This window comes from Paenibacillus sp. FSL H3-0457 (assembly GCF_037981725.1).
Lineage (GTDB): Bacteria > Bacillota > Bacilli > Paenibacillales > Paenibacillaceae > Paenibacillus > Paenibacillus amylolyticus.
In genome coordinates, this window is record NZ_CP150283.1 from 2825904 (window position 1) to 2883574 (window position 57671).

47 protein-coding genes (2 of these 47 cut by a window edge) are annotated in these 57671 nt (G+C 46.7%); 30 read left to right on the plus strand and 17 right to left on the minus strand.

All coding sequences use genetic code 11. The annotated features are described in order from the left end of the window. Positions 1–329, plus strand: partial view of a manganese-dependent inorganic pyrophosphatase gene (locus MHH25_RS12815; RefSeq protein ID WP_076217128.1) — the 3' portion only. It extends 604 nt beyond the left edge of the window; only the last 329 of its 933 coding nucleotides appear in the window; its start codon lies beyond the left edge, outside the window; it ends in the stop codon at positions 327–329. 120 nt (positions 330–449) lie between these two features. Next, on the plus strand, positions 450–941 hold the full coding sequence (infC, locus tag MHH25_RS12820; RefSeq protein WP_047842654.1) for a translation initiation factor IF-3: 492 nt from the start codon (positions 450–452) through the stop codon (positions 939–941). A gap of 186 nt (positions 942–1127) precedes the next feature. Here the strand turns inward: infC and MHH25_RS12825 are convergent, their stop codons facing one another. Beyond that, entirely contained in the window at positions 1128–1952 is an 825-nt protein-coding gene (locus MHH25_RS12825) for a protein-glutamine gamma-glutamyltransferase (RefSeq protein ID WP_339199209.1), read from the minus strand. Positions 1953–2162: 210 nt separating this feature from the next. On the opposite strand from MHH25_RS12825, the gene MHH25_RS12830 reads away from it, so the two are divergent. Beyond that, positions 2163–4910 carry a PAS domain S-box protein gene (locus MHH25_RS12830; protein WP_340020137.1) on the plus strand — a complete coding sequence of 916 codons (2748 nt, stop codon included), beginning with the start codon at positions 2163–2165 and terminating at the stop codon, positions 4908–4910. Between the two features lie 50 nt (positions 4911–4960). Here MHH25_RS12830 and MHH25_RS12835 read toward each other — a convergent pair whose 3' ends face one another. Together MHH25_RS12835 and MHH25_RS12840 are read right to left on the minus strand one after the other, a co-directional pair. Next, positions 4961–5173, minus strand: coding sequence for a hypothetical protein (locus MHH25_RS12835; RefSeq protein ID WP_017688899.1), 213 nt, complete (start codon positions 5171–5173; stop codon positions 4961–4963). Between the two features lie 117 nt (positions 5174–5290). Continuing rightward, positions 5291–6046, minus strand: coding sequence for a DUF3153 domain-containing protein (locus MHH25_RS12840; RefSeq protein ID WP_179088655.1), 756 nt, complete (start codon positions 6044–6046; stop codon positions 5291–5293). A 607-nt stretch (positions 6047–6653) separates the two neighbouring features. On the opposite strand from MHH25_RS12840, the gene MHH25_RS12845 reads away from it, so the two are divergent. From MHH25_RS12845 to MHH25_RS12915, 15 genes are all read left to right on the plus strand, one after another. After that, positions 6654–8348 carry a M3 family oligoendopeptidase gene (locus tag MHH25_RS12845; RefSeq protein ID WP_100528828.1) on the plus strand — a complete coding sequence of 565 codons (1695 nt, stop codon included), beginning with the start codon at positions 6654–6656 and terminating at the stop codon, positions 8346–8348. A 246-nt stretch (positions 8349–8594) separates the two neighbouring features. Then, entirely contained in the window at positions 8595–9746 is a 1152-nt protein-coding gene (locus MHH25_RS12850; protein WP_036608771.1) for an iron-containing alcohol dehydrogenase, read from the plus strand. Positions 9747–10266: 520 nt separating this feature from the next. Further along, positions 10267–11436 carry a glucose-1-phosphate adenylyltransferase gene (locus MHH25_RS12855; protein WP_017688884.1) on the plus strand — a complete coding sequence of 390 codons (1170 nt, stop codon included), beginning with the start codon at positions 10267–10269 and terminating at the stop codon, positions 11434–11436. Between the two features lie 26 nt (positions 11437–11462). Then, positions 11463–12566, plus strand: a complete 1104-nt coding sequence (gene glgD / locus MHH25_RS12860; RefSeq protein WP_340020139.1) for a glucose-1-phosphate adenylyltransferase subunit GlgD — start codon at positions 11463–11465, stop codon at positions 12564–12566. A 468-nt stretch (positions 12567–13034) separates the two neighbouring features. Then, on the plus strand, positions 13035–15467 hold the full coding sequence (locus MHH25_RS12865) for a glycogen/starch/alpha-glucan phosphorylase (protein ID WP_340020141.1): 2433 nt from the start codon (positions 13035–13037) through the stop codon (positions 15465–15467). 264 nt (positions 15468–15731) lie between these two features. Next, a complete protein-coding gene (locus MHH25_RS12870) occupies positions 15732–16601 on the plus strand; it encodes an AraC family transcriptional regulator (protein WP_340020142.1) in 870 nt (289 codons plus the stop codon). Positions 16602–16642: 41 nt separating this feature from the next. Further along, positions 16643–17101: a VanZ family protein gene (locus MHH25_RS12875; protein ID WP_127551585.1), complete on the plus strand. Its 459-nt coding sequence runs from the start codon at positions 16643–16645 to the stop codon at positions 17099–17101. 143 nt (positions 17102–17244) lie between these two features. Further along, entirely contained in the window at positions 17245–18936 is a 1692-nt protein-coding gene (locus tag MHH25_RS12880) for an alpha-glucosidase (protein ID WP_340020497.1), read from the plus strand. 98 nt (positions 18937–19034) lie between these two features. After that, a complete protein-coding gene (locus MHH25_RS12885; RefSeq protein WP_017688878.1) occupies positions 19035–19727 on the plus strand; it encodes a metal-dependent hydrolase in 693 nt (230 codons plus the stop codon). A 238-nt stretch (positions 19728–19965) separates the two neighbouring features. Beyond that, positions 19966–21321, plus strand: coding sequence for a C4-dicarboxylate transporter DctA (gene dctA, locus MHH25_RS12890; RefSeq protein ID WP_036670619.1), 1356 nt, complete (start codon positions 19966–19968; stop codon positions 21319–21321). 376 nt (positions 21322–21697) lie between these two features. Beyond that, entirely contained in the window at positions 21698–23419 is a 1722-nt protein-coding gene (gene treC / locus MHH25_RS12895; protein WP_340020143.1) for an alpha,alpha-phosphotrehalase, read from the plus strand. A gap of 28 nt (positions 23420–23447) precedes the next feature. Further along, positions 23448–25466 (plus strand): PTS system trehalose-specific EIIBC component, encoded by a 2019-nt coding sequence (treP, locus tag MHH25_RS12900; RefSeq protein ID WP_340020144.1) that lies wholly within the window; start codon positions 23448–23450, stop codon positions 25464–25466. A gap of 225 nt (positions 25467–25691) precedes the next feature. Further along, complete coding sequence (locus tag MHH25_RS12905; RefSeq protein WP_340020145.1) at positions 25692–26540, plus strand: chemotaxis protein; 849 nt, start codon at positions 25692–25694, stop codon at positions 26538–26540. A 154-nt stretch (positions 26541–26694) separates the two neighbouring features. Then, positions 26695–26958, plus strand: coding sequence for a YkgJ family cysteine cluster protein (locus MHH25_RS12910; protein ID WP_340020146.1), 264 nt, complete (start codon positions 26695–26697; stop codon positions 26956–26958). Between the two features lie 76 nt (positions 26959–27034). Then, positions 27035–27238 carry a hypothetical protein gene (locus MHH25_RS12915; RefSeq protein WP_017688872.1) on the plus strand — a complete coding sequence of 68 codons (204 nt, stop codon included), beginning with the start codon at positions 27035–27037 and terminating at the stop codon, positions 27236–27238. A gap of 128 nt (positions 27239–27366) precedes the next feature. Here the strand turns inward: MHH25_RS12915 and MHH25_RS12920 are convergent, their stop codons facing one another. The 3 genes from MHH25_RS12920 to MHH25_RS12930 form a co-directional block, all read right to left on the minus strand. After that, complete coding sequence (locus MHH25_RS12920) at positions 27367–28482, minus strand: AbrB family transcriptional regulator (RefSeq protein ID WP_340020148.1); 1116 nt, start codon at positions 28480–28482, stop codon at positions 27367–27369. 148 nt (positions 28483–28630) lie between these two features. Continuing rightward, a complete protein-coding gene (locus MHH25_RS12925; protein WP_340020149.1) occupies positions 28631–29941 on the minus strand; it encodes an MFS transporter in 1311 nt (436 codons plus the stop codon). Between the two features lie 77 nt (positions 29942–30018). Next, complete coding sequence (locus MHH25_RS12930; protein ID WP_091034944.1) at positions 30019–30723, minus strand: O-methyltransferase; 705 nt, start codon at positions 30721–30723, stop codon at positions 30019–30021. A 139-nt stretch (positions 30724–30862) separates the two neighbouring features. Between MHH25_RS12930 and MHH25_RS12935 the strand changes: the two genes are divergently transcribed. After that, a complete protein-coding gene (locus MHH25_RS12935; RefSeq protein WP_036608744.1) occupies positions 30863–31759 on the plus strand; it encodes a LysR family transcriptional regulator in 897 nt (298 codons plus the stop codon). Between the two features lie 127 nt (positions 31760–31886). Here MHH25_RS12935 and MHH25_RS12940 read toward each other — a convergent pair whose 3' ends face one another. Next, the gene (locus MHH25_RS12940) at positions 31887–32603 is read right to left on the minus strand and encodes a YoaK family protein (protein ID WP_340020150.1); all 717 of its coding nucleotides are present in this window, start codon (positions 32601–32603) and stop codon (positions 31887–31889) included. Positions 32604–32689: 86 nt separating this feature from the next. Next, positions 32690–33568 (minus strand): prolyl oligopeptidase family serine peptidase, encoded by an 879-nt coding sequence (locus tag MHH25_RS12945; RefSeq protein WP_051449714.1) that lies wholly within the window; start codon positions 33566–33568, stop codon positions 32690–32692. Positions 33569–33813: 245 nt separating this feature from the next. Between MHH25_RS12945 and MHH25_RS12950 the strand changes: the two genes are divergently transcribed. Together MHH25_RS12950 and MHH25_RS12955 are read left to right on the plus strand one after the other, a co-directional pair. Continuing rightward, entirely contained in the window at positions 33814–34557 is a 744-nt protein-coding gene (locus MHH25_RS12950) for a GTP pyrophosphokinase family protein (RefSeq protein WP_036608962.1), read from the plus strand. 6 nt (positions 34558–34563) lie between these two features. Continuing rightward, entirely contained in the window at positions 34564–35799 is a 1236-nt protein-coding gene (locus MHH25_RS12955; RefSeq protein ID WP_036670630.1) for a multidrug effflux MFS transporter, read from the plus strand. Between the two features lie 137 nt (positions 35800–35936). Here MHH25_RS12955 and MHH25_RS12960 read toward each other — a convergent pair whose 3' ends face one another. Next, the gene (locus MHH25_RS12960; RefSeq protein ID WP_340020151.1) at positions 35937–36233 is read right to left on the minus strand and encodes a hypothetical protein; all 297 of its coding nucleotides are present in this window, start codon (positions 36231–36233) and stop codon (positions 35937–35939) included. Next, positions 36226–36588, minus strand: coding sequence for a hypothetical protein (locus MHH25_RS12965; RefSeq protein ID WP_340020152.1), 363 nt, complete (start codon positions 36586–36588; stop codon positions 36226–36228). Before MHH25_RS12965 ends, MHH25_RS12960 begins: the two co-directional genes overlap by 8 nt. 233 nt (positions 36589–36821) lie before the next feature. Between MHH25_RS12965 and MHH25_RS12970 the strand changes: the two genes are divergently transcribed. The 6 genes from MHH25_RS12970 (at position 36822) to MHH25_RS12995 (ending at position 44787) form a co-directional block, all read left to right on the plus strand. Beyond that, on the plus strand, positions 36822–37820 hold the full coding sequence (locus MHH25_RS12970; RefSeq protein WP_084650154.1) for an ABC transporter substrate-binding protein: 999 nt from the start codon (positions 36822–36824) through the stop codon (positions 37818–37820). 168 nt (positions 37821–37988) lie between these two features. Further along, the gene (locus MHH25_RS12975) at positions 37989–38609 is read left to right on the plus strand and encodes a flavin reductase family protein (RefSeq protein WP_036670635.1); all 621 of its coding nucleotides are present in this window, start codon (positions 37989–37991) and stop codon (positions 38607–38609) included. A 233-nt stretch (positions 38610–38842) separates the two neighbouring features. Then, the gene (locus MHH25_RS12980) at positions 38843–39997 is read left to right on the plus strand and encodes a type III polyketide synthase (protein WP_340020153.1); all 1155 of its coding nucleotides are present in this window, start codon (positions 38843–38845) and stop codon (positions 39995–39997) included. Positions 39998–40105: 108 nt separating this feature from the next. Next, on the plus strand, positions 40106–42352 hold the full coding sequence (locus tag MHH25_RS12985; RefSeq protein WP_340020154.1) for an MMPL family transporter: 2247 nt from the start codon (positions 40106–40108) through the stop codon (positions 42350–42352). Positions 42353–42543: 191 nt separating this feature from the next. Then, the gene (locus MHH25_RS12990) at positions 42544–43563 is read left to right on the plus strand and encodes an alpha/beta hydrolase family protein (RefSeq protein WP_340020155.1); all 1020 of its coding nucleotides are present in this window, start codon (positions 42544–42546) and stop codon (positions 43561–43563) included. A 51-nt stretch (positions 43564–43614) separates the two neighbouring features. Next, positions 43615–44787 carry a GDSL-type esterase/lipase family protein gene (locus tag MHH25_RS12995; protein ID WP_156946111.1) on the plus strand — a complete coding sequence of 391 codons (1173 nt, stop codon included), beginning with the start codon at positions 43615–43617 and terminating at the stop codon, positions 44785–44787. Positions 44788–44921: 134 nt separating this feature from the next. Here MHH25_RS12995 and mnhG read toward each other — a convergent pair whose 3' ends face one another. The 6 genes from mnhG to MHH25_RS13025 are packed head-to-tail and all read right to left on the minus strand — an operon-like array spanning position 44922 to position 50830. Next, entirely contained in the window at positions 44922–45314 is a 393-nt protein-coding gene (gene mnhG / locus MHH25_RS13000; RefSeq protein WP_017688856.1) for a monovalent cation/H(+) antiporter subunit G, read from the minus strand. Further along, complete coding sequence (locus tag MHH25_RS13005) at positions 45298–45582, minus strand: Na(+)/H(+) antiporter subunit F1 (RefSeq protein ID WP_017688855.1); 285 nt, start codon at positions 45580–45582, stop codon at positions 45298–45300. Before MHH25_RS13005 ends, mnhG begins: the two co-directional genes overlap by 17 nt. Further along, on the minus strand, positions 45582–46058 hold the full coding sequence (locus tag MHH25_RS13010; RefSeq protein ID WP_047842677.1) for a Na+/H+ antiporter subunit E: 477 nt from the start codon (positions 46056–46058) through the stop codon (positions 45582–45584). The genes MHH25_RS13005 and MHH25_RS13010 overlap by 1 nt, the downstream gene beginning before the upstream one ends. 6 nt (positions 46059–46064) lie before the next feature. Beyond that, positions 46065–47543: a Na+/H+ antiporter subunit D gene (locus MHH25_RS13015; RefSeq protein WP_036608717.1), complete on the minus strand. Its 1479-nt coding sequence runs from the start codon at positions 47541–47543 to the stop codon at positions 46065–46067. Then, the gene (locus tag MHH25_RS13020) at positions 47536–47874 is read right to left on the minus strand and encodes a Na(+)/H(+) antiporter subunit C (RefSeq protein WP_036670645.1); all 339 of its coding nucleotides are present in this window, start codon (positions 47872–47874) and stop codon (positions 47536–47538) included. The genes MHH25_RS13015 and MHH25_RS13020 overlap by 8 nt, the downstream gene beginning before the upstream one ends. A gap of 1 nt (position 47875) precedes the next feature. Continuing rightward, positions 47876–50830: a Na+/H+ antiporter subunit A gene (locus MHH25_RS13025; RefSeq protein ID WP_340020498.1), complete on the minus strand. Its 2955-nt coding sequence runs from the start codon at positions 50828–50830 to the stop codon at positions 47876–47878. Positions 50831–51291: 461 nt separating this feature from the next. Here MHH25_RS13025 and MHH25_RS13030 point away from each other — a divergent pair, with 461 nt between their 5' ends. Further along, the gene (locus MHH25_RS13030) at positions 51292–52932 is read left to right on the plus strand and encodes a diguanylate cyclase (RefSeq protein WP_340020156.1); all 1641 of its coding nucleotides are present in this window, start codon (positions 51292–51294) and stop codon (positions 52930–52932) included. Between the two features lie 71 nt (positions 52933–53003). Further along, entirely contained in the window at positions 53004–53525 is a 522-nt protein-coding gene (locus MHH25_RS13035) for a hypothetical protein (RefSeq protein ID WP_340020157.1), read from the plus strand. Between the two features lie 103 nt (positions 53526–53628). Here MHH25_RS13035 and MHH25_RS13040 read toward each other — a convergent pair whose 3' ends face one another. Next, positions 53629–54768, minus strand: coding sequence for a GGDEF domain-containing protein (locus tag MHH25_RS13040; RefSeq protein ID WP_340020158.1), 1140 nt, complete (start codon positions 54766–54768; stop codon positions 53629–53631). A 232-nt stretch (positions 54769–55000) separates the two neighbouring features. Here MHH25_RS13040 and MHH25_RS13045 point away from each other — a divergent pair, with 232 nt between their 5' ends. Next, on the plus strand, positions 55001–57671 hold the 5' end (the start) of the coding sequence (locus tag MHH25_RS13045; protein ID WP_340020159.1) for a hypothetical protein. The gene runs 4040 nt beyond the window's last position; only the first 2671 of its 6711 coding nucleotides appear in the window; its start codon is at positions 55001–55003; the stop codon falls past the right edge of the window.

Genomic DNA, 57671 nt, shown 5'->3' on the forward strand with positions numbered 1-57671 from the left:
TGGATGCCAAAGAATTCGTAATGGGTCAATCCAAAGTGGAAATTGCACAGGTTAATGCCGTTGACGTGAATGATGTTCTCGTGAAGCAACCTGAGCTTGAAGCAGCTATTGAAGCGATCATTTCGAGTAAAGGTCTCGACCTGTTTGTATTTGTCGTAACAGACATTCTGAACAACGATTCCGTAGCTTTGGCATATGGTACATCCACTAAAGCAGTGGAGAAAGCCTACAATGTGACGCTGTCTGATAGCAGAGCTATCTTGAAAGGCGTAGTATCACGCAAATCACAAATTGTACCGGTTCTGACGGAAGCATTCAACACGCTGTAAATCAAACCGATTGGCGTATTTGTACGCTAATACGTATTACAAATAAGTAGCAACACCATCCTAGCCTGCTCTGATCCGTAAATGGTCAGGACAGGCTTTTGATGTAGAGGAGGAAGAATCATGATCAAAAATGAAAAGATCAAAGCAGCCGAAGTGCAGCTGACCGGCCTGAATGGTGAAGATCTGGGTGTGATGTCCACGCAGGAAGCACTTCTACTTGCAAAGCAGCATAAAGTAGATCTGGTGTGCTTGTCCTTGATGACAAGTCCACCGCCATGCAAGCTGATTGGAGCTGGAGCAGCCAAAGCAGAAGCGCAGCAGGCGAAGAAAAAAGCGAGTAAATCTCCCGATAAACGTAAAGTAAAGGAAATTCGCTTGAACCTTGCGATGGAAGATCATGACCGGGAGACGAAGCAGTCTCAGGCGGAGCGCATTCTGAAGAAGGGTGATTCGGTAAAACTCGTCATCCAGGTGCATGGAGCCAAAGAAGGAGTTGCAGGCAAGGAGTGGGCTGAACAACTGAGCAAATCGCTGGCTGAATTCGGTAGCAAAACGACAGGTGTTCAGGTAAGTGGTAAACAGGTTGTTGTGCAACTGGACCCGAATGCGTAAACTGCCAGAAGCGATCCTCGATGTAGCACAAAGGTAACGCGAATGTCGATATAGTAATGATTTTTTGGATGTAAAAAAGCCCAATGAGGTGGCAGGTTAACTGCTACTGTATTGGGCTTGTTTGTCATCACTTGGATTGAGGTATTGTTCGCAATTGAATGCAAAATCCGTTTCCGTTTCAGTAGTTCAGCTGCGTAAATAACGGCTGCCACCAAGTCGTACATATAACTGTCCTGGTAATACAGGCGTAGAACCAGCGGCCATATTATTCTGGCTGTTTTTGGCGAATCGGGATAAATAAAAGAAGTCCGGATAGATCACCATATCCATTAAGTAGGCGGAGACTCGGCTACCTGGAACGCGGAACTGATTCAGGGTGCGTATAATCTCTTCGCCACTTGCAATACCAATGCCATGACCATAATACAAGTTCTCGCGCAGCATGAACGTATTCTCTCCCTGCCACTCGGGGGTTTCCGGAGAAACATCTGGATTTTTGAAATACAGCACATCTCCTGGCAGGGCGGTTTCGCTACCGTTTTTTTCGGTTAATCGCAGGTCACTGTCATAATGCCAGTCAAAGAGTAACAGATTGCGAAACAGGGAATTAAAGGCGTCTTCGCGAATGCTTCCCAGTACGCCACCATAAAGCACAATAACGGTGGCTGTTGCACATTCAAAGGCATATAAGTGTCCATTCCTCCAGATATCCCGGATGCCGTCGGCGGGGGTCACGTTTGATCTTAGCTCAAACCCACCTTCCGCATTACGATTCCAGTAGGCAGGATTACATCTGGATTTTTCAAAGGATGCAAAACTCACACCGCTTCGATCCAGTCCTTCCGCGGCTTCCACGAGAGAGCCCCTCAAGTCCCATTCAAATCGAAGATGATCCATGGATTGGTACACATACCTCGTTGGACGATTCTGGAGTTGCTGTAACCAATACCATTCAAAATCAGACCATTCCGAGCGGTTCAGTTCTACGGGTTGATTTGCGACAATGATCATAATCTATAACCTCCATTCCTATTCGAATATTCAACATTGTATAATCGGGAGAGCACGGGTATTGTGTAGTATATGTCGATTCAAGCAGGGATTTTGTCCGATCTCGTTTATCAAACATGGCATTTGGGGTAGTACTCTATAGATGAAGTTATGTTCAGGTCGATCTATTCATACGGAATACATTCAGATTCTCATAAAGGAGGACATGTAATGTCGAAATCCATTACAGAGAGCCGATCTCTGTTCGAACAATTGTATACGCACGCACCAATCGGCATTGCTGTCGCATCGCATGTAAATGGACGGTGGTTGCAGCTTAATCCTGCATTTTGCGAGATGCTTGCATACAGTGAAGATGAACTGATCGATACTTCGGTCATACATATGATCTACGAAGAAGATCTGCATATGGAGGAATTCCGCAGCAAGTTCTGGGAAATGACTCATGAAACAAGTCCGATGTACGAGACGGAGGTTCGTCTGAAACGAAAGGACGGTTCGTTATTGTGGGCAACCATTAGAGCTTGCATTGTTAGGGATGAAACGAATGGTGAGCCATTGTATTTGTTGGTACAGGCTGCTGACATTACGAAACAAAAAGATGCAGAGGAAATCCTCATTGTGCAACGTAAGCAATTGGAAGAGAGCAGTCGCATCTCTCGCCTGCTGGCGGAGTCTTCACTAGACCTGATTGCAATACATGATGCCGATTCAAGTCGTACATTTAAATATGTATCGAATGCATGTAAAAGCATGTTGGGCTATGAGTTGGAAGAAGTTATAGGTAAGCCGGGAACATTTGTGATCTATCCGGAGGATGTGCCTTTGGTTGAAGCGTACGTAGAAGAGCAGAGAAAGGGTCTGGCTCCCAAACGGCTCAATTATCGCCTGTTACATAAGGATGGATCTACGGTATGGGCAGATACGATTACGCACTATGTATATGACGATTCAGGTGAATTAATGGAGATGGTCGCCGTAACCCGGGATATCACAGCCAGCCAGCAACAACAGTTAAGCATGCAGGAGTACAGATCTTTATTTGACTGTAATCCCCTAGGTGTGGCTTCTCTTGATCTGGAAGGCAATCTGCTGAAAGCCAATATGGGTCAGGAACAGCTGACAGGACACACCAAGGAGGAGCTGCTGAGTCGGCCTTTTGATCACCTCATTGATCCTGTGGATCTGGAGAAGACTCGATATCATTTTGAGGAAACGGTGAAGGGCAATGCACAGAGCTACGAGATAGGTTTAATTCACAAAAATGGGCAGCGGATTGAAACAAATGTGATTAATGTTCCTATTATACTCGAGGACAAAGTTGTTGGGATCTACGGGATTACGAGTGACATTACTGAGTCCAAACGTTACGTCGAAGAAATCGAGAATCTTAGTTATGAACGGGCATTGATTTTGAATGGCATGTCTGAGGGTGTTATTGGACTGGACCTGGAAGGGAATCTGAACTTTGCCAATCCGGCCGCTGCGGAGATCATGAACTTCTGTCCAAGTGAATTGAATGGCAGACCATTAGAGCAGATGATGATCCAAATGCAGAGCGAAGGCATCCCCTACCCATCCAAGGATACACCAATTCTACAGGCTGTTCGTGAGGGACGAGGTCTGCCACGTACCGAATCCGTATTCTGGAGACAGGATGGGTCCAGTTTCCTGGCGGAGTTCCAATTGAAGCCGATTATGGATCAGGGTAGAACCCGCGGAGCAGTATTGGTTTTCCGTGATATGACATCTGTTAAGGACATCATACGTGCCAAGGAAGCAGCAGAGCATGCAGACCGGGCAAAGTCCGAGTTTCTCGCCATCATGAGTCATGAGCTTCGTACGCCATTAAACGGCATCATGGGCATGGCCCATCTGTTAATGGAAACCGAGCTGGATGATGAACAGAAAGGTTTTGCGGAAATCATGATTGATAGCGGCGAATCCCTTTTGTACATTTTGAACGAAATTTTAGATTTCAGCAAAATCGAAGCAGGCAAAATGGATCTTGAGCGTGCACCTGTAGATATTAAGGCGATGCTGGGTGGGGTGATCGAGCTGTTTGCACTGAAGGCATCAGAGAAAAATATTGAACTCTATTGTGAAGTGTCGGACCATATTCCTGAACGAGTTCGAGGGGATGAGACACGAATCCGGCAGATTTTGATTAATCTGGTGGGTAATGCCGTTAAATTCACAGAGCAGGGCCGTATTATGGTGAGCGTAGGTGCTGATTTCTCAGATGAGCATGGTCAGGATAACCTGATGTTGACCTTTAAGGTAAGAGATACGGGGATTGGCATTCCAATAGAAAAGCAGCATCAGTTGTTCCAATCCTTCTCACAGCTTGATCCGGCCATCAATCGTAAGTTTGGCGGGACAGGTCTAGGCCTTGCGATCAGCAAAAAACTGGTGGAGTTAATGGGCGGAGCGATTGGAGTACAGAGTGAGCTCGGTGAGGGGGCAGAATTCCAGTTCACCCTCGTAGTGGAGCGGTGGTTAGAGGAAAGTAATGACCCGATCGAAATCACCACGAATGATGAACTGCAATTGGATCGAGCGAGTCTTGCCCATGACATCAAAATTTTGATTGCTGAGGATCAAGCGGTCAACAGTCATCTGTTGGAGGAGATGCTGCGAAAGTTTGGCGGAGTATGTGATATTGTTGAGAATGGTGCACAGGCCGTCGATTCATTGAACAAGATTCAATATGACCTGGTGTTTATGGATATTCAAATGCCCGTTATGGATGGGATTGAAGCGACCTGCCACATCAGACAGACCCACCCAGAAATACCGGTTATTGCAGCGATTACAGCTTTTGCAGGCGCCGGTGACCGTGAGGAGTGTCTGAAATGCGGGATGCAGGACTTTATCAGCAAACCGTTTCATTCCACAGAGATTAGCCGTGTACTGAATACATGGGTTCCATATATCCGCTCTCAAAGGGTAACGTAACGGAAAAATAACCTGCGCCTTGAAATTCAAGGTACAGGTTATTCTGTCATTTACGACCAGCCTCCGATTAAACCGGAGAGAGTCACACATTCGTCATCTTCCAAATCTGCAATCAGAGTGAGTTCTTCGTTGTCTTGTGGATCAACGGAGAATAATTCACGGCGTCCGTCCTCATGCACAATAATGACTAACTGATGGCCGCCCTTTGTATCAAACTGGTACTTAACTCCAATACCAGGTAGTGGGCATTCGCGGATATTCATGAAACCTGTCACCTCTTTAGCTTTGCTTAATAAAAAATTAACCGTTCACACAGTACGGATGTATTCTACTATCCATAACACCGTTTGGCAAGTCACAAATAAAATTGGTGTGAAGAATTAATTTTTTCCGCGATATGAACTTGCACTGTGGCGCTGTCTGGCCCGCCTGCGACGAACAAAAAACCACATGAGCAGAGCAGCGATTAATAATAGACCAATGACTGCAATGATGATGATATTCCGGATATTAGGAACCTGTACAGTCAGATCCAGTTTATTCATCTGGAGGGGTGAAACGTGCCAAATGAGCGTTTTTCCGCCATCCTCTACTTGATCGGCATTGGAATCGGCTGCCTTGATGGGCAAAGACAACTTGAAGTCAAAGTTAACATCTTTTAACAAGAGGTTTTTAAGAAAGCTAGGCACCTTGTTAATTTGATTTTTGATCTCACCATCGGGCATGGACTCCATGAGGTCGGCTTCTGCTGTAATGTGCATCTTGGAAGTGAAGAAGCCGGGGGAAGTTGTTTGTTCAACTTTGATCCCTTGTGGTAACTTGGACGTATCAAAGCTGGTTTTATTGCTTTTTTCATAATGGGTGGTCGCTGTGAGCTGCTTCTGATCTCCCTGTTCCGAAACCTCTGCCTGGAAGTTATTTCGATTCAATGCATCTGCGATCAGAGGCATGAGATTGTCTTGTCCAATTTTTCCAAGAGCAGAGTTCTTTACGTTGAGATTGAGATCCAGATCCGTTGATCCATCCATATTTACCGTTAGATGGGCTTCTCCATCAGCACAGGCGGTCAAAACAGATAACATAAGGGCTAATAAAACAGTAAGAAATAGCTGACGTAAGGGAATGCGAGTTGACATGTCTTTCAACCTTTCTGCGTAAAAATCCAAATTCCATTTCATAGAAGTATAGTATACACCGTAAGCATGGCGGATGAAACTTTGAACCCGTGCAGCGAGGTACGTATGAATTAGTGTGATCGGGGAAATAATCCATTTATTAAAATTAAAGATTTCGTATTTTTGTCAATGTTCGGTCAATTCAAACGGCGCTTCACCGTGTACACTAGTAGTAGTGTGATGAATATACGGAAGCAGGGAGGTTACATTCATGACATATATCATTATTATGGCCGTTATTATGGTCGTGGGCATGGTCGGAATGGGCTGGTTCTATCAGATTATGGATAAAGACCAAAGCTAGTATTGTTTAAATGTGAAAAGAAGAGAGACAACCTATAAGCTGGCTTCGCTAACGCGAGGCGGGCTTATTAGTGTGGGGAAAAATTTTGAGGCACTGACCTTACATAAGTAAGTAATATTTGTAACCATTCATGTTGCACAATTTGACCGATGGACAAATATTTTTCGTAATTATGGGATTTTTTAGCTGCTCTTTTGTATAATAGGGGGTAGTTTAACTCGGGATACTCCCGAAATTCTGCCAAACAGGAAAGGGTGTACATAAATGAAATTTAGTGAGTATACGTATACACGTCCGAATCTGGAACACATCAAGACATCTTTCCGTGAGCTGTTGAGCGGTTTTGAAGCTGCGGCAACGGTTGAAGAACAGAGTGGGTTCATGGATCAGATTAACGCGCTGCGCAGTGATTTTGAGACACAAGCCCAATTGGTCTACATCCGTCATTCCATTGATACCAATGATGAGTTTTACAAGGCGGAGAACGAATTTCTGGATGAGAATGCACCAATTGTGCAGGAATATATCACGGATTTTTACCGTGCATTGGTTAACTCCAAATTCCGCAACGAGTTGGAACAAAAATGGGGTTCACAGCTGTTCCAACTGGCGGATCTTTCACTGAAAACATTCAGCCCGGAAATTATTGAAGAGCTCCAGAAGGAGAACAAACTTTCCACAGAATACAATCAGTTGATCGCATCGGCCAAAATTCCGTTCGAAGGTGAAGAGCGCACGTTGCCACAGCTTCATCCATTTGAACTGTCCACGGATCGCTCCATGCGGGAGCGTGCTTCGGAAGCCAGATACACGTTCATGGCTGAACATGAAGCTGAATTCGATCGCATTTACGACGAACTGGTTAAAGTACGTACACAGATCGCGAAGAAACTGGGATATCCAAGCTATGTGGAACTTGGCTATGATCGTATGAACCGTACGGATTACAACGCCGAGATGGTTGCCAACTTCCGTGCACAAGTCCGTGATTATATCGTGCCTGTGGCGACCAAACTCAGAGAGCGTCAGCGTAATCGGATTGATGTGGATACGCTGTATTATTACGATCAGGGTTTCAGCTTCAAGACGGGTAACCCGACACCTAAAGGTGACGCGGACTGGATTATTGATAATGGTAAAAAAATGTACGCTGAATTATCACCAGAGACGGATGCATTTTTCCAGATGATGACCGAAAACGAGCTTATGGATCTGGTAAGTAAAAAAGGTAAACAGGGCGGCGGATATTGTACGTTCCTGAACGATTACAAAGTGCCGTTTATCTTCTCCAACTTCAACGGTACCTCCGGTGATATTGATGTATTGACACATGAAGCAGGTCATGCTTTCCAGGTGTATGAGAGCCGTGATTTTGCAGTGCCTGAATACAACTGGCCGACATATGAATCGGCTGAGATTCATTCCATGAGTATGGAGTTTTTCACATGGCCGTGGATGCAGTTGTTCTTCAAGGAAGATACGGACAAGTACAAGTTTGATCACCTGTCTTCCGGTCTGTTGTTCATTCCGTATGGTGTAGCTGTGGATGAATTCCAGCATTTTGTGTATGCGAACCCGGATGCAACTCCAACTGAGCGTAAGCAGGCATGGCGCAACATTGAGAAGACCTATCTGCCACACATCAATTACAAAGATAATGCGTATTTGGAGCAAGGTGGTTTCTGGCATAAACAGGGTCACATTTTCTCATCGCCGTTCTATTACATTGACTACACGTTGGCACAAATCTGTGCATTCCAGTTCTGGAAACGCAGCAATGAGGACATTAAGTCCGCATGGGCCGACTATCTGACATTGTGCAAAGCGGGAGGAAGCCTGTCCTTCACTGGATTGGTTGAACTGGCTGGATTGAACTCACCATTCGAGGATGGCTGTGTATCCTCCGTAATTGGGGAGATTGAGGCATGGCTTGACGGCGTGAACGATAAGGCGCTGTAAGCCTTCGTAAGGATGCTTTTAGTGTAAGTACCTTCGGTAAGGTATAAGTAGTGGATAAAGCTTTAAGATAGATAAGTAAGACGGCTTGGAGACCTTCGGGTGTCTGGGTCGTCTTTTTCATTACGGGGAAAAATCAACCGCAAGTGTAACATTTATCGGTTTCATTGTGATTTATTTCACTATATCTGAAAACGGATTCAGTTACAATGAAGATAGTAAATCAGGGGTTACAGGAGGCTGGTTCAAATGGCAACACATGCATATTATGTTCCGCCCGTGAACTTGATGGGTAGAGGTTGTTTACAAGAAGCAGGTCAGATGATTGAACAGATGGGTATCCGCAAGGCGCTGGTTGTAAGTGATCGTCAATTGATTACTTCAGGCGTTGCTGAACAGGTACTGTCTATACTAAGAAAATCAGGGTTAGACTATGTAGTATATGATGAGGTTCAGCCTAATCCAACATGTCAGAATGTACATGATGGACTACAAGTATTCCAGGATCATGGCTGTGACGCCATTATATCGATAGGCGGAGGTTCACCGCAGGATGCTGCCAAAGGCATTGGCATTGTAGCTACGAACGGTGGGCATATCCGTGAATATGAAGGATTTCATCAATCAAAACATAAGTCTGTGCCACTTGTGGCTGTTAACACAACGGCTGGCACATCGAGCGAGGTGACAATTAACTACGTGATTACAGATGAGGAACGTAAAGTAAAGATGGTGATGGTGGACCGCAACAGTCTGGTCTCCCTGTCGGTTAATGATCCTGAGCTGATGCTCAGTAAACCTGCAAGTCTCACAGCGGCCACAGGAATGGATGCGTTGACACATGCCGTAGAAGCCATGGTTACACCGGGTGGATTTACAGTGACAAGTGCGACAGCTGCTGCAGCTGTTGAACTGATCTTTGAATATTTGCCAAGAGCTGTGAGAGACGGCAGTGACCTGGAAGCGCGGGAACATATGACGTATGCCTGTTTCCTTGGCGGGATTGCTTTTAATAATGCGGGCCTGGGTTATGTCCATGCGATGGCGCATCAACTGGGTGGCGTATATGATCTGCCGCATGGTGTCTGTAACGCAATGTTACTCCCCTATGTGGAAGAGTTGAACGCCAAGCATGTACCCGGCAAATTCCGTCATATTGCTAAGGCAATTGGTATGGATGTGAAGGGTAGAAGTGATGAGGAGTGTTCCGATTACGTCATTGAGGCCATACGTCAGCTATCGAAGGAAGTAGGCATTCCTGAGAAACTGTCTGAACTGGGTGTAAAAGATCCCGATGTGGAACTGCTTGCCGATAACGCGATGAAAGATGCCTGTGCACCAGGCAATCCCTATCAACCGTCCAAGGATGAAGTGATGGAGCTGTTCCGCAAAATTATATAGACAGTTTCAGAATCGGATACATCAAAATAACAGACAAAATGAGCCGGGATCGAAAGTCGGCTTTTTTGTCATGTGAACTCATTATTTTTACTTATTTTTCCACTTAATGTTTGCACAAAAACTAAAGGATTTTGCTTCTCTATTATCGAATACAATATGAATAACAGCGGCAAGAGAAAGGGTAATCTTACCCGCAACTTGATGTCGATGTTTTCCAGTAAGATTCCCCAGTCCGTTTCGTGTTTAATGTTAAATAGGAGTAGACTATTTCATTGTTCACGAGCTACACCTTAAGTTCTGCATCTAAACATTCACCTCTGTAAGACAGTCAAGCAATTCTACACCAGCATCATCTCTATTTCATGCTTTACAATCCAAGAAGTTCAACTGCAACAAAGATTCACCGGTTACACATCTGTACAGCAAGCTCCTAATCAAGACAACAGTGTCCACACAACAGAATATCGATTATGGGCTCTGAAATGAATCAGAACGAATGCACGTGGAGGAGGCTGTAATGATGGCGAAAAAAGAAGTTGTAGCGATGCTACTTGCCGGAGGGCAAGGTAAGAGGTTAAAAGGATTGACCAAATCACTGGCTAAGCCAGCTGTATATTTTGGGGGCACGTACCGAATCATTGATTTCCCGCTGAGTAACTGCTCTAATTCTGGTATTGATACAGTGGGTGTATTGACCCAATATGAACCACTTGTCTTACATTCCTATATTGGCATTGGCAGTGACTGGGATCTGGATCGGAAAAACGGCGGGGTATATGTACTTCCTCCACATGAACGTGAAGACGGTAGCAACTGGTACCGGGGTACAGCGGATGCGATCTTCCGGAACCTGAACTTTATTGAACAATTCGATCCTGAGCATGTGCTCATTCTGTCAGGGGATCATATCTATAAGATGGACTACGAAAAAATGCTCCAGTATCACAAAGAAAAAGATGCGGATTGCACCATATCGGTCATTGATGTCTCATTGGAAGAAGCCAGCCGGTTCGGAGTGCTGAACACCAACGATGACTATAGCATCTATGAATTTGAAGAAAAACCTCCTGAGCCCAAGAGCACACTGGCTTCCATGGGTATCTATCTCTTCAAGTGGGATGTACTGAAACGTTTCCTGATCCAGGATGAACAACAGGCATCCACCTCCTATGATTTTGGTAAAGATATTATTCCTTTATTGCTTGAAAATGAAAAATCCTTATATGCGTATCCATTTGAAGGTTATTGGAAAGACGTTGGTACCATTCGCAGTCTGTGGGAATCCAATATGGACCTTTTGGACGAAGACACACCGTTTAATCTGAATGATCCGGACTGGCGTATTTTCACACGTAATCCGAACCAACCTGCACAATACATCTCACCTTCGGGCAAGGTGCGGAATTGTATTATTAGTGAAGGTACTGTAGTGCATGGTGAGGTCAATCATTCTGTTCTGTTCTATGGAATTGAAGTTGGCGAGAACAGTGCTGTTATCGATTCGGTCATCATGCCAAGAGTGAAAATCGGGCAAAATGTGCGCATTTACCGAGCTATTATCGCAGAAGGATTGGTTATTCCGGATGGAACACAGATTTCGCCTGCACCGGGAGATGAGAGTGATATATTGCTCGTGGATCAGGAAGAACTGGAACGTCAGCTTCGCCAAGGAATAACTAGCAAGGCCTAATTGAAGTCAAAAGGACGGTGCATGCGATGAAACAATTGATCGGAGTTATTAACCTTGACCATGAACTTGAAGAATTGAAGGAATTGACGTATTTTCGCTGCGGAGCCGCGGTGCCTTATGCCGGGCGTTACCGTCTGATCGATTTTGTTCTATCCAATATGATGAATGCAGGCATTGAGAGTATTGGTGTATTTGTACGGCGAAAATATCGCTCGTTGATGGACCATCTTGGTGACGGTAAACCTTGGGATTTGGATCGCAAGCATGGTGGCATGTTTATTTTGCCACCAGACTGGAACGATCCAACAGATACATCACAAGGGGATTTGCAACATTTCCATAACAATTTGGACTTTTTCCACAGAGGGGCAGGACAATATGTTGTGCATGCGGGCAGTCGCCATGTGACCAAAGCAGACCTCCAGGATGTCTACAGGTATCACATCAGTAAAGGAGCGGACGTTACACTGGTCTGCAAAAAAGTAGATCAGCTGCTGCCTGAACATGACGCCTGTGTCAAAGTTGAACATGACGGGGACGGTAACGTGGTGGATATTCACCAAAGCGCTAATCACCCGAATATATATACAGAAATTTTCATCATGGAAAAAGAATTGTTCTTGCGCCAGGTGCAACGCTGCATCGATCATGGCGAGAGCCATTTCTTCCGGGATGTGATTCAAAAAAATCCGGATGGATTGAATATCGCTGCGTATGCATATGATGGCTATCACGCAGTCATCAATTCCATTGACAGTTATTATCGCAACAGTATGGATCTGCTGAACACAGGGCAATATGAACAACTTTTCAAGGAAGATCCGATCCAGACCAAAATTAAATACGAAGCGCCTGCCAAATACCTGGATACCGCAGATGTTAAACATTCACTCCTTGCTAATGGCTGCATTGTAGCTGGAGAGGTGGAAGACAGCATTTTATTCCGGGGCGTACAGGTGGCTAAAGGTGCCAAAATTAAGGGTTCCATCATCATGCAGAAATGCTACATTGGTGAAGGAACCGTACTTGAGAACGTCATTCTCGATAAAGACGTGAAGCTGACCGGAGGACAGACGCTGATCGGTGACCCGTCAAATCCATACATTTTAGCGAAAAGTACTATTATCTAATGCCCACACGTAACCGATATCTTCTATAAATATATATAAAATAAAAATCCTGTAGGATGGATTTAAGGTTCATACACTTTCGACGCATGAATTGTATCTTCGAAAGTTCTCACCAGCATGCAAACGTAGTGGAGGGGACGAAATCGATTCTGAAGAAGCGTAGCGGTCGCCTAAAAGCTTTCTGCAAGAAAGCTGCTTCGAAAGCATATGCTGTCTCCAAATTCTATCCTTGATTATATAAATTCAACTTACATTTACACAAAACGGAGAGGACAGAAATGACCTGAAGAAGCGTAGCGCTCGCCTTTATCCCCGGATTTTCCCATTTTAAAAAGGAATCAAAAAAATCTGGGGATAACAGCGATCGGAAGGTTATTCTGTCATCGAAGTGTCCAGTGTAAATATTCTCTAGTTCAATTTATATGAACCGCCACCATCCTGCAGGATTTCCCCGGGAGGAACCTACTTTTGTTTGACAACAAGGAAACGTTCAAGAGTATATTTACACGGAATCTGGTCAGCAAATTGGGCAAACCGATTGAAGAAGCAACACAGGAAGACGTGTACCATGTACTGGGAAGCATGATTCGTGAATATGCAGGCCAGGATTGGGCAGCGTCGAATCAGGGGTTCAAGCAGCGCCAGGATAAACAGGTCTATTACTTCTCGCTGGAATTCCTGATTGGACGTCTGCTCGGCAACAATCTGTTGAATGTGAATGAATTGGAATTGGTGCGTGACAGTTTAGCTGAGCTGGGCTTCTCCTTGGAAGAGATAGAAGAACAAGAGGCGGATGCAGGACTCGGTAACGGAGGTCTGGGACGACTGGCTGCCTGTTTCCTGGATTCACTCGCATCACTACGATATGCAGGACATGGTTGCGGGATTCGATATAAATACGGGTTGTTTGAGCAAAAAATCATCAATGGTAATCAGGTAGAGCTACCCGACAATTGGTTGGATAAGGGCAATGAATGGGAAGTCCGCCGTCCAGACAAAAAGGTGGAAGTACAGTTCTGGGGCCGGGTAGAAGCTCATGAGCAGGATGGAGAATATCAGTTTGTTACAAAAGATGCCGAATCGGTTGTCGCCATTCCCTATGACGTGCCTGTCATCGGTTATGGTCAAACCCATGTGAATACATTGCGTCTCTGGAGTGCCGAGCCAAAGCGCGAGACTTCACTCGACACCCCTTCGAACTATTACGGTTATCTGGATTATAGCCGATCGGTTGAATCGATCTCGGAGTTTCTATATCCAGATGATTCCCAGTATGAAGGAAAGCTGCTGCGATTGAAGCAGCAATACTTCATGTGCTCGGCAGGTGTACAGAGCGCTTTGCGTACGTTCAACAAACTGGAACTACCGTATGATCGTTTGCCTGATAAAGTGGCCTTCCACATTAACGACACGCATCCAACCTTGGTTATACCAGAACTGATGCGCATCCTGATTGATGTGAAGGGGTACGGCTGGGATGAAGCATGGGATATCACAACCCGTACTGTATCGTATACCAATCATACAACGCTTAGTGAGGCGCTTGAGAAGTGGCCTGTATCCATGATCAGCAGGCTGCTGCCACGAATCTACATGATCATTGAAGAGATCAACAAACGCTTCTGTGGCATGCTGCTGGACCGGTATCCGGGAGATCAGGATCGCATAGGGCATTTGGCTATTGTTGCAAACGATCAGGTACGGATGGCACATCTGGCGATTGTAGGCAGTCATAGCGTGAATGGTGTTGCAGCTCTGCACACCGAGATTTTGAAAGAGCGCGAGATGGCTCCGTTCTATGAACTGTATCCAGAGCGTTTCAATAACAAAACCAATGGTATCACCCATCGCCGCTGGTTGATGCATGCCAATCCGAAACTGTCGGATCTCATCACGGATACAATCGGTAACGAATGGATAACAGAGCCGGGCAAGCTGGACCAGTTGGCTGGTTTTGCGGATAATACATCATTCCAGGAGCAGTTCCGTTCAATTAAGCGGGATAACAAAGACCGGCTTGCTACGTATATTCTGGATCATACCGGGACAGCAGTGAATCCGGATTCCATCTTTGATGTACAGGTGAAGAGACTACACGGGTACAAACGTCAACTGTTGAACATTCTGCATGTTATGCATCTGTATAACCGGCTTAAGAATGATGCTTCGTTTGATATGGTACCACGTACGTTCATCTTTGGTGCCAAGGCAGCGCCGAGTTATTATTTTGCCAAGAAAATTATCAAGTTGATCAACAACGTGGCTGACACGGTGAATCGGGATGCGGCCGTGAATGACCGCTTGAAGGTATTTTTCCTCGAAAATTATTCCGTCTCTCTTGCAGAGAAGATCATTCCCGCTGCGGATGTTAGTGAACAGATCTCAACCGCAGGTAAGGAAGCTTCCGGTACGGGCAACATGAAATTTATGATGAACGGGGCTTTAACGATTGGCACGATGGATGGAGCCAACGTGGAGATGGCGGAGCAGGTTGGGGAAGAAAATATGTTCATCTATGGTCTGCGTGCAGACGAAGTACTTGAGTATTATCGTTCCGGCAGCTATCGTCCGAATGAGATTGTGCAGCACGATGAACGCATTCGCGAGGTCGTGGAGCAACTGGTACATCCAGGCGCATTCTGTTATCGTGACGGGGAGTTCTGGGATATTTATGACTCCTTGCTGGCCCATGGTGACGAATACTTTGTATTGCGTGATTTTGCTGCTTATGCAGACGCGCATGCTGCGATTGACCAGGCGTATCGGGATATTCCGGGCTGGACTCGGAAAGCGATATTAAACACGGCACATTCCGGCATATTCTCCAGTGATCGTACCATTAGTGAGTATGCGACAGATATCTGGGGTATTCATCCCGTGTCCGGGAACTGGAAAGGTTAAGCATAGATTGTTAAACAAACAAGTCCCCTTGTTCACAAGAGCTATCTCTGTTGGTAAGTCAACCAGCGTAGAGAGCATCTCCTTGTAGAACAAGGGGTTTTTGGCATACAGTGTATCATAGTGTCATTCAACTTGAAGAGAATCGGAACTCGCGTATCTTTCGTCATACAAGTTCGCACACAAAATCAAAAAAAAGATCTGGATCTCAGTCATACTACATAAGAAATCGTTTGATATTTTGAATTAGATAGGGGAGCCGTCACTATGGATCATTACACACGAATTCAGCTTGCTATTGAGTATTTGGAGCAGCATTTGCAAGATGATTTTAATATCAGAGAGACGTCCGCTGCTGCGAGCTTTTCGGCGTTTCATTTTCAGCGTTTATTTCAGGCGATCACGGGATTCACGGTACTGGAGTACGTGCGCAGACGCAGATTAACGGAAGCTGTAGGGATGCTGCGGGGCACATCGGAAGGCATACTGGACATTGCGATGAGCTTTGGCTATCAATCTCAAGAGGCATTTACCCGTGCATTTTCAGCCTACTTTGGAATGACACCGGCGAAGCTGCGTAAGCTGGAAGTGGATCAGTTGTCTCTTCTGAAGATGCAACAGAGCATTGATTTTAACGATTATCGAACTCGGCTTGATGGAACTTTCCACATGAACACACCCCGTCTGGTCACACGGGAACCGAACTGGATTGTCGGCTATGAATATAAGACCAACCTGAATGACAATCAGCATTATGCTGAAATACCCGGATTTTATCACGATTTTGGCATGGAACAGAAATTCATGGCGATCCCGGAGAGGACACGCCCTGATATGGCTTATGGTGTGGCCTGTCATTTTGAAGAGGATGGAGCATTTTCTTTTATTGTGGGTGAAGAAAGCAGTGGAGCATTGCAGGTACTTGAACCCGGTTTTACTTCGATTGAAATTCCGGGCGGCTTGTATGCAGAGTTCACCGTGGAAGGCTCCGGGCAGGATATTCGGAAAATGATCTATGGCAGCTGGTTGCCGCAGTCGAACTATGAACGGAGGGAAGGACCAGACTTTGAAGTGACGGATGTCTGGAAATCGACCCCTGAACAACTGGACATGAAGATATATATCCCGTTAAAATAGACCTTACCGCTTCGCGGAATTCAAGGTCGGAGGAAAGATGAATGAGCGAAAAGTCGTGGCTCCACTCCAAGTGGATGCTGACCATTGTTGCTTGCATGGCAGCGCTCTACATACTGATTATGGGCATTTTACTGTTTGTCAGTGGTCGAACACCAGGCATGTATTATCAATATAATCTCGTACCCTTCGAGACGATTCGTCCACTTCTTATGGAGAGGGAGAGGTACAATACAGATACCTGGGTGAAAAACCTGTTTGGCAATATCGTATTGTTCATTCCGCTGGGTATCTGGATCCCATGGTTGTTTCGGAGGTGTCGTACATTCCTGACCTTTACATCTACAGTTGTTTTGCTTCTGCTGGGTGTTGAGGTCACACAATTGATTACACGTGTAGGTTCGTTTGATGTGGATGACATTATTCTGAACACGATCGGTGCCTGGATAGGTTACGCTGGATTTAAGTTAGTCTTATATTCACAAAAAAAGACTCGGAATTGAACCGCAAATAGCGGTCCATGACCGGGTCTTTTTGCATAAGATACCTTTCAAATGTTTACAAGGGAATCATTTCGGATAAAACATATTAACGGCTTATTTATATCGTGAGTAGAGATTATATATTGAACAATGATGAGAGCGAGGTGGGCGATATCGTTTGGTGGAAAGAGAGTGTGGTATACCAGATTTACCCGAGCAGCTTTAAAGATTCGGACGGGGATGGATATGGCGACTTGCAGGGAATCTATGAGAAGCTCGATTATTTGGAGAATTTGGGCGTAGATGTGCTCTGGCTCTGTCCCATTTACGATTCACCAGGACATGATAACGGATATGATATCCGGGATTATTACGGCATTTTACGCAAGTATGGCACGATGGAGGATTTTGATCGATTATTGGCAGAGGCACACAAGCGTGGTCTCAAGATCATGATGGACCTGGTGCTGAATCATACGTCAGATGAACATGCGTGGTTTGCTGAATCGCGTTCATCAAAGATGAATCCGAAGCGGGATTATTATATTTGGCGTTCAGGCAAAAATGGGCAGGTGCCGAATAATTGGGAGTCCTATTTTGGAGGTTCGGTGTGGAAGCATGATCCCGAGACAAATGAATATTATCTGCATCTGTATTCCGAACAGCAACCGGATCTCAACTGGAACAATGCACAGATGGCAGAAGAGATGTATGAGATGGTGCATTGGTGGCTGGAAAAAGGGGTCGACGGATTCCGTTTTGATGCAGTAGCGCATATCGCCAAGGCAGAGGGTCTGCCAAGTGCCCACAATCCGGATAATCTGCCGGTGGTTCCAGCGTATCAGCTCTTTTCCAACCTGGAACAGGTACACTCCATCCTGAAGAAACTGAATAACATGATCCTGAAACCCTACGGACCCATGACAGTTGGCGAAACTTCAGGACTTGGACCTGAGCAGGCGTTGGCTTATGTGGGGACGGATCGTGATGAGCTTAATATGGTATTCCAGTTTGAGCATATGTTTATCGATGCCAAATCCTCCGGAATTGGTAAATGGAACTATAAGGAATGGAAATTGACAGATCTCAAAGAAATCATGAGCCGGTGGCAAACGGTTTTGCATGGTAGAGGCTGGAACGCCAATTATATGGGGAACCATGATCAGCCACGTCCGGTTTCTCGTTTTGGTGATGACGGTAAATATCGGGTGCGTTCTGCTCAGATGCTGGCGACATGGATGCTTACACTCGAAGGGACCCCCTACATCTATCAAGGAGAAGAGATCGGCATGACCAATGTCGCTTTCCCGAATATCGAACAATACCGGGACATCGAGACCAAAAATTATTTCAATCATTACATTGGTCAAGGTAAATCAAAGCATGAAGTTATGCAGGCGATCTGGCTGAAGAGTCGCGATAATGCCCGCACGCCGATGCAATGGGATGAGACGGAACACGCAGGTTTTACCCAGGGTCAGCCGTGGATTCAGGTGAATGATAATTATCCTGAGATTAATGTGGCTGATGCCGAAAGTGATCCGCAATCCATTTTGCATTATTACCGTAAGTTAATTGCGCTTCGCAAACAACATAAAGTGCTTATCTATGGCGCGTATGAATTGCTGTTGCCGGATGATCCGGATATCTATGCCTATACCCGAACGCTGGATGATGAGCAGATGCTGGTCATTCTGAATTTCCGTGGGCATGAGCCTGAGATGCACTGGCCAGAAGACTGGACTTCCAAGCATGCCAAGCTGATCATCAGCAATGTGAGCAGACGTTATTCTACCGATGAAGGTGCCATTCAGCTTCAGCCGTATGAAGCAAGGGTGTATCGTAAGCAACGTTGACACGGAGGCTAGCGTAATTTTGCGTTGGTGAAGAGCTATGATTTATAATAAATAGTGGTTTTCAAAATAATCAAAACATATGTCGGGAGGAATCCAAGTTGTTGAATATTACGTTCCACGGTCACTCCAGTGTACAGCTGGGCACAGAAGAAAAGTCTCTGATCATTGATCCCTTCCTGCGTGGCAACGAGCTTGCCGTCACAAAGCCTGAAGATATTAAGACCGATGTTGTGTTGCTGACACATGCACATATGGATCACATCCTCGATGCTGAACCTATTGCCAAAGCAAATAACGCCAAAGTTGTGGCTATTGTGGAATTGGCTACATATATGTCTTGGAAAGGCCTGGATACACTCGGCATGAACATGGGCGGAACGGTAGATCTTGATTTTGCTCAAGCTAAAATGATTCAGGCGTTCCATACTTCCGGGATTGTGCTGGAAGAAGAACAACGGATCATGTACGCAGGTTTGCCTGCTGGATATATCATTAATATTGGTGGTAAAACAATTTTGCATGCCGGAGACACAAGTCTCTTCGGGGATATGAAAATGATCGGTGATCGTCATGATATTGATGTAGCTTTCTTGCCGATTGGTGGACATTTCACCATGGGACCTGAGGATGCGCTGCAAGCGGCCGAATGGTTTAATGCCAAACTGACGATTCCGGTCCATTATGATACGTTCCCGGTAATTCGTCAGGATGCGGAACACTTTGTGCAGCAGCTGGCTGCAAAAGGGTTGGAAGGACGTGTGCTGGCCCCGGGAGAATCGATTACCCTGTGATGCACATTTAACCCCTGTTCAATAATAAATGGATTTATGGATAAAGACGAATATCACGTCAAGATAACTGACGCGATATTCGTCTTTTTTCGGTTCCAGGTTCAATTTTCACCGATAGAGTTGGTACAAATGACAAAAACATTGAAATTCCATTGTTGAACTCCGTTTCGGAATGATATAAAAAGTTACACGGAAACCAAACGGAAATCCGAATTGACCGCAAACAGGGGGAGCGTTCATGTCATTTATGAAATCATTATTTTTTCAAATTATTGTAGCGGTAATCATCGGGATTGGCGTAGGCATCCTGTGGCCGGATCTGGGTAGCCTGCTGCAACCGCTCGGAACAGGTTTCATCAAATTGATCAAGATGATCATCGCACCACTGATTTTCATGGTGATTGTAACAGGTATTGCCAAGATCGGTGATCTGAAGTCGGTAGGTCGCATCGGGCTGAAAGCCATCGTGTGGTTCGAGATTGCAACTACAGTGGCACTGGTACTTGGATTGGGAACAGCCAATCTGCTTCGCCCCGGTGCCGGAATGAACGTGGACCCTTCAACCATAGATGCAAGCGGCATTGAAGCAAAAACCAATGGTTCCGAGTTACCGCATACGGTAGACTTTATCATGAATATTATTCCGACAAGTGTTGTAGATGCCTTTGCACAAAATGCACTTCTGCAAGTATTGCTCGTGGCATGCCTGTTCGGGGTTGCCCTGGCAGCAACAGAGAGTAAGGCAAAAGAGAATGTACTGACGCTGATTGAGAACTTGCTCGGCATTGTGTTTCGTATCATCGGTTATATCATGAAACTCGCACCAATTGGTGCATTTGGAGCCATGGCTTACACGGTAGGTGCTTATGGGGCTTCCACATTGTCGTCCTTTGGTCTGCTAATTCTGGCCTGTTACGGCGCAGCACTGCTGTTTTTGGTCATGTTGGCATTGGCTGCCTGGTGGATTACCGGGCTAAATTTCCTGCAATTTGTGAAATATACCCGTTCTGAAGTGATGCTGGCGATTGGAACCGGATCATCAGAAGTGGTGATGCCACGCATGATGGACAAACTAACCAAGGCGGGTTGTGATCGTGCGGTTGTGGGTCTTGTAGTGCCGACGGGGTACTCGTTTAATCTGGATGGCGCTTCGATCTATTTATCCTTGGCAACGGTTTTTGTTGCTCAGGCCGTAGGGATTGAACTGACATTGATGCAGCAGATTACGATTTTGCTGGTGTTGATGTTAAGTTCCAAAGGCATGGCAGGAGTACCTGGCTCCGCATTCTTGGCCCTGTCCGCAACGGCAGTGGCTGTCAATGCTTTTCCGGTAGCAGCGGTTGCTCTGCTGCTTGGTGCAGATCGATTCATGGATACAATGCGTGTATTCACCAACTTGATGGGCAACTGTGTCGCAGCATTTGTGGTGGCAAAATGGGAAGGTCTGCTGGATCAAAAGCGAATGCGTGCCGTACTCTCTGGTGAGATCAGTGCCGCTGAACTGGAAAGGGAAGAGCAAGCTGCACTATCTTTATTGAAGTTGAATATGCAGGAAAAACAAGGGAAAGCCGTTGTTTCACCAGAGATGTCGTAAGAGGCGTGTCTCCGCTGTGGTGATGAAGTCAAGTGACAGCAACTTTATAATAACAATCCATTACAACAGTAAAAAACAGTAGAATACATTTAAAAAGTTCAACCAAGTTCAACCAAATTAGACCGTCTGTTGCCCGCACCAATGGTGGGAAGAACAGACGGTTTCTTGTTGTCTCAATACAGATATCATTGGGTTCACGAACGCAGGTTCCAAAATAAATGTTACAGAGGAAAGATTTATGGGGAATGTGTAGAAGAGGCGGAGAATATACATATTATAGTTTCAACTTGTATATACATGTTTACTTATGTAATATAGATATGAAGTTAGCCGAGAACATCACATAAGAGCATTACAATTTATTGGAGGCGTTAACATGAGTTCTAATAACACAACTCCGTCATCTTGGTGGAAGACATCAACGGTGTATCAGGTATATCCGAAGAGTTTTAATGATACAACCGGATCGGGTACTGGAGATATTCGTGGATTAACCGTGAAGCTTGATTATTTGCAGCATCTGGGTATCGATATTGTGTGGTTGCAGCCGGTATATGTATCTCCGCAGCATGATAATGGGTATGACGTAGCGGACTATTATCGGATTAATACGGATTATGGAACGATGGAGGATTTTGACGAATTGCTGAAAGGTCTGAAGGCTCGTGATATGAAACTGATGATTGATATCGTGGTGAATCACTCCTCGACCGATCATGAGTGGTTCCAGCAATCCCGTTCTTCCAAGGATAATCCGTATCGGGATTATTATATTTGGAAAGATCCTGCTCCGGATGGCGGTGTGCCAAACAACTGGCAATCCAAGTTCGGTGGGCCTGCTTGGCAGTTCGATGAACAGACGGGACAATATTTCCTGACTTTATTTGATAAAACGCAGGCAGATCTCAATTGGGAGAATGAAGAAGTACGCAAAGCTGTACGGGATATGATCAAATTCTGGGCCGAAAAAGGTGTGGATGGTTTCCGTATGGACGTGATCAACCTGATCTCCAAAGACCAGCGGTTCCCTGATGATGATGGTAGCGTGTCACCGGGTGATGGACGCAAATATTACACGGATGGACCGCGTGTGCATGAGTACATCACCGAGATGTACGATGAAGTATTCGGGCCTTACAACATGGTGACCGTAGGGGAAATGTCCTCCACAACACTGGAACATTGTATCCAATATTCGAACCCGGCTTCCCGGGAGTTTTCGATGACGTTTAACTTCCATCACCTGAAAGTGGATTATCCGAATGGTCAGAAGTGGGAACTGATGCCGTATGATTTCGAAGCGATGAAGCAACTCTTTAGTGAGTGGCAGACAGGCATGCAAGCTGGTGGTGGCTGGAACGCGCTGTTCCTTAATAACCATGATCAGCCTCGGGCACTGTCCAGATTTGCCGATGATGGTGACTATCGTGCCGAGAGTGCGAAGATGCTTGCAACAACGATACACGGCATGCAAGGTACACCTTATGTCTACCAGGGAGAAGAGATCGGCATGCCGAATCCGGTCTGGAATGACGTTAGCGAGTTCCGCGATATCGAATCAACGAACATGTACCGTCTGCTTCAGGAAGAACGAGGTAAATCCGCTGAAGAAGCTTTCAACATTGTAAAAGAGCGTTCCCGGGACAACTCCCGCACACCGATGCAGTGGAATGGAAGTAAGAACGCCGGATTTACTACCGGAACACCTTGGCTGAAGGTGGATGAGCGGTATCCTTCCATACACGTGGAACAGCAGCTGGCTGATCCAGATTCGATCTACTACCACTACCGCAAATTGATTGCCCTGCGTAAACAGGTTAACGTGCTGATCGACGGTCTGTATGAACGATTGGACGATGCACACCCGGATGTATTTGCGTACGCACGGACCAATGGAAGTGAAACCCTGATTGTTGTATCCAACTTCAGTAAACGAGACGTTACGTTCTCGCTTCCGGAAGCAGTCTGGAATGATCACATTGCAAGCAAATCAGCAGAGTTACTCATAGGAAATACGGAGGCAGCCCCTGTGCTGACGCAGGAAATCTCTCTCAGTCCGTATGCATCCTATATGTGGCTTGTGCCACAACAGGACTAATCACATTTTATAAATAGGAAGTGACACTATGGCAATCGATAAAAAACAGGTTGAGGAGATCGTCCGGGCTGTCGGTGGCAAAGAGAATATTGAAGCTGCTACGCACTGTGTTACACGACTCCGGTTTGCCTTGTACGATGAGAGTAAAGTGGATACTGAAAGTCTGGATCAGAATGATCTGGTTAAAGGACAGTTCTCTTCCCAAGGACAATTCCAGGTCGTTATTGGGCCTGGCCTGGTGGATAAAGTCTATGATGAGATGATTCAGATTACTGGGGGAGATCGTTCTTCCAAGGATGATGTGAAGGCGGTGGCTGGTAAAAAGCAAAATCCAATCCAGCGAGCGATTAAAACACTCTCGGATATTTTCATTCCGATCTTGCCTGCAATCATTACGGCAGGTCTTTTGCTCGGAATTAACAATATTCTGACAGGTCCAGGCATTTTCTTTGATGGAAAATCACTGGTGGATGTTTATCCAGCCTGGAAGGATCTTGCGTCCATTATTAATACGATTGCAAGTACAGCCTTCACGTTCCTGCCGGCGCTAATTGGTTGGGCAGCTGTAAAAAGGTTCGGCGGCAGTCCGCTGCTCGGGATCGTGCTTGGTCTCATTCTGGTACATCCCGATCTGCTGAGTGCATATGGTTACGCTGATGCCGTTAATAATGGCACGGTGCCAACATGGAATCTGTTCGGTTGGGAGATTGAGAAGATCGGTTATCAAGGGCAGGTTCTACCGGTACTGGTATCGGCGTATCTGCTTGCGAAGATGGAGATTTTCCTGAATAAAAGGGTACATGATTCAATTAAACTGCTGGTCGTTGCACCAGTCACGTTGCTGATTACCGGATTCCTGGCATTTACGATCATTGGACCAGTTACATTTGCTATTGCAAATGCAATTACTTCCGGCCTGATCTATGTTTACGATTCATACGCGGCGCTGGGTGGTCTGATCTACGGTGGTCTATACGCTTTGCTTGTTATCACCGGTATGCATCACACGTTCCTCGCGGTAGATGTTCAGCTCATTGGTAGTCAGGGCGGTACGTTCCTATGGCCGATGCTGGCATTGTCCAATATTGCACAAGGTTCAGCGGCACTTGCGATGATGCTTGTCCTGCGTGAAAAGAAAATGAGAGGACTTGCGGCAACGTCCTCGGTATCGGCCTTCCTCGGGGTAACCGAGCCGGCGATCTTTGGTGTTAACATTCGTTACCGTTATCCGTTTATCTTTGGTATGATCGGTTCCGCGATTGGTGGTGTGCTGCTGACGATGAATAATGTTCAGGCAACCTCCATCGGTGTAGGTGGCGTGCCGGGATTCCTGTCGATTTTCCCTAACAAATGGGGTGTCTTCTTCATCGGCATGGCGATTGTCCTGGTTGTACCATTTGTACTGACGGTCCTTTTTGGCAGAGCCAAACTGAGAAAAGAAGATCGTAGTGCAAGCAATGAAACCGTTAATGAGCCTAAAGCGGCTACATCGCAGTCTGCTTCGGGTGTTACCTCTTCAACTGCAAAAACAGATCCAAACCAGCTCACACGTAGTGCAGCTCAAGTAGGGGACGAAGGCGTGAATACACTGGAAATCATGGCGCCATTAACAGGCCAGGCCGTATCACTGGAGCAAGTACCTGATCCGGCTTTTGCCGAGAAACAGATGGGTGAAGGTGTAGCGATTGAACCTTCCGGCAACCTGGTTGTTGCCCCGTTTGATGCTCAGGTAGCTCATGTGATCAAAAGTAAACATGCGGTGATTCTTGAACACGCGAGTGGATTACAAGTTCTGATTCATGTCGGGATTAATACGGTATCCCTCAAAGGTGAAGGCTTCAACATGCATGTGGAAGCTGGCGAGCATGTAAAAGCTGGACAAAAGCTGTTGGAGTTTGATCGTAAGGTAATTGAAGATGCGGGATATCCGCTGATTACACCGATTATCATTCCAGATGGTCAAGATATGGTTGAACGGGTGGAAGTCACGACAGGTGATGTTACATCTAATCAAAATGGTGTGTTGAAGGTTCATCTGAAAGGTTAATTGAATACAACAACAAGAAGGGGCTGCATGATGCGCAGCTCCTTTTTGCTGTATGGTCGTTATTTTCATGACGATCATGGTAAACTGTATATAAAATGGAAGAATCACATTTTTAAAATAATGGTGGTTGGAAAGGTTCTTCTGACAAAGCAAGCTTCAGGCATGTTCGAGTCGTGGCGTTCATATGGTGGAGAAAGAGTTCCTAGATCGATGAGGAGGAGAGCCATGACACGTATTGCGGTGATGGTCATTCATGGGCTGGGTATGCGGAAGGATGGGTACGCGGACAAGCTGATTGCTTGTTTGCATAAGGAATTGGACAAGGTGATGGTCTTGCCTGGAGCCTCTAAACAGATGCTCGATATCGAACCTGTATATTGGGCGGATGTATTTGAGGAGCGGGAAGAGGCGCTCTTTCAACAGCTCGTCAGCTCTCCGGGATTGAACTTTCAGGCGTTGCGCCGATTTGTCATCCATTACCTGGCTGATGCGGTTGCTTATCAACCGGTGGAAAATCAAGGCCATAACTATGATGCCGTACATCGAACGTTGAATCAGGCGATGCATACTCTTGCACAGCGTAATGGACCGGAAGCTCCGCTCTGTGTGGTTGCCCACAGTTTGGGTGCCGTAATCGCCAGTAACTTCTTCTACGATCTGCAATATCCGTCCAGTCGTGTTCCTGAGGTTGTGGATGTGAACTCGGCTCTGGAGCGGGGGGACACGCTGACCAATTTTTACTCGTTTGGTACAACCCTGCCCTTATGGAGTTTGCGTTACCATGACTTTAGTTGCCCAATTCAGGTGCCCTCTTCCCATGTGAATCAGTATTATGCCGGGCTGGAAGGGGAATGGGTGAACTTCTACGATCGGGATGATATTCTGGGTTATCCATTACGCCCCATTGATCCCGCTTATGAGAAAACGGTCAAAGAAGATATTGAAGTGAACTCTGGCGGCGTGGCTATGAGTTGGAATCCGCTAAGTCATGGGGGGTATTTTTCCAATCGAAGCATGAATCGGAGAATTGCTCAGGGGCTGGCTCGAACCTGGACCTGGATAAATCGCTCATAATTAAGAGGTAGTTCAAAACGTCCGCTTTTGATTACGAAGGATGCCTTATGGCATCATCAGTATCGAAGATGGAATTCATCCCATCTTCTTGGTACTGAAAACCGATCTTTTTGAACACGTATTGTAAGTGTATTGAATTTAGGAGGGAATATGTATGGAATGCAGGACAGGCTGTGCCGCATGTTGTATCGTGATCTCCATATCATCACCGATACCGGGCATGGCTCATGGCAAGCCGGCAGGTGTACGTTGTGTGCAGCTTACGGATGATAATCGCTGCGGAATTTTTGGCCAAAAAGATCGTCCTGCGGTATGCAGTGGATTGCAAGCTGAGGAAGAGATATGTGGTAACACCGATCAGGAAGCATTTGATATTCTAACCTGGTTGGAGCAAGAAACTGCACCAAAGGTAATATGAGTAGGTTGTTTTAATGAATTGGGATAATTATACTTAATAGGGAAGAAGGTTGATTAGGGAGAGGAGACGCGAATCCATGGGGCTTGTTAAACGTTTTGTATTGGTTGTAGTGAATATGATCGGAGAGTTATGGATGGGGTTTTACCGACGTAACTCGGATTATTATGACCATCAGACTTCGGAGTCCAAAAGTAAGATTGGCTATTATGCATTTATTATTGGGGCAACAGTGGTTACGGTGGGCATTGTAGGCTGGATGTACAACCGAATTTATTCATAAGTAGTCATTATGCTTAAAATTGAATGAAGCCAAATGCTGAAGTTAAGTCTGTACAAATAAAAGAGAGTATCCGCAGGATGTGGAAACAAATGGATACTCTCTTTGGCATGGGATCAGACAAAATATGATCATTGAAGTGAGGGCTCTGCTTTCTTTTCTTTTAACATATGTACAAGAATCATCTTCAGTACGGAAGAGACGATGAAAAAGATAAACAGGATGCGGAACAATTGATACCCGGATACAACCGAAAGATCGGCATTCACTTCATGTGCCATGATACTCATCTGATCCATCCCGCCAGGGGCCATACTGAGTAGTGAGGTTGCCGCGGAGAGGGAGAACACATTCATTAACAGATAACTCAATCCAAGCGCACCAACAATGAGCAGTACACTACTCATCACCGCTAGCGTGACTGTCTGTGTCTTGCGTTGCAACTGTTCCGGCTTGAGCATCAATCCAACGTGACTGCCAATCATCAATTGCGATACGTTTAAGAGGGAGGTTGGCAGACTGGGTGTGTGCATCGATGTACTTAATTGAACGACACACATGACAATCATGGGACCCAGCATAAAGGCCGTCGGAAATTGGAGTTTGCGTGCAACCCATGCACCCGCTACACAGAGCGGAGCATAGACAAGAATCTCCGGGAAAAGGGAACCCCACGTCCCTACGTCAATGAACGGATGATCCAAACCTCCACCTGCGGTACCTCCAATCCACGGACTGAACAGCAGGAACGGAACACAGAAGACAATCATGATCAGCCGGGTCACCTGCAAAAAGGTAACTAGCGTCAAGTTGATGGATTTCATCTCTTCTGCAAGGGACACCATCTGGGATAGTCCTCCTGGAATGCTGCCCACCAGTAGGGAGGGGAAATCAAAGTCGGTTACCTTTGAAGCGATGTAGGCCGTAATTACACACAATCCGATTAACAGCAACGTCATCAGAAGCATCATGGGAAGTTGTTGCAAAATGCCGTGCAGTGCCTCTTTAGTTAAGGTGAGTCCAATCGAATAACCAACAATCAGAATGCCATAGTCCCGAATGGAGGCAGGCCACATGAGCGGCCATTTGGCGACTTGGGAGCCAAGCAGCATAAATACCATTGGCCCGAGCAACCACGGGATCGGTGTATGAATGATTGTGAACAGCAATCCGCCAAGAACAGAGACACCCAGACTAAGAAAAAACCGAAAGACAACGTGGGAACCAAGCTTGCGCATCAGTTCCATCCGTTTAGCCTACCGGTTGAATGAGGTGGTATGAGATTCAGGTATGCATTCAGGTTTAATGAAGGATTCATGTTCATGTGTGATCACTCCTGATGATGAGATACGTTGCGTTATCTGCGGAACAACCAGACTGCTACTGTTCAACTCATTAAGATCCTGCAAGAGCCGTAGCGGAAGGTTTGGGTTCTCTGAACATTACAAAGTACATCAGTGATGAAATAACGTATAGACAGCCTGTGATGCTGAAAGTGATCGCATAACCCCAATACGTTCCGTACGTGGTGACCAGATAGGATTGAACGGGTCCCATGGTCGCCCAACCAATCATGAACGAGGTCTGCATTAGTGAATTGGCAATGCCGCGGCGTTTGTCAGAGATCCGATCCACCAGTATGGCTGAATGAATGGGATTGGCTGCGTTCATCAATGCTTGTCTGAATAAGAAACTGAGCGAAGCGATGAACAACAGATTGGTGAAGCCTGTTAATAGAAGGAAGGGCAGCGACATGACCTGGAAAATGACAACAGCTCTTACGCTTCCGACCTTTGCCGCCAAGGTAGGACCAATCAGCATGGATACAATAGTCATAATCTGACCAAGTGCAATCAGTAAGCTCATGCCGCTCAGAGAAACCGAGAACCGATTGGTGAAATACAGATTCAGATACGGTACAACCAGTCCAGAACCTAATCCAATTAACAACTGAGTCACTATAAACTGACCAATCAGTCGGGAATCTTTTTTCTTCGTGATCGAATCCACCGTGCTTGGGGTATTCGTTGAACTTTCTTTTAGCTCCGCATTGGGTTGAAGAACGGGTTGCGCCGGAATGGTTGTCTGCGGAGCAGCCTTGCCTTCGGTTACAAATAACAGTGGAATAAATGCAGCCAGTGTTGCTGCACCCCCGACAAATAAAACCGTCTGCAATCCGGTCACTTTGGCGAGTCCAGCCGTATGTAACAAATCTGCGAATACACCGCCGCCCAGGCTACCAAGCACCTGGGAAGCGAGCACAAGGGATGAATAATAACTGAACATCTTCAGCCGCTGGCTTTTCTTGACGTTTTCCGCCAGATAAGGAATGGCCAGTACTTGGAACACCCCAGCGAAAAGGCCAGAGAATACCGCGAACCAGATCAGTCCTGTAGCCGAATAATCGAAGGAGCGTCCAATCAGAAAGATTCCGCTGAATAACGCCCCGGTAATGAGTAATCGCTTGCGGCTGAACAGATCACCGCATAGACCGATAGGAACAAACATAATGGCTGTTGCGAGTGATTGAATACTTACAATCTGGCCGTTCATTGTATCATTATAGCCCAGACCCTGAATGTACAGATTGTACAAGACAGAGAACATGCCATTTCCGATCTGATACAGAATGCTAGCCAGGAAAAACAGTTGAATATTGCGGGACCAGCCGCGAATTTCATCATTAATATGTTGTAAAACTCTCAAGTGGTTCCCCCCAGTCTGCCTGTGCAGTGATTCCAGTTTAACAGGAAAGGGGAATTTGCGGAAGAATTGACCACTGTTTATTTTGGTTCAGGGGCATCAATCACACGAGCAATGACGAATCCATCGTAACCTTTGCTACCGACCGTTTGCAGTGCTGTAGCTTCAAGTCGAGGGTGATCCGCGATCAACTGCAGGAATGATCGAACGCCTTGAACTCTAGGGTCTGTGCTGTCTGTGCGGATCACTTCACCGTCTCTGACGATATTATCACCAATAATAAGACTCCCCGGCCGAGTCAGTCGCAGGGCCCATCTCAGATAATCGGGATTACTCGGTTTGTCAGCATCGATGAAGATCATATCAAACGGTTCCCTGTATTCTTCCTGAACATCGGGAAGGGTGGTAAGGGCAGGACCAACTCTCAGGTCAACCTTGTGCATCAGTCCTGCTCGTGTGAGATTGGCTCGGGCCAAGTCTGCATGGTGTGATTCCGATTCCAGTGAGACGATGCGTCCGTGTTCAGGCAGCGCTCTTGCCATCCAGATGGTACTGTATCCACCCAATGTGCCGATTTCAAGTACACGGGATGCACCTTGGATTTGCAGCAGGAGCTGAAGTAACTTTCCTTGATTCGGTGTTACGTCATGAGCAGGGAGTCCAGCTTCGGCATTGCTTTGCAGTGTATGTTCCAGCAGGGAATCTGATGGAATCAGCAGATCGTTCATGTAGTCGTCGACTTGAGTCCAGGTATGCTGTAGGTTGGTCGTATTTATATTTTTCATGTTCACATGTTCCTTCCCTTGTTCCTTGTATTGGATTTCATATTTCAACTATAAATGGATTTGATACATAAATAAAATATATATTATGTATGTTAATATATATTTAGATTATGTATTTGACGTGGAAGAGGTGTAACACATGAATCTGCATGGATTACGATTATTTCATGCCATCGTGAGATATGGCGGGGTCACTCGTGCCGCAGAGGAACTAAATATTAGTCAACCTGCGGTATCTTCTCAGGTGAAGAAGTTTGAACGTGAATTGGGAATCCAGCTTTTTGTTTCGGAGGGAAGAAGACTGGTGCTTACGGATGCGGGGATACAGTTAACAGGTTATGCGGAACGTCTGTTCATGCTGGAGCAGGATGTCGAGAATTTTGTGCAGGATTTTCGGGAGGGCAAGAAAGGACTGATCCGTCTTACGGCAACCTACTTGCCTTCAAATTTTCTGTTGCCGGGCTGGATTGCGCGGTTTAAGCAAATGCACGAGGATGTGGAGATTGTTGTGAGCACAACCAACACCCGGATGGCTTTTGACCAATTACTTCGTTATGAGGCAGAGATTGCAGTGTATGGTGGAAGTGGCATTACACATGCAGGTGTCCAATGGGATGAATTGTTTGACGATGAGATGTGGTTTGTTGTGCACCCTGACCATCCGTATGCGGGCAAAGAAATCGAGCTGCATGAGATGATGGCAGAACCGTTCATCATGCGCGAAGAAGGCAGTGCCACGCGTGAGCGACTCGTTTCCCTTTGCACAACAAATAACCTGGCCGCTCCCCGCATTGCGCTTCAGTTCAACGGGCTGAACGAAACGATTAGTGCGGTGAAGGCAGGTTATGGGGCCAACTTTATATCTTCTTTGGTTGTGAACGAAGATGTGCAGCAAGGCAGGCTGGCGCGTGTATTTGTTCGAGGTGTACAGCTGAGAAATACGGTTGCCGTATGTACACGAGCCGGGGAGGTATTATCACCTGCTGCACAGCATCTGGTCAAGCTTATCCGCCAAGAAGCTGCTTTGATGAAATAAATAGCGTGATTGTACTTAAAATAACTTAAAGTCCATGTTCAAAAAGACCAGTTTTCAGTATCCTAAAGCGGACTTTTGAACAGCCACTTGAACATGGACAGGTTACTTCTTCTACTATTAACTTTTATTAACTTTCGCTTTGTTGTGAAGTTCCCCATGCATGTAATCGGGCGTATAGGGTTACGCCGCCAATGATCAGGACAGGAATCCAGACTGCAATCATGGGCACACGGTGGAATAACAATGCGGCTGCAATGACGCCGATCAAATAGATGACAACAGCACCTGCACGAAGGTAGGAGTCTGTGGACAAGGCTTTGGTTAACGATCGGATATTGGCATGTCGCAGCTTTTTGAGGATGTTTACGGTATCCTCGACCACAGCGGCCAAATTATTGGTGAGCACGGTTGTTGAGATGCCAGCAATGCCAATGCGGCGTGCCGCAGTTGTTTGCATCCCCATTGCAACGGCTAGGATGACAATTAACAGATAGGACAGTTGTTCTGAAAATGGACTAATCATGGCGATCGCGAACAGCAGGAGCAATATGCTTTCAACAGTAAATACAGCTGTGACCTTAGAAGACCAGCCATTTTTGGTCTGCACAGGTCCAACCATATGTGCTGCAATGGCATTGCCGGCAATAAAACCGATGAGAGCAAGCAATGACCGCAGCACGACAAATTCCTGAGCACGGGCAATGGCAATACCGAGCAGTACAATATTTCCCGTCATATTGGCTGTGAGCACATGCCCCAGTCCCAGATATCCGATCAGGTCCACCATTCCGGCAGACATGCAGAGTAGCAACATGGCGTATTTTTGGAGGGTGTTTTGATTCATCCTATCCGTCCTTTCAAAAAAACGTAGCTCCTCCAGTATACAGCCATAACCCATGCATCTTCAAAATGAAATTCATCGCGCAAGATTTAAGGTGCAGCGAGCCAATCAAACATATTGTTCACCGCTGACTGATGTATTTTCTCGTGAAAATGATGATCCTGCCCGCCATAAGCATGAAATGTGACATCCGCACCTTGGCGCTTAAGCCAGTGATACATTCGGGTTCCGTGACTATAATTCACTTGTGTATCTGATGTACCATGCATGATTAGCACGGGACAAGATAGTTTGTTCGCTTTCGACAAGGGAGAACGGGCGAGATAAGCTTCTGGAACCGTGCGTGGGGAACCACCTAGCACCCGTTTCAATGTACGCCTCAGGTCGGTTCGCTCATGGTAAGTGCGTTCCACATCGGAGACACCGCTCCAAAGAACTAACTTATGTACTTTGTCCGGTCCCTCATTATAGGCAGTTGCGGTATGTACAGCATTAATGGCTCCACGGGAGAACCCCATTAACGATATGCGAGTTGGGTCAACAAAGGGTAAACGCTGTATCAACCGGTAAGCGGCATGCACATCTTCGGCATCTTTTCCGCCATACTCGTCACGACCTTCACCGCCTTCGTTGCCACGATAGGATGGGGCGAACACGATATAACCTTTATGTACAAATTGCTCAAGCCAAACGGTATTTACCCCGCCATAGCTGCCAAGTCCGCCGCGACAATAGAGCAGAACTGGCCACTGTTCCGGTATGTTATCCGTATCATGCATTGTTGCAGCAGGATAATGGCTGGCGAGCGGTTGCAAATGTAGAGACTTATGTATGGAAGCGAGTTCCGGATAGGCAGAGGAGACAGAGCCGGGATGAGAAGTTTCATATGTCGTGATATCAGGTAATGAGCAACCTTGTGGCAGGTATAAATAAGCTTTAACCCGAAGTGTATCGGATGAATATGTCACTTGATAGAGCAGGAAAATCCACCTCTTTTATTAATAATAACAGGCCAAATGACAGGGATGCTTCTATAGGATGCGCGTAAAATAAGTTCCCATACCTTCCAGGCTGAATCACCAGCCCAAATGTGAGAAATTCGTTTATTGGCTCCATATGATTTATAATGGTTCAGGAGACATGTGGATTGACCGCTTGTCCTCATATTCATAAAACTAATTTTAGTGTGCAGAAAGAAAGGGAGAAAGCCATGATGAACGCTCCACATCCAATCGATCAATTCAAGAAATTCAAATATGAAATTACCAGATTTATGATGATCTATAAATTTGCTCTGGATCAAATGGAGACCAAGATTGAAGTCCTGAAGGAAGAATTCCAGTCTTTGCATGATTACAGTCCAATTGAACATACAAAGTCCAGACTGAAATCTCCTGAGAGCATTATGAACAAGATGTTCCGCAAAAATCATGAGTTAACGTTTGAGAGCATTAAGCAAAATATCAAGGATATCGCCGGGGTACGGATTACATGTTCCTTTATCTCGGATATCTATCGCATTAAGGATATGCTGTGCAACCAGAGTGATCTGCGTGTACTGGAGGTCAAAGACTACATCGAGAATCCAAAGCCAAACGGCTACCAAAGCCTTCACCTTCTGGTGGAAGTGCCTGTGTACATGTCCAATGGTGAGGAACGAGCATGTGTGGAGATCCAGATCCGTACAATCGCGATGGATTTCTGGGCGAGTCTGGAGCATAAGATTTTTTATAAATACAATAAGGATGTTCCCGAGCATTTGACGAGAGAGTTAAAGAGTGCGGCAGATTCGGCAAATGCGCTGGATCAACAGATGGAGCGACTTCACCGGGAAATTCAGGAGATTAAGGACGCCGATAACGAGCGGGATGAAGAAGAACTGCGCCGTATTATTATTAACAATCAACAGTTCACACTGCCGTCCAACCTGCTCAAACTGCTGGGTAGCGGGGAGTAGTATTTGATGAAAAGTACACCAGCCTCATTGAACACAAACTCCACATCTCGTGTACGGATGGCTTTAATTCTGGGGACATTGTCGGCCTTCGGGCCGTTGTCCCTGGATATGTATTTACCCGCATTGCCCACGCTGGCTGATGAGTTTGGTTCATCTACATCGTATGCTCAACTCAGTCTGACGGCGTGTATGATTGGACTTGCGGTTGGACAGTTGCTTGCCGGACCTCTAAGTGATGTACGTGGTCGGCGAACACCGCTCATTGCAGGGCTTGTGCTCTATACGATCGCCTCCATACTTTGCCTGGTTAGCCCGACGATGGGCTCTTTTGTTGTGCTGCGGTTCATTCAAGGTGTAGCTGGAGCGGCAGGGATTGTCATCTCGCGCGCAATCGTCAGAGACGTATATTCGGGCCCGGAACTGACACGGTTCTTCTCTCTGTTAATGCTGATAAACGGCGTAGCCCCGATTGCTGCACCAATCATTGGTGGACAATTGTTGACATATACATCGTGGCGCGGCGTATTTATTTTGCTCAGCCTTATCGGTATACTGACGCTGTTGGCTGTCATTTTCGGTCTTGGAGAGACATTGCCTTCCAATCGCAGATCAAGCGGAGGATTGAAGCAGACATTACTTACGTTTCGCCAAATCGCGGGGGATCGTCAGTTTATGGGTTATGCGTTAACCCAAGGATTTGTAGCTGCTGGCATGTTTGCGTACATATCAGGTTCACCGTTTGTGCTTCAGAAAATATACGGGGTATCCCCGCAAATGTTCAGTGTATGCTTCGCCATTAACGGGTTAGGCATTATTCTGGCCAGTCAGATTGCCGGCAGACTTGCAGGAAAGGTATCAGAGACTCGCCTGTTAATCGCGGGGCTGCTAACCGCGGCGCTCGGAGGAACTTCATTGCTCATCGCCATTCTGGCTGGAGGTAATCTAATCTCTGTACTGATTCCGCTATTTTTGGTGGTATCCAGTGTTGGGTTGGTCAATACCGCGTCCTTCGCTTTGGCGATGGCCAATCAGGAGAAATCGGCTGGCAGTGCGTCTGCGCTTATTGGTGTGATGACGTTCCTGTTCGGTGGTATTGTCGCTCCCCTCGTAGGTCTCGGAGGAGAAGGAACAGCTGTGCCAATGGGAATCGTTATCGCGTGTGCTGATCTCGGTGCCTTGGTGATTTACTTCCTAATGGTCAGTAGAGGCGGGAAGCGCCAGAACGATCAAGTGTTGAGTTAAATGTACTGATTCTGTACACCTTGCGTTTATGGAGTCTTAGTAATGTAAAGGTACATCTGGATAAAAGGACGAAAAAGAGCCTCACTTGGAAGGAATTATGCTTCCAAGTGGGGCTCTTGCTGTAGGTAAGGACAGGTTTAGCAGAGCGCAAACAAAATCTGTGTATTGGACAGTATACCTGGCGTGAGGAATGGATAGAAGTACCCCACCACAAAACCAAACAGATTAATTGCAGGCCACATCAGGTAGACATCATTGTATGTGAAGACAAGGGACCACCGGTTATAGCAAAAGTTGGGCAGCGCACGTTCTTCGTTCTCTCGAGGTGCCGCTGCACCAGTCTGTGCAAATTGAACCGCTTGAGTGAGGCTTTGCGGCTGTTGCTGGAGGAAGAGCGGAAGCAGACCCGGGCTGCTTTTGATCAGGTTATACAAAAAAAAGCATTTCTGCCGGAGGCTGACCTACCGGACGAGGATAGGCACTAAGTAGGGTGGGCAGGTTGCCTTGAGTCAGTTGCGCAGGTACGCCCGGTGCTGTACCCGGAATTGTACCTGGAATGCCTCCAGGGATATATGGACCGGGTCCTCCGCCTGGAATGTATGGAGGATAGGCGCCTTGACCGCCAGGGATACCAGGAAACGTCGGACCACCCGGTGTGCCGCCACCGCCACCTCCTGGGAACAGGGGAGGCAATTGAAAGGAACGGTCTTCTCCATAACTTAGATAAGGGTTATATTCGTAATACATGTACAGAACATCCTTCCTGTCGTCGTATTCTGCATTCAGCATATGGCGGCATCCGCCTATATGTGAATGCCGTCAAGAAGATTTTATATGATCGCCTCGCCACATAATCGAATTGACAACTGAACTGATAACAATTATCATTGTCAATGGAATCGGACAAATGTACATACGGATATTATATGTATCAATAATAGTTTCAATATTTTTGAACATTGAAATCTGTCACAATAACGCCGAATAAGGTTTTTATAATGAATTGAAAGGGGATATATCAAGTGTTTAAGAGAAATAAAAAGATGATCATGCTTCTAATGACGGTGATGGTTATGTCCATCTGGTTGGTCGCGTGTGGAACAAAAACGGCAGAGAATGGAGCAGCAGGAGAGAGCGAGACAACAACGGAGACAGAGACACAAACAGAAGCCGCTACAGAGCGCACATTAACAGATGCAATGGGACACGAAGTAACAATTCCCGCAAATCCGGAGCGCATCATCGCGTCTTATCTGGAAGACCATCTTGTTACACTCGGTGTTAAGCCAGCAGCACAATGGGCCATCAACAACGGCAGTGGTTTGCAGGATTATCTGCAAACCGATCTGAATGGTATACCTGGTATTGCAAGTGATCTACCTTTTGAAGCCATGGCCAGTTTCTCACCAGACCTGATTATTATGGGTTCTGAAAGTACAGTTGAAGGGGAGAAATACGAACAGTACAACAAAATTGCCCCTACTTATGTACTCGGAGATGAGGTCAACAAGGACTCGCGTCAGGCTCTGCTCAAGATCGGCGAGCTTCTGAACAAATCGGATGTAGCGCAGAAGGCGCTTGACGATTATGATGCCAAGGCAAAGGAAATCAAAGAAAAAGTAACTGCTGTTACTGGAGGAACAAAGTCGGCCGCAGCGTTGTGGTTGTTCAATAACAAGTTTTATGTTGTAAGCAACAATGTTTCCAGTGGTGAAGTGATGTACAACGAACTTGGACTTGCAGAGCCTAATGTTGTGAAGGAAGCATCTGCGAAGGCAACGGGTAACTGGTCTGAGATTTCATTGGAGAAGATCGCGGAAATGGACACAGACTATCTATTCCTGGTGAACAGTGACAAGGGAGCAGGCTCAGAAGCGCTGAAAGATGCCGTATGGCAGAGCATTCCTGCTGTAAAGACAGGTAATGTCTTTGAATTCACCCGGTCCAGTAGCTGGTTGTACAGCGGAGTTCAAGCGAACCTTCAAATTATGGAAGACATTCAGAACAGCATCGTTAAATAAGAAATAGCCAATACGAAATGGCATGTTCAAACTCCTTGGTGCAGTGGGCACCAGGGAGTTTTTTTTGTTAATTTAGCATTTTACGATATATAATAAATATGAGTGTGTTATCGTGTCCTGAAGTGAAATTGACACTTGTTACACGAGCATGGAAGGGGATATTTACATATGTATACATTGGATCCACGTGAAATAACGGGAAGAGACAACTATAAACTGATGAGTGGTTCGGTGGTACCACGCCCAATTGCTTTTGTGACGACACTTTCAGATAAGAATGGTGTAATTAATGCAGCGCCTTTTAGTTTCTTTAATGTGGTTAGTTCGGACCCACCGCTGTTATCCATATCTATTGCACGTAAAGACGGTATCATGAAAGATACTGCACGTAATGTGATTGCTCATCAAGAACTGGTCGTGCATATCTGTGATGAAGCAATCATAACAGAAGTGAATGAGACAGCAGCCATACTGGAACCCCACGAAAGTGAGCTTGAGCGGACAAAACTGACTACAGTGCCAAGTACCAAGGTTGCTGTGCCAGGAATTCAGGAAGCACTCATCCGGATGGAGTGTGAGCTGTATCAGCACATTCCGATCACGAATGATGAGGGCAAACCGGTGAGTGACCTGCTGCTGGTACGCATTGTACAGTATCATTTCAGCGAACAAGTCTACAATCCGGACAAGGGCTATATCCTGATGGATCATTTGAAACCAGTCAGCCGACTGGCGGGTAATGATTATGCCAAACTTGGGGAGAGATTTACTATAATTCGACCTGAATAGTTTTGACAGATCGAACATGTAATAAGGAATGGGTTTAATCCGGTAGCAAAGGCGGACAGCACGTGCGAAACTCGCATATGTTGTCCGCCTTTGCTTGTTAATATGAACATAAACAGGACAGGTAGTGAATAGACTTGTACTATATCCTGCACATATGTCATATGAACCTATTTTATATATAGGTTGTTTAAAAAGCCTAATTTTGAACACGTACGATATAGGAGGTTAAGCCGATGAACCAGCTTGAGGCAACAACTGGGGCAAGTATTATGGGAATAGGAACGGCGTGGCCTGCCCACCGTATTGAGCAAAAGGATGTGTCTGCCCGTCTCGCACAGGCGCTGGAACATGAGCCGGATGCGAGAAGATGGGCGAAGCGAATCTTTAATCAGTGCGGTGTGGAGACTCGTTATACATGTGAACCGAATCTGCTTGAGCCTGTGGAGGCTTGCCGATATTTACCCTTTACTTCTGTGGAGGAAGTCCCGACTACAGCCGAGCGTATGGCAAAATACAAAGCTGCTGCTGTTCCACTTGGTCTGGAAGCGGCCGAACAGGCCCTTCAGGATGCAGACATATCCTCCTCGGAACTTACACATCTCATTACGGTGAGTTGCACGGGGCAATTCCTGCCCGGACTTGATGTTCGGCTGATCCAACAGCTTGAACTGTCACCGCAGATCAACCGGATTCCACTGGTGTTTCAAGGATGTGCAGCCGGTCTGAAGGCGATCCAACTGGCGAATTCCATTGTAACTACAGATCAGAAGGCTACGGTTCTCATCGTGTGTGTGGAACTATGTACACTTCACTTTCAGCCATCTGCCAAACGGGACGACCTGTATGCAGCATCATTCTTCGGAGACGGCGCCTCTGCCTGTGTTATTGGTGCGTCTGGAACAGACCGCAATGAATGTTTTCGACTAGGCCGAGGGCACTCAACGCTGCTCCCGGATTGTGCAGAAGAAATGATCTGGGAAGTGGGCAATACAGGCTTTGATCTCTACCTGTCACCACAGATTCCGAAGCTGCTTGGTTTGCATCTCGGTCCAGAGGTAGAACGGTTGCTGGAGGGGAGCGGTTTACCGGAAATATGGGCGATCCATCCGGGAGGCAGAGGCATCGTGGATGCCGTTCAGAAGCTGTATCAGTTGACAGATGAGCAGGTCTCCTACAGCCGAAACATCCTGCGGGATTATGGCAACCTGTCGTCCGTGACGATTCTTTTTGTTCTTCAAGCCATCCGTGAGGATTACAGACAGAAGGAAGAGCATTCCAGTGGGATAGCGCTGGCCTTTGGCCCGGGACTGACGGCAGAGTTACTTCCTTTTACATACATCCCTGCCCCCATTGCGAACAGAACACCTGTGAATCATGGCATTCAATAGTTCGCGAACCCGAGTGAAGGAGATATACACCGTAAGTGTATGAATGTGCTTATGATCTTACCGATGAACATAATCGAATGACTAATCTGATCGCAGAGGAGCTAAGGTATGGGTTATCGCAGACTTGCTGCCTTCATCAGCCGATATCCTCGGTTCATTATTCTCTGCTGGGTATTTATCATCGGGATGTCAGCGGTCTGGGCGTGGAAGTTACCTGACATTGTTCAGGATCACGGATTAAAACGGGTTCACGGGGATGCGCAAGCGGTTGAACTTGTTCTGGAGGACGAATTCGGATCTCCTGCTGATCCGATTATTCTGGTTTTTGAGAAAAAGGAAAATACCTCGCCGTTACAGTTCCGGCAGTGGATCAAGGATCGTTTGACACAGGTTCAAGTGTTGTCTGCGGTAACCTCTATCACGTCCCCTCTGGATGCTAGCGAAAGAGTGACGCTGCAAGGCCAAAGGGCATATGCCCTTGTGAAAATGGATGTGCCCGCGCATCAGATGGGTCCCCCACTGGAGCAGTTGCGCGCCGTGCTGGCAACAGACGGTCCAGGTACGGTGCAATTGACGGGAAAGGCAGTCGTGCAGCAGGATGTCAATCATCTGAGCTTTCGTGATCTGGAACGGGCAGAGATGGTGGGCCTGCCGATTGCCCTGATCGTTTTGTGTTTTGCATTCAGGGGGCTATATGCCGCGTTGATTGCTGTCATGATGGGGATCAGTGCTGTGATTACCGCTATGGGAGTCACGACACTCCTTGGTTATCATCTGGAATTGTCCAACTTTATCATTAATGTGATTCCCATGGTGGGTATGGCACTGAGTATAGACTTTGCCCTGATCATCCTGAGCAGGTACAGGGAAGAAGTCCAGCGGGCCTATGAAGATGAAGGCAAAGCTAATGTTACGGGCAGTAGCCTGGATATGCAGAGCGAGGTTTTGCGGAGCGAGATTCTTCAGCGAACATTGCGTACAGCAGGCAGAGCGGTGTTATTCTCGGCAGCCTGCGTGCTCCTTGGGTTGCTGGGTCTGCTCTGGATCAGACTGCCGATGTTTCTGAGTGTCTCCTTGGGGGCTATTATTGTTCTGCTCCTATCGCTACTGTTAAATGTTACGCTGCTGCCAGCTCTGCTATCACTGTCTGCGGATCGGGTCTTCAGGCGAAAGTCAGTTCATTCGTTACCTAGAGGTTCAGTCTGGCATCGATGGTCATCGATGGTCATGAAACGACCAGTTAGTATGACCATTGGAGGTACGGTTGTGCTGCTCCTGTGTGTTTATCCAGTGACCCGGTTGGAATTGTCCGTCCCGGATGCCTCTTCACTGCCAGAGAGAATGGAGTCCCGCCAAGCAGCAGAGCAGTTGCAACATGATTTGGGGCAAAAGAATACCTCCGCCATCGAGATTGTGATTGGCGGACAGCAGGAACTGTTGACTTCCTCTCACTGGCAGATGGCCCACAACAAAGCCCGTCAACTACTGCAGGACTCAGACGTATTGAGCATTGTTTCACCATGGGGCCTATTACAGCCGAATCAAACGGACTCGCAGAGCCTTTTTCAAATTCCACCGTCGGCGCTAACTCCTTCCATAGAAGGCAAGGAGTCAACCAGGACGACATGGCTGCGTTCAACGGTCTCTGACCATTCCATACGATTGATAGCCACCGTGCACGGGGAGCCTGGTTCGGAACAGGTTGCAGACTGGCTGGAACGAATGAGGAATAGCGATCATGCACCAGGTTCCAACAACGTAAAACTACGTTATGGTGGGGAAGCTGCCAAGCAGTATGAAATAATGCAGGAAGTCACAAGTCAACTGCCCAAAGTGCTGGTATTTGTAGTGGTCACCAATTATCTTGTGTTACTGGCGGCATTCCGATCGATGCTCATTCCAATCAAGGCAATTCTGATGAATCTGCTCAGCTTAGCCGCTTCATTTGGCATATTGGTGTGGGTGTTCAATGAAGGACATCTAGGTATGGAGCCGTCAGCCATTGCCATTATGATTCCTGTATTCATTGCAGGATTGGTGTTTGGCATATCCATGGATTATGGTGTGTTTATGCTGAGCCGTATCCAGGAAGTGTATAGACGAACCGGAGACAGTGATGTGGCTGTCCAACAGGGATTGGCTTCTACAGGCCGTCTGGTTACCTCCGCAGCGGCAATTCTGCTTGCGGTGACCGTGCCGTTTGCTTTTGCTGAAGTCGCAGGTGTGAGGCAGTTAGGGATCGGAATCACGGCAGCGGTGTTGATTGACGTTACATTAATCCGTCTAATACTGGTACCTGCATTGATGAAATTAATGGGCAGGTGGAACTGGTGGCTGCCAGGTCAGATGAAATGAAGGGTATTTCCGTAACCTGTCTTCAGGTTGGAGATATCCTTTTTTTGGCTAGAAATCATGTGATTCCATTCAAAACAGGCAAACATGTTCAATTCATGGGAGATCTAGATGTTCTATAATGGATGGGATTAATTCCATATGACAGTCTTTTATCTACGTTATCCTACGAAAAACAGGAGGGACACAGGCCCATGTCTGATATTGAAGCCTATCTACAACAACAAACGAATCTTCGTGGTCGTTCCGCGTATCATCCAGATCAACCCCTGGAGTTATGGCGCAGTCAGTTACGTACACGTGTGAAAGAACGGCTGGGAGGTTTTCCCACGATGGCGGCCGCACTGAATCCTGTCTTACTGGAGCGCATTACATGTGACGGATATATTCGGGAGCGGATTGAAATCACGACCTATGCAGGACTTCGCATGCCAGTGTATTTATTAATTCCGGGTGATGGAAGCATTACCGAAAACAAGAGACCTGCTATCGTTGCTTGTCATGGGCATGGCTACGGTAGCCGAGAGATATCGGGTATGGAACCGGATGGGTCACTACGGACAAGCGAGCCCGGATTACACAAGGACTTTGCAGTAGCTCTTGTGAAGCGTGGTTATGTGGTTGCGGCTCCAGAGTTGCTCGGATTTGGTGATCGAAGACTGGAAGAGGACCGCGATGCGCCACCAGGGGTAAGCTCCTGTACGAAGATTGCTGCGTATCTGCTCATGGTGGGGAAGACCCTCGCCGGTCATAGGGTGTATGAAACAACACGTGTATTGGATTATGTATCGACTCGGCCAGAAGTGGATTTGGAGCGAATTGGAAGCATGGGTATCTCGGGCGGTGGGCTGGTGACCGCATTTACAGCCGCGTTGGATGAACGGTTCAGGGCAACTGTGGTAAGCGGTTATGCAAATACATTCCAGGGTAGCATATTGGATCGGAACCATTGTCTGGACAACTATGTGCCAGGTATCCTGCGTGAAGCGGAGTTGCCGGATCTTATCGGCCTGATTGTGCCTAGGCCACTTTTTATTGAAGCTGGAAGTGATGATCAGGTGTTCCCAATCCATGCAGCGAGAGAGGCGTATGCCCGTTTGACACACATATATGAGCAGGCGGGAGCAGCAGAATCACTGGATGCGGATTTCTTTACCGGTGGACATGAGATTAGCGGAGCGAAGGCTTATGACTGGCTTGACCAAGTTCTGTGAAACTGAGGATCGTCAACTAATATAATTCTGATTCGAGAGGAGAATTAAGTGATGAAATGGTCAATATCGGTAAAGCTTCTGCTCTGTTTTGTTCTGTTTGCAAGTACAACGGGCATCGGTTTGGGAAGCAGTGGAGGGCAAGTCGCCGAAGCGGCAACGGACAATTACAGATTTGATTTTGGTTCGGGTGGTGTTGAGAGCGGTTACACAGGCGTGTCCGCAGGAGATGCCTATACGCCTACGAAAGGTTATGGCTTCAACACACCTACCAATATGAGAAATGTGCCTGCCTCAGGAAGCGGGGTTAAGAGTGACGCTGTGCAGTTTCTGACTTACGGCACCAAGAGCACCAATACCTTCAATGTGAATCTGTCCAATGGCCTATATGAAGTTAAAGTGGTCCTGGGCAATACTGCCAGAGCGAGTGTGGCTGCAGAAGGTGTCTACCAGATCATTAATATGACGGGCAACGGGGCAACGGACCAGTTTCAAATTCCGGTGACTGACGGGCAATTAAACCTGCTGGTTACAGAAGGAAAGGCAGGCACCGCCTTCACACTTAGTGCACTCGAAATCCGGAAGTTATCCAATCAGACCGTTACCAACCGCACAATCTACATTGGTGGTGACTCAACAGTTTGTAATTACTATCCGCTGGGTAGCAGTGTACAAGGAGGTTGGGGACAGTTGTTTCCGTCCTATGTGAACAATTCCACCTTCCAGGTTCGAAATATGGCGTCAAGTGGTCAATTTGCGAGAGGTTTCCGCGATGATGGTCAGATGGAAGCGATTCTGAAGTATATCAAGCCGGGAGATTATTTTATTTTGCAATTCGGAATTAACGATACCAATGCCAAGAACAATACAACGGAGGCGCAGTTCAAAGAGATTATGCGGGATATGGTACGTAAGGCGAAGAACAAAGGAGCAACGGTTATCCTCTCCACGCCTCAGGGCCGGGCAACAGATTTTAATACAGCCAATGTGCATCAAGCGGAGAACCGCTGGTACAATCAATCCACACGTGCACTCGCTCAGGAAGAGGGAGTCACCCTGGTTGAACTGAATAAGTTAAGTTCTGCTTATTTCACGTCCATTGGTCCTGCGGCAACACTTGCTCTGTATATGACAGGGGATAGTCTGCATCCGAATCGTCAAGGGGCTGCGGAGCTTGCACGTATTGTGGCTGCGGACCTGAGAAGACAGGGACTGAATGGATTCTGACTTTACTACTTAATCAGTCTGCATAATCAGTGCTTGATATGATCCGTGTATGCAAAATAAACAAATATCCCCGGGAACATGCCGCGAAACGGGCGGCTGATCCTCGGGGGTATTTGTTATGCCTAGACTGGGGATTACTCCATCATATCCTTGGCTTCATGGTTCACTTTTTTCCCTTTTAACAAGGGTTCCAATTCATCTTGTACGCTCTGCTCCCACAGTGGTACATCTGTGCGATAGGCGGCCCGTCCGTTCAGATGTCCGGCGACCGGAGCCGTGATGAATACAAACAGGATACCTAACAACAAGCGGGCACTGATATAGTTATCGAAATACCAGAAGTAGAAAAATGTAGCGCTTAATACACAGAACACACCAAGCGTCATACTTTTGGTTGCAGCATGGGCACGTAGATATACATCAGGCAGACGAATAAGTCCGAATGCACTGAGTGCACTGAGTAGTGCACCGAGCAGTACGAGTAGACCTATAGCGGTTTCAGCGGCTACTTTAACGATCTCCATCATTTTTGAATACCGCCCCCCGTTCAATATAACGTGCAAATGCCACTGTACTTAGAAAAGCCAAGATGCCAATCAGCAAAATAATATCCAGATAGGCCTGAGTTTGCAGCATCATCGACAGAACGGCAACGATCGCAATCACATTGATACCGATGGTATCCAGTGCCGTGATCCGATCAGCCATGGATGGTCCCCGCAGCACCCTGTACAAGCAACCCAGAATGGCTAAGGAGAGAATGAGCAATGAGATGAACAACAGTGAGGATAACATTAACGCGTCACCTCCATAATTGCTTTTTCGAATGTATTTTGGATATCATCTCTCATTTTCTGTTCATCCTTGATATCGAGTGCGTGGATAAACAGTTTACGTTGATTACCCGAGATCTCAAGCGGCAGAGAACCTGGTGTCAATGAGATGAGTAAGCAGAGCAGAGTAACTTCCCAATCCGAGGACAATTGAGTTTTATACGTAAAAATACCGGGCCTTATATCTAACTTGGGCTTGATAATCTGGCGTATAACCTCAATGCTGGCTCGCACCAGTTCCTTGAATAGCAGAGTAATCAGTTTGAAGATGGCCCAGACTCGCACAACATAGAAGCGTTGGGGGAAGAATCTGCGCATCCCCCCGATGAGAAGCAGTCCGAGCAGGTAACCTATGAGAAAACCAACACCATTCCAGGCGTTGTTCAGAAACATCCATACAAAAGCAATGATAAGATTCAGTACAATCTGAAAGGCCATAGACATCTACTCCTTCAATACGGCATCAATATAAATATTGGGATGCAGTAGAATATCGCCTGCGCGGGAGGTCAATTGGAACATGCCTTCAGCCCCCACACCCATTACGATGATGAATACAAACAGAATTCCGGCAGGAATCAGAAGGCCGTTCACCGCGTAAGGGCGTCTTGTAACCCCGGCAGGTGGTTCGCCCCAGAACGCTTGTATGAAGATACGAAGTACCGAATATAACATCAACAAGCTTGAAAGCACCGCAATGCCGGTGAGACCATACAAGCCTGCCTGCAAGCCTCCTTCAAAGAGAAGCAACTTCCCCGGAAATCCACTAAATGGCGGCAAACCTGCCAAGGCAAGTGCACTAATGAAGAACATCCAGCCTAGCAGCGGATAGCGATGGATTAGCCCGCCCATGTTATCAAGTTTGGATGTTCCGGCAACAGCGATCAAGGCACCACCGAGCAGGAAGAGCAATGTTTTGATCAACATATCATGCAGCATATAGAAGAGCAGACCTTCAAGTGCAGGGCGACTGGCTGCAGCCATACCAAAAGCGACAAACCCTACACCTGCGACCACGTTGTAGATGAGAATCTTGTTTACATCGCGGTATGAGATCGCACCGATGACACCCAGGACCATCGTTGCTCCAGCCATCCATCCGATTAGTGCATGGAAGAAATCAGGATCATGATAGAAGATCAGTGTGAATGTTCGCACAATCGCGTACAAGCCAACCTTTGTAAGCAATCCTGCGAACAATGCAGTGACAACAGCAGGTGGTGCCGCATAAGAGCCCGACAACCAGAAGAACAGGAACAGTCCGGCCTTGATGCTAAATACGATCAGAAAGAGAACAGCAATTAAGGTAATGACTCCGCTCTGTCCCACTTCAGCAATTTTGACGGACAAATCTGCCATGTTCAGTGTGCCAGTAATGGAGTAGAGGAAGCCGATGGAAGCGACAAAAAGAGCTGAAGAAACGATGTTAATCAAGACATATTTGATCGTTTCCCGAAGCTGTCTTTCGGTACCTCCCAATACGATCAGTGCATAGGAAGAGATGAGCATCAGTTCAAAGCTGACAAACAAATTGAACAAATCTCCGGTTAGGAATGAACCGTTAACTCCCGCGATTAGAAAATGAAAGAACGGATAGAAGTGGTGCTCTTCCCTCTCCTTGTTCACACTGCGAAACGCATACAGCAGACACGCCAGTGCAATGATGGAAGCGGCAACGACAAGTAGCGCCGATACCATGTCCGCAACAAGCACAATACCATAGGGAGGTGCCCATCCACCCATATTAAGCGTTAGAACTCCAGTCTGAGCTACCCGCGTAATGAGTATCGTTGAGACCGCTGCTGTGAACAAAAGTCCAATGACACTAATGATCCGCTGGATATTTGTTTTCCGGAAAAACAGCAGAGCCAGAACACCTGTAATCAAAGGCAACAGAATCGGCAGAACGACGAGATTATTCATATGGACGCCCCCTTACTTCTTCCATATCGTCTGTTTTTAACTTCAGATAAGAACGATAGGAGAGAACAAAGAAGAACGCAGTGAGGCCAAAATTAATAACAATCGAAGTTAGTATCAGAGCCTGAGGAAGTGGATCGACATAACGTTCAGCCATCTCCCCAAGCAGTGGTGGTGCCCCGGTTTTGAGACGTGACATGGTGATCAAGAGCAGATGCACGCCATGGGTTAGTATGGACATGCCAAGTACGATGCGGAGCAGGCTCCGCGACAAGATTAAAAAGACGGCAACCGCAAACAGAATGCCAACGGCTACACACATCAATATTTCCATATCAGCGATCCTCCCCGATCTGTAGAATGATGGTCATGGTGACACCCAGGACAGCGAGATACACGCCAAGATCAAACAGCATGGCCGTGGCGAGTTCTGTCTCTCCCAGCAAAGGAAGTTCGAAATAGCCGAAGGTTTGACTTAGGAACGGGACTCCGAATATAAATGAACCCGCACCCGTAAGTAACGCTATACCCAATCCGATCCCTGTAAGAACACGGAAGTCAACGGGTAACGCTTTGCGTATTGTATCAGTACTGAATGCCAGGGCAATCAATACGAGCGCTGCCGCTGTTACCAAGCCGCCGATGAAACCTCCGCCCGGATTGTGGTGACCTGCAAAGAAGAGATGCATGGCAAACGTCAGAATGATGAACACAACGACCTTGGTGGTCGTTTGCAGCAATACATCATTACTCTGCAAGGGGACAGTATCCCACGAGGATGAACTGCGTTCCCGGTTACCATACTTTTTAGTATTGTCTGTTTCATCATCCAGATCGGGCTCGGAATCCTTAGTTTCGTCTTTCTTACGGAACTTCAAGCGGGCTCCGAGATCCTTCGCTTCGAGGTTCAGATTAATCATGGAGTAGATGGACAATGAAGCAACCCCAAGCACCATAATCTCCAATAACGTATCGAAGCCTCGGAAATCTACGAGCAACACGTTCACGACATTTTTACCACCAGCCGAGTCATACGCTTCCTGAAGGAAGAAAGTAGAAATGCTGTCGAGTGATGCTGTTCCGCTTGCAGCCAGTGCCACAAAAGTCATCACGATCCCGACTGCAATCGCTACGATCATATTTACCGTGAGATAACTGCGGCTTGATTTGCCACGTTGAAGCTCAGGCAGATGGTAGAAGCAGAGCAGGAACAGTGCAACAGATACCGTCTCAACAATCATCTGTGTCAACGCCAGATCCGGCGCCCGGAAGAGTACGAATAGCAGAGTTACGAGGTAACCAACCGCTCCGGTCATAATGACTGCCGACAGTCTGTTCTTGGCAAAAGGAATCGAAACTGCAGCACCGATGAGCGTGACTAGCAGTACCACCTCATAGAATGAGTAAGGTGCATTGCCTTGCAGATTCCAGGTAATATTTTCTCCTGAATGGAAGAAGGCATAGACCAGCAACGCGACCGTGAATGAGAAAATGTAAACGAGATAATTACGAACCGAGCCATTCATATAGGCTTCCGTCCATTTGCGTGCATAATGCTGAAGATTATCCAGCACAACATGGTACATATTGTTAATTGTTAATCCTTGTGGATAATGCTCATAAATATTCCTCCATCGTGGCAACAGCTTGTAGAGAGTGATTCCGAGAATCACAACTCCGATTGTCATAATCAGTTCCGGAGTCCATCCATGCCACAGTGAGAAATGTACATCGAAGCGCTCATTTCCATTCAAGAGGGATGGAAGCACAGCGGCCATTGCCGGTTCAATCAGTGATCCGGCCAGCAGATTCGGGAAGAGTCCGAATACAATGACAAGAACACCTAGAACAACAGGCGGAATGAGCATGCCAGCTGGCGCTTCGTGCAACTTCTCGGCAGGGATCTCGCTTTGGCTACGACCGAGGAATGTTTTGAACACGATAATTAGCGCATAGATCAGGGTAAACACACTTGCAAGCCAAGCGAATACCGGCAATAGAACACTCCAGGACCCAAGTCCAAAGATTCGCAGATGCGTGACTTCCACCATCGCCTGGAAGAATAACTCCTTGCTCAGGAATCCGTTGAAGGGCGGAATACCCGCCATGGCAAGTGAGCCGATCAATGCCACGGTGAATGTGATTGGCATGAATGAAGCAAGTCCACCGAGCTTCCGTATGTCACGTGTACCCGTTTCATGATCAACAATCCCTACGACCATGAACAGAGCGGCCTTGAAGGTTGCATGATTAAACAGGTGAAGCAGCGCAGCGGTTATTGCAACAGTGTACATCGCAGAGGATTCGCCATATCCGAAGTAGAGAGCAGCAGATCCAACCCCTAAGAGGGACATGATCAGACCAAGTTGAGAGATGGTCGAATAGGCAAGAATCGCTTTGAGATCGTTTTTTTTCACCGCCAGGAATGATCCATAACACAAAGTCAGAAGACCAACGCCGGTAACGAGCCAGAACCAGAGTCCCTGTCCACCGAAGATTGGTGTAAACCGTGCTACAACGTACAGTCCGGCCTTGACCATGGTGGCTGAGTGAAGATAGGCACTCACAGGTGTCGGAGCTTCCATGGCATCCGGCAACCAGATATGGAACGGGAACTGAGCTGACTTGGTGAAAGCTCCAATCAGGATCAAGATAAGTGCGGGTAGAAATAGTGCGCTTTCCTGAAACTGACCCAATCCTGTAATGGTTGCACGAATACTGAATGTTCCGGTAATGAGATACATCATCATGAATCCGGTAAGCATGGCGAAACCGCCAAATACCGTAATCAGGAATGATTTTTGTGCTCCTGAAGTCGAGGCTTTACGTTTGTAATGGAATGCAATCAACAGGAATGACGTAATACTGGTCAATTCCCAGAATCCGTAGAGCACGATCATATTATCAGACAGCACCACGCCCAACATGGCTCCCATGAACATCAACAGATACAGGTAGAAACGGTTCAGCGCTTCTTTCATATCCATGTAGAAGATTGAGTAGAGAACAACGAGGACACCGATTCCGGTGATTAGCAGTGTCAGCATGAGGCTCAGACCGTCCAGATACAGGTTAAATCCAATGTCCAGTGAAGGAATCCATGGGATATTTCCAGATACGGTATTGCGCTGTGACACAGCGGGTATGAGACTCGCAAAGTATACAAATAATAGTGCCGGAACAAGGAGAACCGGCCATCCCAAATGTAATTTACGGAAGAAACGATGCAGCATGGCAAGTAGAATGCCAGCGGCAAAAGGCAGAATAACAGCAACATGAAGCAGGCTCAACATTACACCCCCAATGTTTAGTATTTCGATTACTCTCTCTGTGACATACAGGCGCATGATCCTTTGAAGGATATGCTTGCTCTCTATATTCATAACCCAAGTATGTATATACAGAATCGTGTCTATTCTTTGAATGGAAGAAACACGGTGAAAATTTCAGTATAATATTGTATGGGCATGTATAATAAAAAAACACACAAGTTCCGATAAATATGAAAACGATTAGGGCGTGTCTGAAACTCCGAAGAAGCAGATTTTGCCGAATTTACGTTCCAAGCCAGGAAGTTTTCCGCAGGCGTGCCGGGGCACGTCAAGGGAAAATGACGCAGCAGGGGGCGAAAAGGCGGTAAAAGATGCACTTCAGCGAGTTTTGAGACACGTCCGAGGTGACATTCCGTGTACTCTTTACAGCATAGTTATGTTGAGAAGCAAGATGGTTTCACCGTGTAATGGAGGAAGTAATGTCATTCAAAATTAGAACTGTGCTTACAGTCATCTTTGCTGTGTTATCCTTGCTGGTTACCCTGACGATTGGGTCTATTTTTAGCCAAAAGTCATTTGTTGCTGTAGAGACTGAGATTGGTCACTCGCTTACAGGCACGGCCTCACAGGCTTCGGACAAGCTGGATCGATTCATGTCGGCTCGCGTGGGTGAACTGGACCTGCTGGGCCGAATGGCTTCGTTGGAAGATGAATTCCAACCTGATGAGATTCAGATGCTGCTGGATCAGTTACAAGATAGCTTTCCCTCATTCTCATGGGTTGGATTCATGGACCCGAAGGGAAAAGTGTTAGCTGCTACGGATGGTATCTTGCTTGGGGAAAATTTATCAGAGCGACCTGTGTATCAGGAGGGAATCAAGGGTAAATTCATTGGAGATGTGCATAATGCAGTACTTCTTGCCAAGCTGCTTCCGAATCCAACGGGAGAGCCGTTGCAATTTGTCGATATCAGTTTTCCGCTGAAGGATAGCAAAGGAATGATTCAAGGTGTGCTCGCTGCACATTTAAGCTGGGAATGGGCGAAGGAAGTCGAGGAATCCGTACTTGCCCCATTAAAAAGGGAAGAAAAGGACATTGAGTTCTTTATCGCTAGCAAAAAGGAACATACAGTGCTGCTCGGGCCGAAGGAATGGATCGGTAAACCGTTAGTATTGCCTGGCATTGAAGAGGCCCAGCTCAACAAGAGCAGTTGGTCCATTGAAAAGTGGCCTGATGGTAATGAATATGTGACAGGGTTTGCCTACAGCCAGGGTCATCTGGATTATCCCGGATTAGGCTGGACCGTAGTCATTCGTCAAGTCAAGTCATCTGCTTTTGCGTCTGTGTTTGACCTGATGTGGTTTAATGTGTGGTCTGGACTCGCCGTTACCTTACTCTTTGCACTGATTGGCTGGGTTGTCTCACGTCTGATCTCTGCCCCACTTGTGCGTCTTACCAGAGTAGCCAATCGACTGCGTGCAGGGGAAGAGCTTGAGATTCCTGCGATTAAGGGGATTAAGGAGATTGAAGTGTTGTCCCGTTCGCTTCGGGATATGCTGACCTCTCTTATGAATAAAAACTCAGAGCTGATCGTGATGCAGAATCTGGCGCATTTTGATCAGTTAACTAGACTGCCAAATCGCACTGCCCTTGAAGTGTATCTGGAGGAGTCTCTGGAGACCGAAAGTGAAAATCACACGCTGACTTTTCTCTATCTGGATCTCGATGGATTCAAACGGGTCAACGATACACTTGGACATCAGACTGGAGATGTGCTGTTACAGAAAGTGGCCCAGCGACTGTCTACTCTTGGTCAGGTGAAGGGGATAACAGTCCGATTGGGCGGAGATGAATTCCTGATTGTACTTCAGTCTGTTGGAAGTCATCCGAGGGAAGAAGCCATGGCTTATGCAGAAGCCATCATTCAAAGCTTGAACAAGCCGTTTATTATCGATTACGAGCGAATTCGAATTGGATGTAGCATTGGAGGAGCCGAATATCCTACCAACAGCGACAACCCAAGTGAGATTATTCGGATGGCGGACGAAGCTTTGTATGAGTCCAAACGTGCAGGCAAGAACAGAATGACATTTTATTCCGAGTTGAAGCAAGATCGTTAGCGTATAATAACATGAGCTGGGTTATCCCAATCACCTTTGTGCGAATGTGCGTATAAACAAGGAGGGGTGAAATGTCTGGAAAATATGCATCTGTACCTTATGGTTATGAGCCACCTGCGGCCAGCCGCAAAGGCACACTGACTTTTTATGACTCGTTTGAACATGTGACTGATGAGCAACTCAAGCGCGCCGCTGCAACGGTAGATACCCGTTCATTCATACAGCTTGTGTTGTATCCTTTACACGAGAGCACGTTTAAACGAATGAGCAAGGATTCGATACAGGCATATTACAAAAGAGAAGACCGCCTGCATGATTGGCGGCGGGAACATCCAACTTCACGTATACGTGTGGAGGGGCTTGAGGGCAAGAGAAAGAAATATACACCTGTGGATAGCGCGCTGCGCCATATCACTGCGGAATATCAAGCCCCTCACTTTCTGTATTTGACGATAGAGATGGCAAATATGTTTGCTTCATTTGATTCCTTCAAGGATTGGATCAAAGAGCTGCGTCTCATCATTGACGGATCGTCCGAATACCTGCATCCGATGCTGGAGCAAAATCGCCATCGCTGGGAATGGGCGGAATGAAAACATAGATGTATGAAGACGATCGGCGTGCTGATCATATTCAAACCCAAAAAAAGTTGTGTTGTACAAACCGGAATTCGGGTGTACAGCACAACTTTTTTAGTTATATTTTCTCTGACAAGGACGAAGTCAGATCAAGTGATGTTACGGTTTTATTTTTACCTGTTCGTTTCGCGGCATACAGACAGGCATCCACTTCCTCGAACAATTTGTCTTTGGTTAGATTAGGGCTGTAGCTTTTGAGACCGATACTCACGGTGATGGAAGCTCCTTCAAGTTCCAGATGGCCCATCAGGGCAATCTTCTGACGAATCTGTTCCACCAAGGCATAAGCCTGCTTGAAAGATTGCTCAAACATCAATAAGGCGAACTCTTCGCCCCCGTACCGTGCTGCAATATCACTTGAGGTAATGGTTTCCTGAATGATCAGGGACACTTTCTCCAGAATAATGTCTCCAACCCGATGACCATACGTATCATTAATGGATTTGAAGTCATCAATATCGATCAGGGCCAGATGCAGACTCATGCCACTGTTGGCATACTCAAATGCTTTTTCATAATAATCCTTAAATGAGCTTTGATTATAAAGGTTGGTTAAACCGTCTGTTTTGGACTGTTTGGTCATAATTGCATTTCGCACAATAAGGTCCTGCTTGGCAAGCATGCTGGCATGAAGATCATCGAGCACCTCAACGCCGCTGGTTACGATAACCTGTGCTACATATGTACCTAGGATTAGAAAAGCAGGAATGGATACCATGTCAAATGAAGACAAGTACAACCGGTAGGCCGGATCGAACAAAACCAGAAAGTAACCAGTCATCTGCATCAGAAAGACAATCCAGACTCTCTTTTTACTGAAAAACAGCACCGAAGCAAAGATGGGCAACAGACAGATTGCTAATATAATCCGAATGTCATAATTGACATGAATAATCGTCCAGGCGATAACCGTGCTGGCTATAGACATGGTGTAAAAGGAATATGAACTGAAGCGCCGATCAACCCAACTTGCGAACAAAATGCATGAACTGCTGACGGCCGTAGGCCAGAAGAGGACATTCATCAAGAAATCTGTAGGTGTGCGATCATACTTCAGAAACAGGAAACAGCCAATCTGAATGGCGAAATGTGCAATGATAACAATCCAGTAGGCATGGAGCATTTTTTGGATCCATTTGGAATGTTTGAACTCGTACTCTGTTGGAATGTGGCTATTGTGCGTATGGAAACCTTTCATATATCACCGCTGACTGCATCATAATGGTACGACAGAATTACTCTCGTATATGATAATTATAAATCACAATGAACAAAACGCAAATGTATTTAACTGTTATGTGAGAACAAGACTCACAGAAGTTTCGAGTTGTCACAAACTTTTTATGGAGGACAAACAAAACTCAACAATACACTCATAGACTATATACATGGCTCCGTTCCATATGTAGGAAATCATTGATGAAGGGGAGGTGATCTTCATTCCTCTTGTCGTTCGTTCAACCGTTAATGCTACGGGAGCAATTACATTTACAGGAAATACGCTTGGACTGAGTCGTTCGGAAACAGCGGGGGTTCCCGGAACACAGGACAGTATTGGAGGTTTTATCACAACCAACACCAGCCTCCAGTACGGCACCTATCCACTGGGAACGACAAGCCTGTATCAGAGCAACAGTTCAGCAGCCATTCTTACACTACCTGCTGGAAGTACCGTTCTGTATGCAGAATTGATCTGGGGCGGCAGTTACATCAATGGTACAGTCAATCTGAGTGCTGCCATTAACAATCCGGTTACGTTTATTACACCCGCAGGGACTTCCAGTGTTACCCCTGATCCACTTACCTACAATCAATTCGATCTGGGGGGCGGTGCTGCTGGCTATGTACGTTCCGCCAACGTGACCACACTTGTACAAAATGGGGGAGCAGGTACATATATCACCGGTGCAGTGGTAGGGACTATAGTTATTACAAATGATTCCACGGCCAATCATGCGGGGTGGACACTTGGAGTCATTTATCAGAATCCCAATCTGCCTTTTCGCAACATGTCTTTGCGTGCCGGGGGCGTACTCGTTCAATCCACTTCACCACCTGTTGTTACCACACTGACTGGATTTGCAACGCCCCTTTCCGGTGTATTGGGAGGAAGAATACTGTTCAGTGCACAGGAGGGCGACGCGAACCGGACCGGTGACCAGGCATTATTCGGGCCGACCTCAGCTACATCGGTTGCTTTGTCTGGGCCCAATAATCTAGCTGCGAACTTTTTTGCCTCTCAGATTAACGGAGATACCGGAGCGCTTAATACAACAGGAACGTTTGGGACACGAAATCAGATCAACGGAGCTCCAGGTACGAATATTATCGGTGGACGTCAAGGCTGGGATATTACCAATGTGGATGTTTCAGCAAGACTGATTAATAACCAGTCATCTGCGGTGTTGACATTAACGACCTCGGGGGATGCCTACATTGTCAACGCCAATGCAATTCAAGTTGATATTAATGCACCCAAGATCACATTGGCTAAGGCAACGGTCGCCGCCGGTGCAGTTGCCGGGGATAGTATTCTATATTCGGTTACCGTTACCAATGCAGGCACTGCGAGTGCGGCCAGTGTTGTTTTATCCGATTCACTTCCTGCAGGTCTTACCTTTATTCCAGGTAGTGTCACGGTTGCAGGTGTATCCCGTCCAACACTTGATGTGACGGCAGGCATCCCGCTGGGTTCGTTAACTTTATCCAGCAGTGTTGTTGTAACCTATCGAGCACTCATCGGTCAGGATGCAAGCATCCTGCAACTGGTGAATTCGGCCAATGCAGCCTTTACATTTCAAAGTGTAGCAGGGGGGCCGGTCATTACCGGAGTTATTCCTTCCAACAACTCCACCCTTACGGTTTATTCGCCAAACCTGTCCATTGTGAAATCGGCGAGTACCACCAATGCCACGGTGGGTGACCTAGTAACCTATACACTGCAAGTGAACAACGGAGGGAATGTTGCAGCCAACGTTACATTGAGGGATAACATTCCAAGTGGTAGCTCATATGTAGCAGGCAGCTTTCGTCTGAATGGAAATGTGATTGCTGGCGCCAATCCGGTTACCGGCGTTAATCTGGGGAGCCTCGCGGCAGGAAGTGCCAATACCGTGACCTTTCAGGTACTTGTAACAAGCTTGCCGACACCGCCGACTCTTGTGGATCAGGCGACAGCTTCTTATTCCTTCAATTCACCTGATGGTCGGACGATCACGGGAAACATCGCCTCGAATACCTTAACGATCCCGGTAACATTGCCCAATGTGACCACGGTAAAATCAGCATCCGTTACCGATGTTGCTGTCGGGGAGACCTTCACGTACACCGTAGTTACTACCAACAGTGGTATTCAGGTGATTAACAATGTGGTACTTACAGATGCGCTCCCTGCTGGAATAACTTTTGTTCCCGGCAGTGCAACCGTAAGGGGAACTGTTGTACCGTCTGCGAATCCGAGCAGTGGTATCTCTATTGGGACATTGGCGGCCGGAAGTTCTGCGACGGTGACGTTTCAGGTGAATGTGCAGTCTTTGCCTGCTTCAGGTTCGTTAGTTAATCGAGCGGTAGTGTCCTATAGCTCTGGTTCGTTCACGGGCATTTCCAACTCCAATTCCATTACAACCCCTGTATACCAAGCTGTTGTTGGTATCAACAAGTCGGCAAGCCAAACCAATGCGACACTGGGGGATCAGATTGCATACACACTTGTGGTCACGAACAGTGGGAATATAGCGACTCAAGTGAATGTGACGGATACGATTCCAGCGGGGCTGACGTTTGTCCCGAATTCGGTAACTGTGAATGGTACTGCACGTCCTGGAACAAGCCCATTAACGGGAATAACACTGGGCAGCCTCCTGCCGGGAGTTGCGGCTACGGTGGTGTTTCGCGCTACACTCACCACACTTCCGACTCCCCCGACACTGGAGAATCAAGGGACAGCAAGTTATACGTACCAGCTTCCAAGTGGAAGGAATCTCTCAGGCAGTAGCTTATCCAATATCGTTCGTATATCTGCATCGGCTCCCAATATTTCTCTTAGTAAAACAGTAAACACACCAGATGCGACAGTTGGAGATGTGCTTACGTATACCGTTG

Coding starts and splice junctions, on each gene's coding strand:
- MHH25_RS12835 (WP_017688899.1), bottom strand. CDS start 5,173: ATGAATATCCGCGAATGCCCACTACCTGGTATTGGAGTTAAGTACCAG.
- MHH25_RS13040 (WP_340020158.1), bottom strand. CDS start 54,768: ATGAAAGGTTTCCATACGCACAATAGCCACATTCCAACAGAGTACGAG.
- MHH25_RS12995 (WP_156946111.1), top strand. CDS start 43,615: ATGAAATGGTCAATATCGGTAAAGCTTCTGCTCTGTTTTGTTCTGTTT.
- MHH25_RS12965 (WP_340020152.1), bottom strand. CDS start 36,588: ATGCTGAATGCAGAATACGACGACAGGAAGGATGTTCTGTACATGTAT.
- MHH25_RS12985 (WP_340020154.1), top strand. CDS start 40,106: ATGGGTTATCGCAGACTTGCTGCCTTCATCAGCCGATATCCTCGGTTC.
- treP (WP_340020144.1), top strand. CDS start 23,448: ATGGCAATCGATAAAAAACAGGTTGAGGAGATCGTCCGGGCTGTCGGT.
- infC (WP_047842654.1), top strand. CDS start 450: ATGATCAAAAATGAAAAGATCAAAGCAGCCGAAGTGCAGCTGACCGGC.
- glgD (WP_340020139.1), top strand. CDS start 11,463: ATGAAACAATTGATCGGAGTTATTAACCTTGACCATGAACTTGAAGAA.
- MHH25_RS12930 (WP_091034944.1), bottom strand. CDS start 30,723: ATGAAAAATATAAATACGACCAACCTACAGCATACCTGGACTCAAGTC.
- MHH25_RS13015 (WP_036608717.1), bottom strand. CDS start 47,543: ATGAATAATCTCGTCGTTCTGCCGATTCTGTTGCCTTTGATTACAGGT.
- mnhG (WP_017688856.1), bottom strand. CDS start 45,314: ATGATGGAGATCGTTAAAGTAGCCGCTGAAACCGCTATAGGTCTACTC.
- MHH25_RS12830 (WP_340020137.1), top strand. CDS start 2,163: ATGTCGAAATCCATTACAGAGAGCCGATCTCTGTTCGAACAATTGTAT.
- MHH25_RS12845 (WP_100528828.1), top strand. CDS start 6,654: ATGAAATTTAGTGAGTATACGTATACACGTCCGAATCTGGAACACATC.
- MHH25_RS12825 (WP_339199209.1), bottom strand. CDS start 1,952: ATGATCATTGTCGCAAATCAACCCGTAGAACTGAACCGCTCGGAATGG.
- MHH25_RS13030 (WP_340020156.1), top strand. CDS start 51,292: ATGTCATTCAAAATTAGAACTGTGCTTACAGTCATCTTTGCTGTGTTA.
- MHH25_RS12955 (WP_036670630.1), top strand. CDS start 34,564: ATGAAAAGTACACCAGCCTCATTGAACACAAACTCCACATCTCGTGTA.
- MHH25_RS12850 (WP_036608771.1), top strand. CDS start 8,595: ATGGCAACACATGCATATTATGTTCCGCCCGTGAACTTGATGGGTAGA.
- dctA (WP_036670619.1), top strand. CDS start 19,966: ATGTCATTTATGAAATCATTATTTTTTCAAATTATTGTAGCGGTAATC.
- MHH25_RS13010 (WP_047842677.1), bottom strand. CDS start 46,058: ATGGCCTTTCAGATTGTACTGAATCTTATCATTGCTTTTGTATGGATG.
- MHH25_RS12990 (WP_340020155.1), top strand. CDS start 42,544: ATGTCTGATATTGAAGCCTATCTACAACAACAAACGAATCTTCGTGGT.
- MHH25_RS12935 (WP_036608744.1), top strand. CDS start 30,863: ATGAATCTGCATGGATTACGATTATTTCATGCCATCGTGAGATATGGC.
- MHH25_RS13005 (WP_017688855.1), bottom strand. CDS start 45,582: ATGTTATCCTCACTGTTGTTCATCTCATTGCTCATTCTCTCCTTAGCC.
- MHH25_RS12910 (WP_340020146.1), top strand. CDS start 26,695: ATGGAATGCAGGACAGGCTGTGCCGCATGTTGTATCGTGATCTCCATA.
- MHH25_RS12870 (WP_340020142.1), top strand. CDS start 15,732: ATGGATCATTACACACGAATTCAGCTTGCTATTGAGTATTTGGAGCAG.
- treC (WP_340020143.1), top strand. CDS start 21,698: ATGAGTTCTAATAACACAACTCCGTCATCTTGGTGGAAGACATCAACG.
- MHH25_RS12920 (WP_340020148.1), bottom strand. CDS start 28,482: ATGGAACTGATGCGCAAGCTTGGTTCCCACGTTGTCTTTCGGTTTTTT.
- MHH25_RS13020 (WP_036670645.1), bottom strand. CDS start 47,874: ATGGAAATATTGATGTGTGTAGCCGTTGGCATTCTGTTTGCGGTTGCC.
- MHH25_RS12905 (WP_340020145.1), top strand. CDS start 25,692: ATGACACGTATTGCGGTGATGGTCATTCATGGGCTGGGTATGCGGAAG.
- MHH25_RS12940 (WP_340020150.1), bottom strand. CDS start 32,603: ATGAATCAAAACACCCTCCAAAAATACGCCATGTTGCTACTCTGCATG.
- MHH25_RS13035 (WP_340020157.1), top strand. CDS start 53,004: ATGTCTGGAAAATATGCATCTGTACCTTATGGTTATGAGCCACCTGCG.
- MHH25_RS12855 (WP_017688884.1), top strand. CDS start 10,267: ATGGCGAAAAAAGAAGTTGTAGCGATGCTACTTGCCGGAGGGCAAGGT.
- MHH25_RS12975 (WP_036670635.1), top strand. CDS start 37,989: ATGTATACATTGGATCCACGTGAAATAACGGGAAGAGACAACTATAAA.
- MHH25_RS12840 (WP_179088655.1), bottom strand. CDS start 6,046: ATGTCAACTCGCATTCCCTTACGTCAGCTATTTCTTACTGTTTTATTA.
- MHH25_RS12950 (WP_036608962.1), top strand. CDS start 33,814: ATGAACGCTCCACATCCAATCGATCAATTCAAGAAATTCAAATATGAA.
- MHH25_RS12980 (WP_340020153.1), top strand. CDS start 38,843: ATGAACCAGCTTGAGGCAACAACTGGGGCAAGTATTATGGGAATAGGA.
- MHH25_RS12875 (WP_127551585.1), top strand. CDS start 16,643: ATGAGCGAAAAGTCGTGGCTCCACTCCAAGTGGATGCTGACCATTGTT.
- MHH25_RS12915 (WP_017688872.1), top strand. CDS start 27,035: ATGGGGCTTGTTAAACGTTTTGTATTGGTTGTAGTGAATATGATCGGA.